This window comes from Umezawaea beigongshangensis (assembly GCF_016464305.1).
Lineage (GTDB): Bacteria > Actinomycetota > Actinomycetes > Mycobacteriales > Pseudonocardiaceae > Umezawaea_A > Umezawaea_A beigongshangensis.
On record NZ_JAEIOJ010000001.1, the window covers coordinates 390,157 to 447,250 of the forward strand.

At 72.9% G+C, this 57,094-nt stretch carries 55 protein-coding genes (2 of these 55 running past the window's edge); 13 read left to right on the top strand and 42 right to left on the bottom strand.

Annotated elements, in window-relative coordinates:
- Positions 1-989, bottom strand: partial view of a 1-deoxy-D-xylulose-5-phosphate reductoisomerase gene (gene dxr, locus IMZ35_RS01820; protein WP_199439589.1) — the 5' portion only. Its footprint begins 268 nt before the window's first position; only the first 989 of its 1,257 coding nucleotides appear in the window; it begins with the start codon at positions 987-989; the stop codon falls past the left edge of the window.
- 182 nt (positions 990-1,171) lie between these two features.
- On the opposite strand from dxr, the gene IMZ35_RS01825 reads away from it, so the two are divergent.
- Complete coding sequence (locus IMZ35_RS01825) at positions 1,172-1,441, top strand: GlsB/YeaQ/YmgE family stress response membrane protein (protein WP_199439081.1); 270 nt, start codon at positions 1,172-1,174, stop codon at positions 1,439-1,441.
- A 73-nt stretch (positions 1,442-1,514) separates the two neighbouring features.
- Here the strand turns inward: IMZ35_RS01825 and IMZ35_RS01830 are convergent, their stop codons facing one another.
- Positions 1,515-2,165: a response regulator gene (locus tag IMZ35_RS01830; protein WP_199439082.1), complete on the bottom strand. Its 651-nt coding sequence runs from the start codon at positions 2,163-2,165 to the stop codon at positions 1,515-1,517.
- 6 nt (positions 2,166-2,171) lie between these two features.
- A complete protein-coding gene (locus tag IMZ35_RS01835) occupies positions 2,172-3,839 on the bottom strand; it encodes a sensor histidine kinase (RefSeq protein WP_199439083.1) in 1,668 nt (555 codons plus the stop codon).
- Between the two features lie 158 nt (positions 3,840-3,997).
- On the opposite strand from IMZ35_RS01835, the gene IMZ35_RS01840 reads away from it, so the two are divergent.
- Positions 3,998-4,270 (top strand): DUF2631 domain-containing protein, encoded by a 273-nt coding sequence (locus tag IMZ35_RS01840; RefSeq protein ID WP_199439084.1) that lies wholly within the window; start codon positions 3,998-4,000, stop codon positions 4,268-4,270.
- A 36-nt stretch (positions 4,271-4,306) separates the two neighbouring features.
- On the opposite strand, the gene IMZ35_RS01845 is transcribed toward IMZ35_RS01840, so the two are convergent.
- A complete protein-coding gene (locus tag IMZ35_RS01845) occupies positions 4,307-5,320 on the bottom strand; it encodes a hypothetical protein (protein ID WP_199439085.1) in 1,014 nt (337 codons plus the stop codon).
- A gap of 69 nt (positions 5,321-5,389) precedes the next feature.
- Positions 5,390-6,328, bottom strand: coding sequence for an NADP-dependent oxidoreductase (locus tag IMZ35_RS01850; protein WP_199439086.1), 939 nt, complete (start codon positions 6,326-6,328; stop codon positions 5,390-5,392).
- Between the two features lie 176 nt (positions 6,329-6,504).
- On the opposite strand from IMZ35_RS01850, the gene IMZ35_RS01855 reads away from it, so the two are divergent.
- Positions 6,505-6,831 (top strand): winged helix-turn-helix transcriptional regulator, encoded by a 327-nt coding sequence (locus tag IMZ35_RS01855; protein WP_199439590.1) that lies wholly within the window; start codon positions 6,505-6,507, stop codon positions 6,829-6,831.
- 70 nt (positions 6,832-6,901) lie between these two features.
- Here IMZ35_RS01855 and rlmN read toward each other — a convergent pair whose 3' ends face one another.
- On the bottom strand, positions 6,902-8,011 hold the full coding sequence (gene rlmN / locus IMZ35_RS01860) for a dual-specificity RNA methyltransferase RlmN (protein WP_199439087.1): 1,110 nt from the start codon (positions 8,009-8,011) through the stop codon (positions 6,902-6,904).
- A 134-nt stretch (positions 8,012-8,145) separates the two neighbouring features.
- On the opposite strand from rlmN, the gene IMZ35_RS01865 reads away from it, so the two are divergent.
- A complete protein-coding gene (locus tag IMZ35_RS01865) occupies positions 8,146-8,814 on the top strand; it encodes a PadR family transcriptional regulator (protein ID WP_199439088.1) in 669 nt (222 codons plus the stop codon).
- Position 8,815: 1 nt separating this feature from the next.
- Here IMZ35_RS01865 and IMZ35_RS01870 read toward each other — a convergent pair whose 3' ends face one another.
- The 3 genes from IMZ35_RS01870 to IMZ35_RS01880 form a co-directional block, all read right to left on the bottom strand.
- Positions 8,816-9,796, bottom strand: a complete 981-nt coding sequence (locus IMZ35_RS01870) for an aldo/keto reductase (RefSeq protein WP_307867663.1) — start codon at positions 9,794-9,796, stop codon at positions 8,816-8,818.
- Positions 9,797-9,861: 65 nt separating this feature from the next.
- Entirely contained in the window at positions 9,862-10,770 is a 909-nt protein-coding gene (locus tag IMZ35_RS01875; protein ID WP_199439090.1) for a helix-turn-helix domain-containing protein, read from the bottom strand.
- A 146-nt stretch (positions 10,771-10,916) separates the two neighbouring features.
- The gene (locus IMZ35_RS01880; RefSeq protein WP_199439091.1) at positions 10,917-11,675 is read right to left on the bottom strand and encodes a class I SAM-dependent methyltransferase; all 759 of its coding nucleotides are present in this window, start codon (positions 11,673-11,675) and stop codon (positions 10,917-10,919) included.
- A gap of 72 nt (positions 11,676-11,747) precedes the next feature.
- Between IMZ35_RS01880 and IMZ35_RS01885 the strand changes: the two genes are divergently transcribed.
- Entirely contained in the window at positions 11,748-12,578 is an 831-nt protein-coding gene (locus IMZ35_RS01885; protein ID WP_199439092.1) for a VOC family protein, read from the top strand.
- A gap of 239 nt (positions 12,579-12,817) precedes the next feature.
- Entirely contained in the window at positions 12,818-14,818 is a 2,001-nt protein-coding gene (locus IMZ35_RS01890; protein WP_199439093.1) for an ATP-binding protein, read from the top strand.
- A 9-nt stretch (positions 14,819-14,827) separates the two neighbouring features.
- Here IMZ35_RS01890 and IMZ35_RS01895 read toward each other — a convergent pair whose 3' ends face one another.
- The 5 genes from IMZ35_RS01895 to rpsB form a co-directional block, all read right to left on the bottom strand.
- Positions 14,828-15,670: a phosphatidate cytidylyltransferase gene (locus IMZ35_RS01895; RefSeq protein WP_199439094.1), complete on the bottom strand. Its 843-nt coding sequence runs from the start codon at positions 15,668-15,670 to the stop codon at positions 14,828-14,830.
- Positions 15,671-15,779: 109 nt separating this feature from the next.
- Positions 15,780-16,337, bottom strand: coding sequence for a ribosome recycling factor (frr, locus tag IMZ35_RS01900; RefSeq protein WP_199439095.1), 558 nt, complete (start codon positions 16,335-16,337; stop codon positions 15,780-15,782).
- A gap of 67 nt (positions 16,338-16,404) precedes the next feature.
- The gene (gene pyrH, locus IMZ35_RS01905) at positions 16,405-17,115 is read right to left on the bottom strand and encodes a UMP kinase (RefSeq protein ID WP_229369255.1); all 711 of its coding nucleotides are present in this window, start codon (positions 17,113-17,115) and stop codon (positions 16,405-16,407) included.
- A gap of 118 nt (positions 17,116-17,233) precedes the next feature.
- Positions 17,234-18,049 (bottom strand): translation elongation factor Ts, encoded by an 816-nt coding sequence (gene tsf / locus IMZ35_RS01910; RefSeq protein ID WP_199439097.1) that lies wholly within the window; start codon positions 18,047-18,049, stop codon positions 17,234-17,236.
- A gap of 81 nt (positions 18,050-18,130) precedes the next feature.
- Positions 18,131-19,036 (bottom strand): 30S ribosomal protein S2, encoded by a 906-nt coding sequence (rpsB, locus tag IMZ35_RS01915; protein ID WP_199439098.1) that lies wholly within the window; start codon positions 19,034-19,036, stop codon positions 18,131-18,133.
- Positions 19,037-19,391: 355 nt separating this feature from the next.
- Here rpsB and IMZ35_RS01920 point away from each other — a divergent pair, with 355 nt between their 5' ends.
- Positions 19,392-19,907: a M23 family metallopeptidase gene (locus tag IMZ35_RS01920; RefSeq protein WP_199439099.1), complete on the top strand. Its 516-nt coding sequence runs from the start codon at positions 19,392-19,394 to the stop codon at positions 19,905-19,907.
- Here IMZ35_RS01920 and IMZ35_RS01925 read toward each other — a convergent pair.
- From IMZ35_RS01925 to ftsY, 26 genes are all read right to left on the bottom strand, one after another.
- A complete protein-coding gene (locus IMZ35_RS01925; RefSeq protein WP_199439100.1) occupies positions 19,885-20,838 on the bottom strand; it encodes a FliA/WhiG family RNA polymerase sigma factor in 954 nt (317 codons plus the stop codon). The genes IMZ35_RS01920 and IMZ35_RS01925 overlap by 23 nt on opposite strands.
- Before the next feature lie 635 nt (positions 20,839-21,473).
- A complete protein-coding gene (gene dprA, locus IMZ35_RS01930) occupies positions 21,474-22,634 on the bottom strand; it encodes a DNA-processing protein DprA (protein ID WP_199439101.1) in 1,161 nt (386 codons plus the stop codon).
- A complete protein-coding gene (locus IMZ35_RS01935) occupies positions 22,631-24,151 on the bottom strand; it encodes a YifB family Mg chelatase-like AAA ATPase (protein WP_199439102.1) in 1,521 nt (506 codons plus the stop codon). The genes dprA and IMZ35_RS01935 overlap by 4 nt, the downstream gene beginning before the upstream one ends.
- Positions 24,151-24,543 (bottom strand): YraN family protein, encoded by a 393-nt coding sequence (locus IMZ35_RS01940; protein WP_199439103.1) that lies wholly within the window; start codon positions 24,541-24,543, stop codon positions 24,151-24,153. The genes IMZ35_RS01935 and IMZ35_RS01940 overlap by 1 nt, the downstream gene beginning before the upstream one ends.
- Before the next feature lie 243 nt (positions 24,544-24,786).
- Complete coding sequence (locus tag IMZ35_RS01945) at positions 24,787-25,110, bottom strand: DUF2469 domain-containing protein (protein ID WP_199439104.1); 324 nt, start codon at positions 25,108-25,110, stop codon at positions 24,787-24,789.
- A gap of 61 nt (positions 25,111-25,171) precedes the next feature.
- Complete coding sequence (locus tag IMZ35_RS01950; RefSeq protein ID WP_199439591.1) at positions 25,172-25,876, bottom strand: ribonuclease HII; 705 nt, start codon at positions 25,874-25,876, stop codon at positions 25,172-25,174.
- A 23-nt stretch (positions 25,877-25,899) separates the two neighbouring features.
- Positions 25,900-26,856, bottom strand: coding sequence for a signal peptidase I (gene lepB / locus IMZ35_RS01955; protein WP_438816819.1), 957 nt, complete (start codon positions 26,854-26,856; stop codon positions 25,900-25,902).
- A 1,347-nt stretch (positions 26,857-28,203) separates the two neighbouring features.
- Positions 28,204-29,121, bottom strand: coding sequence for a signal peptidase I (gene lepB / locus IMZ35_RS01960; RefSeq protein WP_199439105.1), 918 nt, complete (start codon positions 29,119-29,121; stop codon positions 28,204-28,206).
- Positions 29,122-29,154: 33 nt separating this feature from the next.
- Positions 29,155-29,514, bottom strand: a complete 360-nt coding sequence (gene rplS, locus IMZ35_RS01965; RefSeq protein WP_199439106.1) for a 50S ribosomal protein L19 — start codon at positions 29,512-29,514, stop codon at positions 29,155-29,157.
- 177 nt (positions 29,515-29,691) lie between these two features.
- The gene (trmD, locus tag IMZ35_RS01970; protein WP_199439107.1) at positions 29,692-30,444 is read right to left on the bottom strand and encodes a tRNA (guanosine(37)-N1)-methyltransferase TrmD; all 753 of its coding nucleotides are present in this window, start codon (positions 30,442-30,444) and stop codon (positions 29,692-29,694) included.
- Positions 30,434-30,952, bottom strand: a complete 519-nt coding sequence (rimM, locus tag IMZ35_RS01975) for a ribosome maturation factor RimM (RefSeq protein WP_199439108.1) — start codon at positions 30,950-30,952, stop codon at positions 30,434-30,436. The genes trmD and rimM overlap by 11 nt, the downstream gene beginning before the upstream one ends.
- A gap of 20 nt (positions 30,953-30,972) precedes the next feature.
- Complete coding sequence (locus tag IMZ35_RS01980) at positions 30,973-31,212, bottom strand: RNA-binding protein (RefSeq protein WP_199439109.1); 240 nt, start codon at positions 31,210-31,212, stop codon at positions 30,973-30,975.
- Positions 31,209-31,652, bottom strand: a complete 444-nt coding sequence (gene rpsP, locus IMZ35_RS01985) for a 30S ribosomal protein S16 (RefSeq protein ID WP_199439110.1) — start codon at positions 31,650-31,652, stop codon at positions 31,209-31,211. The genes IMZ35_RS01980 and rpsP overlap by 4 nt, the downstream gene beginning before the upstream one ends.
- Before the next feature lie 180 nt (positions 31,653-31,832).
- Positions 31,833-32,600, bottom strand: a complete 768-nt coding sequence (locus tag IMZ35_RS01990; protein WP_307867666.1) for a LamB/YcsF family protein — start codon at positions 32,598-32,600, stop codon at positions 31,833-31,835.
- Complete coding sequence (locus IMZ35_RS01995; protein ID WP_438816806.1) at positions 32,597-33,379, bottom strand: CPBP family intramembrane glutamic endopeptidase; 783 nt, start codon at positions 33,377-33,379, stop codon at positions 32,597-32,599. Before IMZ35_RS01995 ends, IMZ35_RS01990 begins: the two co-directional genes overlap by 4 nt.
- 52 nt (positions 33,380-33,431) lie before the next feature.
- A complete protein-coding gene (locus tag IMZ35_RS02000; protein WP_199439111.1) occupies positions 33,432-34,520 on the bottom strand; it encodes an amidohydrolase family protein in 1,089 nt (362 codons plus the stop codon).
- Between the two features lies 1 nt (position 34,521).
- Positions 34,522-36,075, bottom strand: coding sequence for a signal recognition particle protein (gene ffh, locus IMZ35_RS02005; protein ID WP_199439112.1), 1,554 nt, complete (start codon positions 36,073-36,075; stop codon positions 34,522-34,524).
- A gap of 43 nt (positions 36,076-36,118) precedes the next feature.
- Positions 36,119-36,718 carry an AAA family ATPase gene (locus tag IMZ35_RS02010; RefSeq protein WP_229369257.1) on the bottom strand — a complete coding sequence of 200 codons (600 nt, stop codon included), beginning with the start codon at positions 36,716-36,718 and terminating at the stop codon, positions 36,119-36,121.
- A 340-nt stretch (positions 36,719-37,058) separates the two neighbouring features.
- A complete protein-coding gene (locus tag IMZ35_RS02015; RefSeq protein ID WP_199439113.1) occupies positions 37,059-39,434 on the bottom strand; it encodes a [protein-PII] uridylyltransferase in 2,376 nt (791 codons plus the stop codon).
- A 64-nt stretch (positions 39,435-39,498) separates the two neighbouring features.
- Positions 39,499-39,837: a P-II family nitrogen regulator gene (locus IMZ35_RS02020; protein ID WP_199439114.1), complete on the bottom strand. Its 339-nt coding sequence runs from the start codon at positions 39,835-39,837 to the stop codon at positions 39,499-39,501.
- Positions 39,834-41,177 (bottom strand): ammonium transporter, encoded by a 1,344-nt coding sequence (locus IMZ35_RS02025; protein ID WP_199439115.1) that lies wholly within the window; start codon positions 41,175-41,177, stop codon positions 39,834-39,836. Before IMZ35_RS02025 ends, IMZ35_RS02020 begins: the two co-directional genes overlap by 4 nt.
- Positions 41,178-41,459: 282 nt before the next feature.
- Positions 41,460-43,031 (bottom strand): alpha/beta hydrolase, encoded by a 1,572-nt coding sequence (locus IMZ35_RS02030; protein WP_199439116.1) that lies wholly within the window; start codon positions 43,029-43,031, stop codon positions 41,460-41,462.
- 463 nt (positions 43,032-43,494) lie between these two features.
- Positions 43,495-44,379 (bottom strand): MBL fold metallo-hydrolase, encoded by an 885-nt coding sequence (locus IMZ35_RS02035; RefSeq protein ID WP_199439117.1) that lies wholly within the window; start codon positions 44,377-44,379, stop codon positions 43,495-43,497.
- A gap of 327 nt (positions 44,380-44,706) precedes the next feature.
- On the bottom strand, positions 44,707-45,165 hold the full coding sequence (locus IMZ35_RS02040; protein WP_199439118.1) for an Imm1 family immunity protein: 459 nt from the start codon (positions 45,163-45,165) through the stop codon (positions 44,707-44,709).
- A gap of 75 nt (positions 45,166-45,240) precedes the next feature.
- Positions 45,241-45,615 (bottom strand): DUF6986 family protein, encoded by a 375-nt coding sequence (locus IMZ35_RS32375; RefSeq protein ID WP_498063208.1) that lies wholly within the window; start codon positions 45,613-45,615, stop codon positions 45,241-45,243.
- Between the two features lie 62 nt (positions 45,616-45,677).
- Positions 45,678-47,087: a signal recognition particle-docking protein FtsY gene (gene ftsY, locus IMZ35_RS02045; RefSeq protein WP_199439119.1), complete on the bottom strand. Its 1,410-nt coding sequence runs from the start codon at positions 47,085-47,087 to the stop codon at positions 45,678-45,680.
- A gap of 134 nt (positions 47,088-47,221) precedes the next feature.
- Here ftsY and IMZ35_RS02050 point away from each other — a divergent pair, with 134 nt between their 5' ends.
- Both IMZ35_RS02050 and IMZ35_RS02055 read left to right on the top strand, forming a co-directional pair.
- The gene (locus IMZ35_RS02050; RefSeq protein ID WP_307867668.1) at positions 47,222-48,421 is read left to right on the top strand and encodes an anhydro-N-acetylmuramic acid kinase; all 1,200 of its coding nucleotides are present in this window, start codon (positions 47,222-47,224) and stop codon (positions 48,419-48,421) included.
- Complete coding sequence (locus tag IMZ35_RS02055) at positions 48,408-49,976, top strand: sodium:solute symporter (protein ID WP_199439120.1); 1,569 nt, start codon at positions 48,408-48,410, stop codon at positions 49,974-49,976. The genes IMZ35_RS02050 and IMZ35_RS02055 overlap by 14 nt, the downstream gene beginning before the upstream one ends.
- 1 nt (position 49,977) lies before the next feature.
- On the opposite strand, the gene IMZ35_RS02060 is transcribed toward IMZ35_RS02055, so the two are convergent.
- Positions 49,978-50,910: a GNAT family N-acetyltransferase gene (locus IMZ35_RS02060; RefSeq protein WP_199439121.1), complete on the bottom strand. Its 933-nt coding sequence runs from the start codon at positions 50,908-50,910 to the stop codon at positions 49,978-49,980.
- A gap of 157 nt (positions 50,911-51,067) precedes the next feature.
- On the opposite strand from IMZ35_RS02060, the gene IMZ35_RS02065 reads away from it, so the two are divergent.
- The 4 genes from IMZ35_RS02065 to IMZ35_RS02080 all read left to right on the top strand — a co-directional run bounded on the left by IMZ35_RS02065 (position 51,068) and on the right by IMZ35_RS02080 (position 53,891).
- Positions 51,068-52,267, top strand: a complete 1,200-nt coding sequence (locus IMZ35_RS02065) for a cytochrome P450 (protein WP_199439122.1) — start codon at positions 51,068-51,070, stop codon at positions 52,265-52,267.
- 83 nt (positions 52,268-52,350) lie between these two features.
- On the top strand, positions 52,351-52,689 hold the full coding sequence (locus tag IMZ35_RS02070; RefSeq protein ID WP_199439123.1) for a hypothetical protein: 339 nt from the start codon (positions 52,351-52,353) through the stop codon (positions 52,687-52,689).
- A 23-nt stretch (positions 52,690-52,712) separates the two neighbouring features.
- On the top strand, positions 52,713-53,453 hold the full coding sequence (locus tag IMZ35_RS02075) for a lysophospholipid acyltransferase family protein (protein ID WP_199439124.1): 741 nt from the start codon (positions 52,713-52,715) through the stop codon (positions 53,451-53,453).
- 174 nt (positions 53,454-53,627) lie between these two features.
- Positions 53,628-53,891, top strand: a complete 264-nt coding sequence (locus IMZ35_RS02080) for a hypothetical protein (RefSeq protein ID WP_199439125.1) — start codon at positions 53,628-53,630, stop codon at positions 53,889-53,891.
- Here IMZ35_RS02080 and smc read toward each other — a convergent pair.
- Positions 53,853-57,094, bottom strand: partial view of a chromosome segregation protein SMC gene (gene smc / locus IMZ35_RS02085; RefSeq protein ID WP_199439126.1) — the 3' portion only. 421 nt of this gene lie beyond the right edge of the window; only the last 3,242 of its 3,663 coding nucleotides appear in the window; its start codon lies beyond the right edge, outside the window; it ends in the stop codon at positions 53,853-53,855. The genes IMZ35_RS02080 and smc overlap by 39 nt on opposite strands.

The following is a 57,094-nucleotide window of genomic DNA, read 5'->3' on the forward strand; positions in this document are numbered from 1 at the left end:
GGGAACGTCTCGTTGTCCAGCGGTTCGAACGTCCACGCGGTGGGCTCTTCGAAAGTACACGCGGGCGCGGCGCCGGGGAGGCGCTCCGGCCAGGTCAGGCCCAGCGCCAGGGGCAGTCGCATGTCCGGTGGGCTGGCCTGCGCCAGCGTCGACCCGTCCGTGAATGCCACCATCGAGTGAACGATGGACTGGGGGTGCACGACGACCTGGATGCGGTCGTAGGGGACGCCGAACAGCAGGTGCGCCTCGATCAGCTCCAGACCCTTGTTGACCAGGCTGGCGGAGTTGATCGTGATGACGGGCCCCATCGACCACGTGGGGTGGGCGAGGGCGTCGCGCGCGGTGATCCCGGCCAGCTCGGCGCGGGTGCGCCCGCGGAACGGGCCTCCGGAGGCGGTGAGGACCAGCCTCGCCACCTCGTCCGCCCGCCCGCCGCGCAGGCACTGCATCAGCGCGGAGTGCTCCGAGTCGACCGACACGATCTGACCGGGCTTCGCGGCGCGCTGCACCAGCGGCCCGCCGGCGATCAGCGACTCCTTGTTCGCCAGGGCGAGGGTCGAGCCGGTGGCCAGCGCGTGCAGCGTCGGCTCCAGCCCCCGCGAGCCGGTGACGCCGTTGAGGATCACGTCGGCGGGCGTCGAGTCGATGAGGTCGACCACGGCGGTCGGCCCGGCCAGCACCCGCGGCAGGCGGAACGCGCCGCGCTCGAAGTCCCTCTTCTGCGCCTCGGTGTAGAGGGCGAGGGTGACGTCCTCGACGGCGGTGGCCCTGGCCACGGCGACGGCGGGGACGTCGAACTCCAGCGCCTGCGCCGCCAGCAGCGCCGGGTCGGACCCGCCCGCGGCGAGACCGGCGACGGTGAACCGGTCCCGGTTGGCGCGGACGACGTCGAGCGCCTGGGTGCCGACCGAGCCGGTGGAGCCCAGGACGAGCACGGAGCGTCGCTCGCCCGCGTTCGGAGGGCTGACCTGCGGCGACGGTGTTGTCATAACTTCGGAGGTCTCCATCACGAACCATTGTCCCGGACGGACGCCGCCGAGCGTCCGGTCGGTGTCCGGATAACGGAACAGTAACGCAGGCGTGAGGTCATCTCGCTCTGGGCACTCCATCCCCGAGCAGTGCACGAAGTCACCGCGGAACCTCCGGGTGACGTTCTGGAAGGAGAGCCCCCGTGGGCATCTTGGGTTGGATTGTCCTGGGTCTTATCGCCGGTGCGATCGCCAAGGCCATCATGCCTGGCAAGGACCCCGGCGGCATCATCATCACGATGCTCCTCGGCATCGTCGGCGCGGTCATCGGCGGATTCGTCGGTCGCGCGATCTTCGGCACCGATCTGGGCACCTTCTTCGACCTCCGCACGTGGCTGCTGGCCATTCTCGGCGCGCTGATCGTGCTCGGCATCTACCGCCTCGTGACGGGCAACAGGGCACGCGCCCACTAGCCGCGTCCCCCACGAACCGAAGGCCCCGCCGATCCCCCCTCGGCGGGGTCTTCTCCGTCTCCGGGCCGTCGGCTCAGTTCGCGAGACCGGCGTCCCTGGCCAGCAGCGCCGCCTGGACCCGGTTGGTCAGGCCCAGCTTGGCCAGCAACCGGCTCACGTACGTCTTCACCGTCGCCTCGCTCATGTGCAGGCGGTGACCCACGTCGGCGTTGGACATGCCCAGCCCCAGCAGCGCCAGCACCTCGACCTCGCGGTCGGTCAGCCCCTTGACCTGCCGCATCGCCTCCTGGCGCTTCGGCTGCCCGCCCTGCGCGACCATGCCCACGACCCGGCTGGTGACCATCGGCGACAGGTACGCCTCGCCCACGTGCACCGCGCGCACGGCGCGCAGCAGCTCCTCGGGCGCGGAGTCCTTGAGCAGGAACCCGGCGGCGCCGTCGGACAGCGCCCGCACGATGTTGTCGTCCTCGCCGAACGTCGTCAGCACCACGACCCGCACGGCCGGAGCGACCACCTTCAGCTCCCGCGCGGCGGCCAGGCCGTCCGTCCTCGGCATCCGGATGTCGAGGACGGCCACGTCCACCCGACGCTCCAGGGCGATCCGCACGGCCTCGCGCCCGTCACCGGCCTCACCGACGACCTCGATGTCGTCCGCCGTGCCCAGGATGGCCTTGATACCCGCTCTCATCAGTGGTTCGTCGTCGGCGATCAGGACCCGGATCACGTTCGTTCACGCCTTCCGCAGATGGGTGTTCTTCTCGACCAGCTCGCCGTTCGCGAAGCAGAACCGGACGATCTTGTCACCCGGCGTGGTGTACGCCTGGTCGTCGGCCACGCGGTACACGCACCTCGCCCCCTCCGGCTCGGGCGCGGCATCGAGCGACAGGTCCCCGCCCAGCGGCGGCTCCTCGCCCGCCGGGAGACGGGCGAGGACCGCGGACTCGTCCTCGCCGATCCGCGCCGAGTCGAACACCTCCGGGGTGACCACGGCGGTGTAGTTCTGCGTCCCGACCCAGGTGAAGCCCCCGACGACGGCGAGCATCACGCTCCCGGCGGCGGCGATCGACCCCACTCCCGCCCACTTGCGGATGCTGGTCGGCTTCGCGCCGTCGCCGAGCGGGCGACCCGCGTCGTCGACGTCGTCGGCGTCGGCGAGCGCCGTCGCGTCGGTGTCCTCGTAGGGCAGGACGGCGGCGACCCGGAACCCGCCCGACGGCAGGGCTCCGACGTGCAGCATCCCGCCCGCGAGGCGCACCCGCTCCCCCAGTCCGATCAGGCCCACACCGGGATCGCCGGTCTGCCTGGCGCGACCGGCCGCGGCGTGGGCGGGGTTGTTGCGGACCTCCACGACCAGGGCGTCCGGCTCGTACTTCACGCTCACCCGCACGCTCGCGCCCGGCGCGTGCTTGGTCGCGTTCGTCAGCCCCTCCTGGGCGACCCGGTAGGCGGCGTGGCTGACCCGCACGGGCAGGACGCGCGGCTGGCCACCGCGCACGAGGCTCACCCCGACACCGGCCGTGCGAGCGCCCTCCACCAGGTCCTCGACGGCCTCGACCGTGCGCCTCGCCGGCTCGTCCTCGGGCTCCTCGTCGCGCCGCAGCACACCGAGCACGCCCCGCAGCTCGTCCATGGCAGTGAGCGCCGCGCCGCGCAGCACCTGCACGGCCTCCCGGTGCTTGTCGTCGAGCTCGGGGTCGAGCGCGAGCGCGCCCGCATGCACGGAGATGAGGCTGAGCCGGTGGCCGAGGCTGTCGTGCATGTCGCGGGCTATGCGGTTGCGCTCGCGCAACCGCACCTGCCGCGACAGCATGGCGCGCTCCAGCCGCATCCCCTGCTCCCGCTCCTGCACCGCCGCCACGAGCGTCGCGCGCTGCGCCGCGTACCGCCCGACCAGGAACGGGATGGCGACGGCCAGCCCGAACACCGCCACCATGAGGAACGATCCGAAGAAACCGGTGATCCCGGTCACCGCTCTCTGCCACGCGAGCATGTGCAGAGCGAGCGCGAGCACCGCCGTGATCAGCGCGCGCTGCCAGGACACGATGCGGTACCCGGCGGCGTAGCTGAGCGCGATCAGCAGCGCGACGCCGACGTGCTCGGACGACATGATGACGTAGCCCGCGGCCAGGACCGCGATGGCGGGGAACACGAGTCGCAGCAGGTAGAGGCCCACGAGGAGCGCGCCGAGGCCCACCACCAGGGGTCCGTTGGCCGGGTTCTCGGCCAGCCAGCCGGGCCGGACGTCGAACAGGACGATCACCAGGACCGCGAGGAGTTCGCGGCCGACGCGCCACGGCGTCACCGCGGCGAGCCGGGCCCGGTGCTCGGCGAAGAACGCCGCCGCCGCGGCCGGCAGCCCGGCGAGGTCCGGTACGAAGCGCTGCACGGCAGGGGTCACCGCTCCACGCTAGAAGACTCCCGACCACCGGCACTGCACCTGTTGGTCGTCGGTCCCGGCGACGAAAGTCGACCGCTCACCCTCCGGTCGATCGGGTCGGCGCGCGTGTGCGACGATTGGCGGGAAAACCGGGTCTACCAGGAAGGTCGTGGGCGGAAGTGGCCTCTTCGAAGCTGGACAAGCGTGCGAACGACCACAGTCCGGCCATCGTCGACCCCCACGACGAGCCGTCGGCGGAGTGGGGCTGGCACGGCAGTTTCCCGGTCGGGATGAAGATCGCCGGCTGGCTGTCCACCGCGTTCGTCCTCATCATGCTGATCGGCAACCACGAGGGCTTCACCGAGGACATCTGGCTCGTCGCCTTCGGCGTGGCCATGGCCGCGGGGCTGATCTACCACCAGGTGCGCAGCAAGACCTCCTGGCGCCGCTGAGTCCGACGCCGCCGCACCGTCGTCGGCGGTGCGGCGTCACGGCGCGACGCGGACGGACCGCTCCGCGAGCAGACCTCCGACGTCCGCCGCGAAGGCGAGGTTCGCCGAGCGCGCCGCGGCCAGGAGTCCAGCGCGTTCGATCGTGTGCGCCTCCGCGGCCCGGACCGCGGCGCGCACGACGTCCGGCAGTCTCGTCCGCACGTCCTCGGCGGAGACGATCGGCACCGGAAGCGGCAGCTGGCGGAACTTCGTGGAGAACTCGGCGAACACCGCGACCGGGACCTGGGCCAGTTGAGCCCAGTACGCGCCGTGGTAGGAGTTCGTCAGCAGCACTCCCGCTCCCCCGATGAACCGCACGGCCGCGCGTGCGTCGCCCGCCGCGGGCACGTCGGCGGGGTCGATGCGGTGGGGCGTGTCCCGCGCGATGACGTGGTGCTCGGGCGAGGTCGCGTTCGTGAGCACCGGCATCGTCCCGCCGAAGGTGTGCAGCGGGTCCTTGTGCGAGTAGAGGCGGACCTCGCCGGTTCGCGGTACCACCTCGTCGAACGCGGGGTGCAGAGCGCTCACGCAGGGAACCCACCGGTACCCGTCGGGAGCGTGTTCGCGCACGTCGCAGTCGCGCACGCCGACGAGGTCGAAGTGCTCCTGGTCGAGCACCGGCGGGTAGTCGAAGGCGGAGCGGGGCAGCTGGTCGAACTCGTCGGCCGCGGACGCGTAGATCCCCCGGCCGAAGTGGGTGTTGCGCCCGCCGCCCCACCAGACGAGCAACCGGGGACGCCGGGAGGCGATCCACCGGAGGTTCTCCTGGAACCCGCTGAACCCGAGACCACCGCCGCCCACGACCACCACCGCGCCGTCGAGGTCCCCCGCCCGCTCGGCGATGCCGGGACCGCCGATGTCGACGACCTCGCCGGAGGCCAGCCAGGGCAGCCCCAGTTCGGCGGCGTACCGGAGGGGGGCCGAGGCGGTGTCGCCCACCTGCTGGGGATCGGCGCGGAAGACGGCGACCACGCGCACGTCCGCACCGGACTCGTCCACCAGTCTCGACATCACCGCGCCTGTCTAGCACGACGCCGTGGCGACGCGTCCCCCGCGGACGCGCCGCCACCGCTGGCGGGATCAGACCGTCAGGACGATCTTGCCCCTGGTGCGGCCGGTCTCGCCCAGCTCGTGCGCCTTTCCGGCGTCCTCCAGGGGCAGCGTCGTCTGCACCTCGACCCGCAGCTGTCCGCGTTCGACGAGCGCGGCCAGCTCGCGCAGGCCGGCCTGGTCGGGCTCGACGAGGAACGGCGTCACCCGCAGCCCCCGCTTCGCGGCCACCTCGACCAGCTCTCCGGCCGTGCCGCTGGGCACTGCCACCAGCAGGCCGCTGGACCGCAGCACGTCCAGCGAGCGGACGCCGTTCTCCCCGCCCACGAGGTCGAGCACGACGTCCACGTCGGACACCTCGTCCTCGAACCGCGTGCTGCGGTGGTCGATCACCTCGTCGGCGCCGAGGCCGCGCACGAAGTCGTGCTTGGCGGCGCTGGCGGTGCCGATCACGTGCGCGCCGCGCGCCTTCGCGATCTGCACGGCGAGGTGGCCCACCCCGCCCGCGGCGGCGTGCACCAGCACGCGCTGCCCGGCCCGCACGTCGGCGGTGTCCACGAGCGCCTGCCAGGCGGTGAGCCCGGCCAGCGGCAGCGCGGCGGCGGCGACGTGGTCGAGCGCGGCGGGCTTGAGGGCGAAGTGCCGCGAGGGAGCGGTGACGAACTCCGCGTAGGCGGACGCCGCGCGGGGGAACCACGGCATCCCGAACACCTCGTCGCCCGGCTTCAGGGTCGTGACGCCGAACCCGGCCTCCTCGACGACACCGGACACGTCCCAGCCGACGGTGAACGGCGGTTCGCCGAGCACCCCGGCCATGCCGCCCCCGGTGCGGGTCTTCCAGTCGACGGGGTTGATCCCGGCGGCGCGCACCCGGACCAGGACCTCCGTGGGCAACGGCCGCGGCCTCTCGACCTCTCGGACCTCCAGCACTTCCGGGCCGCCGAACCGGTCCTGAACGATCGCACGCACCTGATCTCCCCTCTCTCGGAACTTCCTCCACAATCCTCGGAGACCAGGTCACATCTCGCAATCAGGCACTTAAAACTGCACTAGGTACCTGTAGGGTACTAGCCGTGACCTGCACAGATGCCGACGAAGCGCACGACGTCTACCTGAAGCAGTGCCCCTGCCGGGGCGTTCTGGACATGCTCGCCAACAAGTGGACCGCGCTGGCCGTGGGCGAGATGGAGTCCGGCCCCAAGCGCTTCGGCGAGCTGCGCCGCAAGCTGGAGGGCATCAGCCAGAAGATGCTCACCCAGACGCTGCGCACCCTGGAGCGCGACGGACTGGTGGCCCGCACCGTGTACCCCACGGTGCCGCTGCGGGTGGAGTACGCGCTGACCGATCTCGGCCGCAGCGTGACGGAGCCCCTGCGCGCGCTGCGCACGTGGTCGGTGGCCAACATCCGCAGCATCGAGGCGGCCAGGACCGACTACGACGAGAACGCCACCCGCGAGCCGTCCCCCGTCTGACGACCTCCCCGGCCGGTGGCCGGACGACTCGACACGGGGAGACCGCTCGTCCAGCGGCCTCCCCGTCCGGTCAGACCTCTTCGGCGGCGAGCTGGCCGCAGGCGGCGGCGATCTCCTGGCCGCGGGTGTCGCGCACGGTGCACGCCACCCCGGCCTCGTTGACGCGCCGCACGAACTCGCGCTCGACCGGCTTCGGCGAGGCGTCCCACTTGCTGCCCGGCGTCGGGTTCAGCGGGATGACGTTGACGTGCACGAGCTGTCCGAGGTGACGACGCAGCAGCTTGCCGAGCAGGTCGGCACGCCACGGCTGGTCGTTGATGTCGCGGATCAGCGCGTACTCGATCGAGACGCGGCGGCCGGTCCGGTCCGCGTAGCCCCTGGCGGCTTCGAGGACCTCGGCGACCTTCCACTTCGTGTTCACCGGGACGAGCGTGTCGCGCAGCTCGTCGTCCGGCGTGTGCAGCGACACCGCGAGGCGGACCTGGAGGTTCTCCTCGGTGATCTTGCGGATCGCCGGGACCAGGCCGACCGTGGACACCGTGACCGAGCGCTGCGAGATGCCCAGTCCGTCCGGCGCGGGATCGCAGATGCGGTGCACGGCCTCGATGACCCGCTTGTAGTTCGCCAGCGGCTCGCCCATGCCCATGAACACGATGTTGGACAGTCGGCCGGGGCCGCCGGGCAGCTCGCCGTCGCGCATCGACGCGGCGGCCAGCCTGACCTGGTCGACGATCTCCGCCGTGGACAGGTTGCGCTGCAACCCGCCCTGACCGGTGGCGCAGAACGGGCACGCCATCCCGCAGCCCGCCTGGCTGGAGATGCAGACCGTCGCGCGGTCGGGGTAGCGCATCAGCACGCTCTCCACGAGCGTGCCGTCGTGCGCGCGCAGCAGGGTCTTCTGGGTGGTGCCCTCGTCCGCGGTGACCTTGCGGACCTCGGTGAACAGCGGGGGCATGAGGTCGGCCACGAGCCGGTCCCGCGAGGCGGCGGGGATGTCGGTCATGGCGGCGGCGTCGGCGGTGAGCCGACCGAAGTAGTGGTTCGACAGCTGCGCGGCGCGGAACGGCTTCTCGCCGAGCGCGGCCACGGCCTCGCGGCGCTGCTCGGCGGTGAGGTCGGCCAGGTGGCGCGGCGGAAGCCCGCGCTTGGGCGCGTCGAAGACGAGGGGGAGGGCAGTCATAGCACCTTCCAGTGTCCCACGAGTCGAGCAGTGCTCCGTGCGAGCTATCACCGTTGCATCGCGATAGCTTCCGATATATCGTTAACTCGTCGCCGAACGACAGTCGTCCGGCGAGGGACACGAGGAGACACCGGATGAGGAATCGATTCGGCCGAGAGCGCGGGTTCGACGGACCCCCGAGGCCTCCCTTCGGCGGCGGATTTCCGGGCGGCTTCCCCGGCGGCGGCCCCTTCGGAAGCGGCGATCCGCGCGGCGGCTTCGGCTTTCCGGGGCGGGGCGGCCCGCACGAGCGGCACGGCCACGGCAGGGGCCGGGGTCGTCAGCGGCGCGGCAACATCCGCGCGGCGGCGCTGCTGCTGCTGGCGGAGCGCCCGATGCACGGCTACGAGATGATCCAGGAGATCGGTCAGCGCTCGGACGGCCTGTGGCGGCCCAGCCCCGGCTCGATCTACCCGACGCTGCAACTGCTGGCGGACGAGGGCCTGGTCACCTCGGTGGAGGAGGCGGGCGGCAAGAAGCTCTTCTCGCTCACCGACGCGGGCCGGGCCGAGCTGGAGAAGCTCGACCCGACACCGCCGTGGGCGCAGGTGACCGGCGAGGCCGACCCGGTGGAGCTGAAGCTGCGCGACGCGACGGGCCAGCTCTTCGTCGCGCTGCGGCAGATGGGCGAGGTCGGCACGCCCGACCAGAAGGCCAGGACGGTCGACTCCCTGAACGAGGCTCGCCGGCAGGTCTACGCGATCCTGGGCGAACTCGCCCCGAACGTCGAGGACGGCGACGACACCGACCCCGACGAGGGGTGATCTACCAGCGGTCGTGCACGTGCGGGCGGACCAGCTCGTCGTACACGGCCCGCACCTCGGCGTGGACCTCGTCGGAGAGCGGGGCCAGGTCGGCGGCGGCCGCGTTGCCCCGTGCCTGCTCGGGGTTGCGGGCGCCGGGGATGACCACCGACACCTGCGGCTGGTCGGCGATCCAGCGCAGCGCGAACTGGGCCATCGTCGCCCCGGCGGGCACGAGCGGGCGCAGCCGGTCGACGGCCTTCAGCCCCACCTCGTAGGGCACGCCGGAGAAGGTCTCGCCCACGTCGAACGCGTCGCCGTTGCGGTTGTAGTTGCGGTGGTCGTCGGCGCCGAACGTGGTCTCCGCCGAGTACTTGCCGCTGAGCAGCCCGGACGCCAGCGGCACCCGCGCGATGATCGCCACGCCAGCCTCGGCGGCCCGCGGGAGCACCTGCTCCAGCGGCTTGAGGCGCATCGCGTTCAGGATGATCTGCACGCTCGCCACGTTCGGCCGGGCGATGGCCCGCAGTGCCTCGTCCACGGTCTCGACGCTCACGCCGTAGGCGGCGATCCGCTCGTCGGCCACCATCTCGTCGAGCGCGTCGAACACCTCGTCGCGGTCGTAGACCGGCGTGGGCGGGCAGTGCAGCTGCACGAGGTCGAGGGTGTCCACGCCGAGGTTCGCCCGCGAGCGGTCGTTCCACGCCAGGAAGTTCTCGCGGGAGTAGTTCTCCGGGACCTGGTCGACGCGGCGGCCCATCTTGGTGGCGACGGTGATCCCGTCGCCGCGCTCCCGGAGGAACGTCCCGATCAGGGTCTCGCTGCGACCGTCCCCGTAGACGTCGGCGGTGTCGAAGAACGTCACCCCGGCGTCCGCGGCGGCGTTCAGGACGGCGAGGGCGTCGGACTCCTCGACCTGCCCCCAGTCGGCTCCGAGCTGCCAGCAACCCAGGCCGACGACGCCGACCTCACGACCGAGCCGTTGTGCGATTCGCTTGTCCACGCACGTCATCCTATGCGCGGTGGACCGTCCGCACCGACCGGTGCGCTGTCCGACGAGCTCGGCGATCACCCCGCCCACCGCCGCCACAGCTGCTCTCCTGATCCGTCGCCGTCGTTCAGCCTGCGGTCGTAGTGGTCCGCCAGCCTGGCGAACTCCGCCCGAGACTCCCCCTCGTCCCTGGCGAGGTGGTCCAGCTTGTCGATCATGTGCTCGTACACGGACACCTGCCCCACGTTCTCCAGGAACAGGCTCGCCACCTCACCTTCGACGTAGACGACCGGTGCGGCCTTCGGCAGACACATCAACACGTACTGCGAGCGCAGGAGAGCCCTCGCTCCCGCTGAAGCAGGCACGATCCGCAGCTCGATGTTCGGCCACGAGCTCATCAGGGCCAGCCGCAACATCTGATCCCGCATGACACGGGTGTCGCCCGCCTCCAGGTGCAGAGCCGTCTCGTGGACGAAGAACGACAACCGCGGCCCGCGGTACTGGAGCAGCAGCTTCTGACGGTTCAGCCGGATCTGCACGAACGGTTCGGCTTCCTCGGCGGTGCAACCGTCCGCCTCCATGATGATCGCCCGCGCGTACCCCTCGTCCTGGAGCAGACCGGGCACGATCATCGTCTGGTAGCTGATGAGGTGCTCCGCCATGTTCTCGTGCAGGATCAGAGCGCGCAGTTCGTCGGACACGTGCGAGCGGTGGGAGCGGACCAGGTAGCCGGTGTCCCGTCGGGTGGCGAGGTCCTGGACGTGGTCGGCGAGCTCGCGCTCCGCGCCGCAGTGGCCCAGGTACAGCATGAGGTCCTGCACGGTGGTGCCCCGGCGGCCGACCTCGATGTTGGACAACATGCTGGGCGAGTTGCCCAGCCGTTCGGCCATGTCCGTCAGCGTCATCTCCGCGCGCTGCCGCGCGGCCCGCAGCAGATCGCCGATCTCCCTGTTGCGCGCCGTGCTGTGCGGCCGAACTTGCGTCATGGCACGGAAAGTAGCCGCCCGCGAGGGGTCTTCCCGCCTCCGGCGCGTCACTTCCACTCGAAGAGGGTCCGCACCGGCCAGCGGTCAAAACGGCGTGAATGCTCAACTCGCAATGCCCGAATGCTCAACTCGCAGTGCCTGAATGCTCAACTCGCGGGTCGGGGGAGGATCAGGGACGTCGGCTTGGAGCGGGTGTGGACGCGGTAGGCGACCTCGAACTCGGTGCCGGTGACCTCCGCCGTCGCGCGGGCCGCCACCTCGGCGGAGAACTCTATGCGCAGCACGGCCTCCAGGTCGGCCCTGGTCCGGAAGCGCCAGGTCGTGCGGACCCGCCTGGTGCTGAAACCGTTGCCGGAGAAGAAGTCCTGCACCTTCGCCGGGTCGTAGCCCGGCTCGTCCGCGCACAACCACGGGCCGTACGGAGGTGCGGCGCCGTCGAGGTCGACGATCGCCAGCACGCCGCCCGGCCGCAGCACCCGGTCGGCCTCGCGCATCCCCGGCTCGCAGCCCGGACCGAAGAAGTACGCGGTCCGCGCGTGCACCAGGTCGGCGCTCGCGTCGGGCAGCGGGAGGCGCTGCGCCGGTCCTTCGAGCACGCGCACGCCGTCGAGCCGGCGCGTGCGCTGCCTGGCCCTGCCGACCAGCGGGGTGTACGGCTCGACGCCCACGACCGTGCGCGCGTCGCGGGCGAAGACCACCAGGTGGAACCCGTCGCCGCACCCGACGTCCACGACGTCGCGACCGGTCCAGTCGGCCTCGTCGCGCAGCGCGGCCCAGATCGCGCCGTCCGCGTCCTGCGCGCGGTTCTCGACGTCGTAGATCTCCGGCCAGTGCCAGATGTTGGGGCTCGGGACGACCTCGGACGGGCGGACCGCCTCCAGCGCTGCTCGAACGAATGCCTTCACCGAACGAGCGTAGAACGCGCTGGACCCCGCGCGTAGCGTGAAGACGTCACCACGGCCCCGCAGGAGGCGGCCTTGACGCTCTCACCGAATCCGCCCGCGCCGGCGGACCTGCTCCCCGGCGGTCCCTGCTGGCTCGAACTGCCGGTCACCGACCCGCGCTCGGCCCGGGACTTCTACGCCGGTCTGTTCGGCTGGACCTACGAGCTCGACCGGGGCCACCCGGTGGCGCTGGTCGACGGGGTGCCCGTCGCGGGGCTGCCGCCGACCGACCGGTTCACCCCGTGGACGCTGTACCTGCTGTCCCCGCACGTGCGCGCCACGGCGGAACGCGCCTACGCGCTGGGCGGCGCCGTGCTGCGCAACCCGGCGGGGAAGCCCGACCGGACGCGGAGCACGCTGATCCGCGACCCCACCGGCGGTGTCGTGGGGTTCCGGCACGTCCCGCCGGACTGGCGCTTCGGCACGGGCGGGCACGGCGCGTTCGCCTGGGCCGAGCTGAACACCCGCCGCCCGTCGACGGCGGACGTGTTCTTCCAGGAGCTGTGCCACTTCGATGTCACCCAGATCGGCGACGGGCACCGGGTCGACTACACGCTGTGGTCCGTGCGCGGCCGGAGCGTGCTCGGCCGGCAGCGCATGGGGCGCGCGTTCGAGCCGACCGCTCCCCCGCACTGGATGGTCTACTTCACGGCCTCGCCCGAGGTCGGGACGGACTCCGTCGCCGACCAGGTGCTCCGGCTCGGCGGGCGCGTCTGCGTCGAGCCGTACGACTCGCCCCAGGGGCGCGTCACGGTCGTCGAGGACACGTCCGGCGCGACGTTCTCGGTGATCGACCCGTCCCGCGCGCTCGTGCTGTCGGAGGACGAGACCGGCGCGGGCAACGACGACCCCTACGACGACTGATCCGGCGCTGTCGGTCCCCCCGGGCGACGCAGCCCGCGCCGGACGCCGTACTTCGCCGTCGATCCCGTCGAGGGCACCGACGCGGCCGCGCGCGGGGCCGCCGAGCCGGGCGGTGAGGTCATCACCGACCCGGCCGGCTCGCCGTGGGGCCGGATCTCCGTCGTGGCGGACCACGAGGGGACGGTCCTCCGTCCGACCGACCCGGCCAGGACCGTCTGACCGGCTCTACGCTGGAGACGATGACCTCCACGATCACGTCCTCCACCGGGACGCTGCTCGCCGGGCGGCTGCGCGAGACCCGCGCACGCGCCTTCGCCGGACGCTCCGGCGAGCTGGCGGTGTTCCGCGCCGCGCTGCGCGGCGACCCCGGATCGTCTCCCGTGCTGTTCGTGCACGGCCCCGGCGGGATCGGCAAGTCGACGCTGCTGCGGCGCTTCGCCGACGAGGCCGAGGCGGCGGGACGGACCGTGACGCACATCTGCGCCCGGTCGACTCCGGCGACGCCTGCGGCCTTCGAGGCCGCCGCCGCGCCGGTGCTCGCCGACGAGACCCCGGTCCTGCTGATCGACGCGTTCGAGCGGTGCCGGGGACTGGAGCTGTGGCTGCGCCGCCGGCTGCTGCCGCGGCTGCCCGACCGCGCGGTGGTCGTGGTGGCGGACCTGGAGCCGCCGTCGCTGGAGTGGCGGACCGATCCCGGCTGGGAGGACGCGCTGGGCGTGATCGCCCTGCGCAACCTCTCCCCCGAGGAGGCCTCGGCGCTGCTCACGTCCCGCGGGGTCGACCCGGCCCGGCACGACGAGCTGCTGCGGTTCGCGGGCGGGCACCCGCTCGCCCTGCGGCTGGCCGCCGAGACCACGTCGGACGCCGGACCCGGCCCGGCGCCCGCGCGGGACGTCGTGACGACGCTGCTGGAGCGGCTCGTGGGCGACGTGCCGAGCCAGGCGCACCGCAGGGCGCTGGAGGTGTGCGCGCACAGCCTGGTCACGACCGAGCTGCTGCTGCGGGCGGTGCTGCCCGACGACGACGCGGCCGAGCTGTTCGCGTGGCTGCGGCGGCTGCCGTTCGTGGAGTCCGGCGCGCGCGGGGTGTTTCCGCACGACGTCGTCCGCGACGCGCTGGAGGCCGATCTCCGCTGGCGCGACATGGCGAGCTGGGAGGAGGTGCACCGGCGCATCCGCGAACACCTGATCGGGCGTTGCCTGCAGGCGCCGGAGCCGGAGGCGCTCGCCCTCCTGAGCGAGACCACGTACCTGCACCGCTACGGCGGTGTCACGCACGACTACTTCTCGTTCCGCGAGGACGGCGCGACGTTCGAGGACGTCCTGCGGCCGGAGGACCACGGAGCCGTGCTGCGGCTCGCGGCGGGAACCTGCGACCTCGCACTCGTGGCGCACTGGCTGGACCGGTGGCCGGAGGCGTTCCGCGTCCACCGGTCGTCGGGCACGGGCGAACCGGTCGCGTTCATGACGTGGCTGCTCGACGAGGAGCCGGACGCCGCGGACCTGGCCGCGGACCCGGTGCTGGCCGCGGCCTGGGCCTACGCCCGCGCGTCGACCCCGCCTCGGCCGGGCGAGCGTCTCGGACTGATGCGGTTCCTGGTGTGTCCGGACGGCGACGTGCGTCCCTCACCGGTGCTGGACCGGATGCTGTGGCGGATCGCCGCCTGCTGGATGCGGACCGACCGGCTCGCCTGGAGCGTGATGGCGACCCCGCACCCGCGGTTCTGGGAGCGGCTCATGATCTACCTGGACCACCCGCCGCTGCCGGAGACCGCTGCGGCGGGAGAACACGCGCAAACGCTGTACGTGCACGACTGGCGAACCTCGCCGTTGCGGGTCTGGCTCACCAACGCCGCGGTGGAGGAGGTGTACGGGCCGGGTGCGCGGCCTCCCGCGACACCCGAACTGGCCGTGCTGTCCCGCGCCGAGTTCGACGAGGCGGTGCGCGACGCGCTGCGCTGCGCCGACGACCCGGTCCGGCTCGCGCGGAACCCGCTGAGCCGCAGCAACCTGGTCGCGGCGCACGACACGACGCTGCGCCGGGTGCTGGTCGAGACCGTGAACGCGCTTCGCGTCGGACGGCACCACGTGGCCGTCTCGGCCACCTACCTCGGCGGGCCCACCACGCAGGAGGCGTGCGCGCAACGACTCCGCCTGCCGCTGGGCACCTACCGCCGCCACCTCACGCGGGGCGTCGCCGCGCTGTGCGACGCCCTGTGGGAGCGGGAGGTGCTGCGCTGAGCGGAGTCGCTACGCGGGGACGAAGAGCTGGAGCAGCAGCCACCCCACCGCGGCGGAGGGCAGCAGCGAGTCCATCCGGTCCATGAGGCCGCCGTGTCCCGGCAGCAGCGTGCCCATGTCCTTGATGCCCAGGTCGCGCTTGATCAGCGACTCGACCAGGTCACCGGCCGTGGAGGTGACGACGAGGGCGGCGCCGAACAGGACGCCCTGCCACCACAGGCCGTCGACGAAGAACGTGAGCGACAGCGCGCCGCCCACCGTGCCCGCGATCATCGACCCGGCGAAGCCCTCCCAGGACTTCTTGGGGCTGATCTTCGGGGCCATCGGGTGCTTGCCGAGGAGCACACCGGCGATGTAGCCGCCGGTGTCGGAGAGCACGACGCCGAGGACGAAGCACACCACCCGGAACGCGCCGTCCTCCGGCACGACGAGCATCGCCGCGAACGACGCCAGCAGCGGCACGTACGCGACGGCGAACACCGAGGCCGTCACGTCGCGCAGGTAGCCGTCGGAGCCCTCGCGGAACCGCCAGAACAGGCACGCCAGCATCGTCACCACGAACGCGGACAGCGCACCGGCTCGCCCGAACGGCCAGGACAGCCAGACCACCGCCTGACCGCCCACCAGCACCGGCACGAGCGCCACCCGGACGCCGCCGCTGTTCTTGAGCGCACCGGCCAGCTCCACGGTGGCCACCGCGACGGCGGCGGCCACGACCAGGACGAACGCCTGGCGCACGAAGACCAGCGACGCGATGACGACCAGCGCCAGACCGACGCCCACCCCGATGGCGGCGCGCAGGTCGCGCCCCGCCCTGGACGGCTTGGCGCCCGCGTCGCCGCTTGACGACACGGGCGCGTCCTGCTGACCGCCGCCTGACACCTGTGCTCCTGTCACGACCGTTCACCAGCCGACCAAATCGTGCGACCGGCGCCGCGGCCGTTCGACAGCAGTGGGACCATCAGACTTCGAGGAGCTCGACTTCCTTGTGCTTCACGAGTTCGTCGACCTGCCCGACGTACTTGTGGGTGAGGCTCTCCAACTCCTTCTCCGCGCGAGCACCCTCGTCCTCGCCGACCTCGCCGTCCTTGACCAGGCGGTCGAGCTCTTCCTTCGCCTTGCGGCGGATGTTGCGCATGGTGACGCGGGAGTCCTCGCCCTTGGCCTTGGCGACCTTCACCATCTCCCGGCGGCGCTCCTCGGAGAGCTGCGGGATGGAGATGCGGATGATGGTGCCGTCGTTGCTCGGGTTGACCCCGAGGTCCGAGTCGCGGATGGCCCTCTCCACGGCGTTGAGCTGGCTGGTGTCGTAGGGCTTGACCACCGCCATGCGCGCCTCGGGGATGCTGACGCTGGCGAGCTGGTTCAGCGGTGTCGGGGAACCGTAGTAGTCCACGACGATGCGGGAGAACATGGAGGGATTCGCCCGGCCGGTGCGCACCGACGCGAGGTCCTCCTTCGCAACCGACACCGCTTTTTCCATCTTCTCCTCGGCGTCGAGGAGGGTCTCGTCGATCACGGCTACTCCTTGGTGTGCGAGCCGGGCAGGTGCTGCGCGACGTGCAGCCGGACTGATCCCAGCAGGTCTAGAAGGACGGGCGACCACCGGGGGTGCTCACCAGGGTTCCGATCTTCTCACCACGCACCGCTCGCGCGATGTTCCCCTCGGTGAGCAGGTTGAACACCATGATGGGCATGTTGTTGTCCATGCAGAGGCTGAACGCGGTCGCGTCGGCGACGTTCAGGCCGCGTTCGAGCACCTCGCGGTGGGTGATGCCGTCGAACATCAGGGCGTCGGGATCGATCCTGGGGTCGGCGGTGTAGATGCCGTCGACGGCCTTCGCCATGAGGACGATCTCGCAGCCGATCTCCAGGGCGCGCTGCGCGGCCGTGGTGTCGGTGGAGAAGTAGGGCATCCCCGCTCCGCCGCCGAAGATCACGACGCGGCCCTTCTCCAGGTGCCGCATGGCCCGGCGCGGGATGTAGGACTCCGCGACCTGGCCCATGGTGATGGCGGTCTGCACGCGCGTGTCGATGCCGTGCTCGCGTTCCAGGAAGTCCTGGAGCGCGAGGCAGTTCATGACCGTGCCGAGCATCCCCATGTAGTCGGCGCGGGAGCGGTCCATCCCGCGCTGCTGGAGCTCCGCGCCGCGGAAGAAGTTGCCACCACCGATGACGACGGCGACCTGCGCGCCCGTTCGCACGACCTCGGCGATCTGCCTGGCGACGGTCTGCACCACGTCCGGATCGACGCCGACGCCACCACCGCCGAACATCTCGCCGCCCAGCTTCAGCATCACACGGCGATAACCGTGCACCTGCTCCTCACCCACGGATCCTCCTAGCGGCTTCGTCCAAGTCCGGACACGGAAAGGGCGGGGTTGCCGTCTCGTCGCAACCCCGCCCTCACGCGGATCAGCTCTGGCCGACCTCGAAGCGGGCGAAGCGGGTGACCACGACCCCGGCCTCGTCCAGCACGGCCTTGACCGTCTTCTTCGACTCCGTCACCGACGGCTGCTCCAGGAGCACGACGTCCTTGAAGAAGCCGTTGACGCGACCGTCGACGATCTTGGGCAGCGCCTGCTCGGGCTTGCCCTCCTCGCGAGCGGTCTCCTCGGCGATCCGGCGCTCGTTCGCGACCAGGTCGGCGGGCACCTCGTCACGGGTGACGTACTTCGGGCGCATCGCGGCGATCTGCATCGCGGCGCCGCGCGCGGCCTCGGTGCTGTCACCGGTGTACTCGACCAGCACGCCGACGGCGGGCGGCAGGTCGGCGGCACGGCGGTGCAGGTAGGTGGAGACGGTGCCGTCGAAGACGGCGACCTTCGCGACCTCGAGCTTCTCGCCGATCTTCGCGGAGAACTCCTGGACGACGGCGTCGACGGTCTTGCCGTCGAGGTCGGCGGCCTTGAGGGCCTCGGCGTCGGCGGACTTGGTGGCCTTGGCGACGGCGACGATCCGGCTCGCGAGGTCCTGGAAGTCGGAGTTCTTCGCGACGAAGTCCGTCTCGCAGCGCAGCTCGACCATCACACCGTCCTCGGCGACCACGAGGCCGTTGGAGGTGGTGCGCTCGGCGCGCTTGCCGACGTCCTTCGCACCCTTGATGCGGAGGATCTCGACGGCCTTGTCGAAGTCGCCGTCGGCCTCGTCCAGGGCCTTCTTGCAGTCCATCATGCCAGCGGCGGTGAGCTCGCGGAGCCGCTTGACGTCGGCCGCGGTGTAGTTCGCCATCGTGCGTTTTCCGTTCCTTCTGCGGTGTACGCGCTGACGCGCACCGCGCCCACCGTCGTGGTGGGCGCGGCGCGCGGTGGATCAGGACTGGGCGGGCTGCTCTGCCGGAGCGTCAGCAGCGGGAGCCTCGGTCGCGGGAGCCTCGGCGGCGGGCGCCTCGGCGACCGGAGCCTCGGCGGCGGCAGGGGCCTCGGGGGCCTTCTCCGCCTCGGGAGCCGCGCTGGTCAGCAGCTCCTTCTCCCACTCGGCCAGCGGCTCGTCCACACCGGTCTCGGGCTTGTCGGCGCCGGTGCGAGCACCGGAGCGCGACATGAGACCGGCGGCGGCGGCCTCGGCCACCACCTTGGTCAGCAGCGCGGCGGAGCGGATCGCGTCGTCGTTGCCCGGAATCGGGTAGTCGACCTCGTCCGGGTCGCAGTTGGTGTCGAGGACCGCGACGATCGGGATGTTCAGCTTGCGAGCCTCACCGACGGCGATGTGCTCCTTCTTGGTGTCGACGATCCACACCGCGGAGGGAACCCTGGCCATGTCGCGGATGCCGCCGAGCGTGCGCTCCAGCTTGTCCTTCTCGCGGTTCATCATCAGGATTTCCTTCTTGGTGAAACCCTGGAAACCGCCGGTCTGCTCCATCGACTCCAGCTCCTTGAGCCGCTGGAGGCGCTTGTGCACCGTGGTGAAGTTGGTGAGCATGCCGCCCAGCCACCGCTGGTTCACGAAGGGCATGCCGACGCGGAGCGCCTCGTTGGCGATGGCCTCCTGCGCCTGCTTCTTGGTGCCGATGAAGAGGATCGACCCGCCGTGCGCGACCGTCTCGCGGACGAACTCGTACGCCCGGTCGATGTAGGTCAGCGTCTGCTGGAGGTCGATGATGTAGATGCCGTTGCGCTCGGTGAGGATGTAGCGCTTCATCTTCGGGTTCCAGCGACGGGTCTGGTGCCCGAAGTGCACGCCGCTGTCGAGCAGCTGCTTCATGGTGACGACGGCCATGGCCTGTATCGCACCTTCTCCATCTGGCGAACCGGTTCCACCGGTTCGCGGTATCGGTTGACGCGGGTGATCGGTGATCCCCCGCCCTGGTGCCCCGCCGGTGTCCGGACCCTCCGGGAGAAGTGGATTCCACCCTCGGGACCGCCGGACGCCGCGACTCGACCACGCCGAAGAAGCTGATCGGATCTGCAATGGCACGCGAAGTCGCCCCGTGCGCACACGGGCCGCACGAAGAGTGTACGCCGAAGAGGACCAGCGGGCTGAACCGGTACCCGAGTTGTCCACAGCCCTCGAACTGTCCACAGTTCCGGGCCCGGCACTGGCCCCGGCCGGGACGCTCGGCCAGCGTGAGGACATGCGAAGAGCCCTGGTCGCGCTGGTCTGCCTGCTGCTGCTCGCGCCGGCCGGAACGGCGCGGGCCGCCGGGCGGTTCGGCTGGCCGCTCGCTCCACCGCACCCGGTGCTGCGGCCGTTCTCCGCCCCGGCCACCCCGTACGGCCCCGGCCATCGCGGCGTGGACCTCGGCGGCGCGGTCGGCGAGCCGGTGCTCGCCGCGGCCGACGGCGTCGTGCGCTTCGCCGGGACGGTCGTGGACCGGCCGCTGGTGTCGCTCGACCACGGCCGCGGGCTGCGCACCACCTACGAGCCGGTGACCCCGCGGGTCACCACCGGTCAGCGGGTGCGGCGCGGCGACGTGCTCGGCCTGCTGCGGCCGGGGCACCCGGGGTGCGTCGTCGCGGGCTCGGCGGACCGGGCGTGCCTGCACTGGGGAGCGCTGCGGGGCGGGGAGCACGTCGATCCGCTGGGGCTGGTGGCGCCGGGGCGGGTGCGGCTGCTCCCGCTGACGCTCACGTCTCGGCCTGCTCGCTGAGCTTCGTGCGCAGCCGCAGGACGGCCCTGGTGTGCAACTGGCAGACGCGGGACTCGGTCACGCCGAGGACCTTGCCGATCTCGGCCAGGGTCAGGTTCTCGAAGTAGTAGAGGGTCACCACGACGCGGTCGCGCTCGGCGAGCTGGGCGATGGCGTCGGCGAGCTGCCTGCGGCTGTCGAGGTCGACCATCATGGCGACCGGGTCCTCCGCGCCCTCGTCGGGCAGCGACTCGGCCAGCGACGCGCCGCCGCGACCGGCGGCGATCAGCTCGTCCAGGGCGACGACGCTGGTGAGCTGGAGCTGGGCGTACAGCTCGCGCAGCTCCGCCAGGCCGATCTTCAGCTCGACGGCGATCTCCCGGTCGGTCGGTGTGCGCTGCAACCGCGCGCCCAGCCGCTCCAGCGCCTGCTGCACGTCGCGGGCCCGGCTGCGCACCGAGCGGGGCACCCAGTCCTGGGAGCGCAGGTCGTCGAGGATCGCGCCGCGGATGCGCTGCATCGCGTAGGTCTCGAACTTCAGGCCGCGCTCGGGCTCGAACTTCTCGATGGCGTCGACGAGGCCGAAGATGCCCGACTGGATCAGGTCGGCCACGTCGACGTGCGCGGGCAGACCCGTGCCGACGCGGCCCGCGACGTACTTGACCAGCGGGGCGTAGTGCAGCACGAGGCGGTCGCGGAGGTTCTGCTCGCGGGAGCGGCCGTACTTGCGCCACAGCGCGACGATGCCCGCCTCGACGTCGTCCGCGTAGTCGGAGGGGTGCGCGGCGCGGAGGACACCGCCCCTCAGGGCCTCGGCGACGAGGGCCACGTGCCCGTTCGAGCCGTCCACCGGTTCGACGTGGTGACCGTTCGTCCCCGTCGGCCGGGAGGTTTCGGTCGCCGTGCGCGAACCTCCCCGCGAGCCTTCAGGAGCGGGGGTTGGTTCGGTCATGGATCGCCTTCAGCCGTTCGACGGTTGGGTGTGTCTGGAACTGAGTGGTTGCGAGCGTAGCGTGACCAAGCTGTTCGTGGACGGCGTGCAGGTTCGCTCCCCCTTCCGACTGGCGTGTCGCCGCCGAGCGGCGAGGTGCACGCGGTCCGGCGCCAGCGGCGCCGGGTGCATCACCCACTACATCGCGCGAGAGCCGGTGAGCGGTACGCGGAATCGGCCGATCGGACGCCACCGCCCGGCGCGGTGTACCTGCAACACCATCTGCTACCTGCGCCTTCCGCTCCGGATCGAATCCGTTCCGCACCGCGTTCGCGGCCGGGTCGCACGGCCGGACGGCGGGTGCGGAGCACCTCTCGCCCGGCGCGCGGACCACCGGCGAGAGGCGGTCCGCGCCGTTCGTCTCCTTCGCGCCGATCGCCTCCGGACCACGTTCCCCAGCAAGCCGAACTCCGATCGCGCACCGCAACTCCACCACGGAGCGGTCACGCAGCGCAACCGGTTGTCCGTTCACGACTGCGGAACCGCCAGCTCGCGGCACCACGTCGGCCTGTCCGGAACAGGCCAGCGCGGAGGGGTTGCGGGCGGTCGCGCGGGCCACGTGCGCGACGCGCGCACCCGCCGGTGGTCCGAGGACGTCACCTCCGCCCGGTCGTCCCGACGCGGACCCACCCGGTCTCGGTGCGCGCCGCGTGACCGCTGAGCTCGAACTCCGGCAGCAGGGCGCGCACCCGGTCGAGCGGCACCCCCGACTCCACCGAGATCGCCTGCGGACTCCGGCCCAGCGCCGGTGACAGCGCGTCGTGCACCCGCATCGCCTCGCCGTCGGGCGAGCCGAACTCACGAGCGCTCCGGGGTGGTGGCTCCACCAGGTCGTCGCCGATGCGGCCGACGGACTCCACGACCTCCTCGACGCTGCTCACGGCCACCGCCTCACCGGAGCGCAGCAGCTCACCGCAGCCCACCGACGTGGCGGAGGTGATCGGCCCCGGCACGGCCATGAGCACCCGACCCAGCGCGGTGGTGGACGCGGCGGTGTTCTTCGCGCCGCTGCGCCGGCCCGCCTCCACCACGACCGTGCCCAGCGCCAGCGCGGCGATCAGCCGGTTGCGGGTCAGGAAGCGGTGCCGGGCGGGCGAGGTGCCCGGCGGGTACTCGCTGACGACCAGCCCGCGCTCGGGGATGCGGGCGAGCAGCGCCTGGTGACCGGCCGGGTAGGCCACGTCCACCCCGCACGCCAGGACCGCGAGGGTGCGCCCGCCCGCCGCCAGCGCGCCCCGGTGCGCGGCCCCGTCGACGCCGTGGGCGGCCCCGGAGACCACCACGAGTCCCGCCGCGGCCAGACCGTGGCCGAACTCGGCGGCGACGTGCTGGCCGTAGCCGCTCGCGGCGCGCGAGCCGACGACGGCGACCGCCCGCTCCGCCAGCTCGGCGCACGCCGCCGCTCCCCGCACCCACAGCGCGAGCGGCTCGCCGCCGCAGCGCAACCGCTGCCGTCCGGCCACCGCGAGAGCGGTGAACGGCCAGGCGGGCCACTCCTCGTCCTCCGGCACGACCAGGCGGCCACCGGCCTCGGCGACCCGGCGCAGGTCCTCCTCGGCACGGTCCTCGGCGCACCGCGCCGCCGTCTGGACCTGCACCGACACCGGAACGTCGCCGCGCCGCACCCGCCGGGCCGCCTCCACCGGCCCGAGCAGGTCGATCAGGGCTCCCAGCGCGAGCGCGGGCGGTTCGGCCACCCGCGACAGGTAGGCGCGCGCCAACCGGACCTCCTCGTCGGCCGCTCCCTCCGCGCTCACGCCGACCTCCTCTCGCGGAACTCCAGCGCGGCGGCCACGTGGTCGGCGGACGGCCGGTCCCGACCGGCGAGGTCGGCCAGTGTCCAGGCGACCCGCAGACAGCGGTCGGCGCCGCGACCGGTGAGCGCCCCGCTGGCCAGGGCGCGGTCCAGCAGGGCGGTGTCCGCGCGGGGCAGCGCGAACTCCCGGCGCAGCACCGGGCCGGGGACCTCGGCGTTCGTCCGCCACGAGAAGCCCCGGTCGCCCCAGCGCCGCGCGGCCCGCGCGCGGGCGGCCAGCACCCGGTCGCGCACGAGCACCGTGGGCTCCGGCTCGGCGACCTCCGGGCCCGTCATGGCGGTCAGCGGTCGCATCCGGACCCTCAGGTCGACCCGGTCGAGCAGCGGCCCCGACAACTTGGCCAGGTAGCGGCGGCGCGCGGTCGGGCGGCAGCAGCAGTCGACGTCCTTCGGCGGCGCGCAGGGGCAGGGGTTGGTGGCCAGCACGAGCTGGCACCGGGCGGGGTAGCGGACCACGCCGTCGCGGCGGGCGAGCTGGATCTCCCCGTCCTCCAGCGCGGTCCGCAGGGCGTCGAGGTTCGACTGGCCGAACTCGCACACCTCGTCCAGGAACAGCACGCCCCGGTGCGCGCGGCTGATCGCGCCCGGTTTCGCCAGCCCCGCGCCACCGCCGACCAGCGCGGCCATCGACGTCGAGTGGTGCAGCGTCACGAACGGCGGCGCGGCCACGAGCGGCGCTCCGGCGGTCAGCAGGCCCGCCACCGAGTGCACTGCGGTCACCGACAGCGCCTCCTCCACCGACAGCGGCGGCAGGAGCCCGATCAGGCGCCGCGCGAGCATCGTCTTGCCGGTGCCCGGCGGGCCGACCAGCAGCAGGTGGTGCGCACCGGCCGCGGCGACCTCCAGCGCCCAGCGCGCCTCCGGCTGACCCACCACGTCACCGAGGTCCTCCACCGGTGGCGGCACGGGGTCCTCGTGCTCCGGCGGCGGCACCAGCACGGCGTCGTCGCCCCGCAACCACGCCACGACGTCGCCCAGGGTGTGCGCCCCCAGCAGCTCGACGCCCTCCACGAGCGCCGCCTCGGCCAGCGCCTCCACCGGCACGACCGCCCGGCGCAGCCCGGCTCGGCGGGCCGCGAGCAGCGCGGGCAGCACCCCGCGCACCGGCCGCACCCGCCCGTCGAGGGCCAGCTCCCCCAGCAGCACCGTCCCGCCGAGCCGGTCGGTCACCACCGCCTTCGCCGCCACCAGCACGGCGCACGCCAGCGCCAGGTCGTAGCCCGACCCGCCCTTGGGCAGTGTCGCGGGCGACAGGCCGAGCGTGACCCGTTGCGAGGGCCAGTCGAAACCGCTGTTGCGGACCGCGGACTTCACCCGGTCCTTCGACTCGTGCAGGGCCGCGTCGGGCAGACCGAGCAGCTGCGTCCTGACCGTGCCGGGCCCGATGTCGGCCTCGATCTCCACCGCGAGCCCGTCGACCCCGAACAGGGCGACCGACCACGCGCGTCCCAGCGCCATCACACGTTCCGCAGGTGGTGCAGGCGGACCGGCCCGTCCTGCGGCCAGAGCAGCGAGATCACGTCGCAGCGGATCTCGCACCACCCCACGCGGTGCGCGGCGAGCCAGCGCAGCGCGAGCCTGCGGACGCGCGCCAGCTTCTCCGGGGTCACCGCCTCCACCGGATCGTCGTGCGAGAGCCCCGAGCGGGTCTTCACCTCGCACACCACGAGCCTGCGGCCGTCGGTCGCGACGACGTCCAGCTCCCCCTCGCGGCACCGCCAGTTCCGCGACAGCACCACCAGGCCCTGCTCCTGGAGGAACCGGCAGGCCACGTCCTCGCCGCGTCTGCCGAGGTCCCTGCTCGCGGCGGAACGCCGTGCCGCGTCCGCACCGGTCACCACTGCCGTCATGCTCGCCTCCCCAGCTGGTCGTCTGCCACGACCGTGCCGGGCTCGCGAAGCCGCTACCAGTGGGTTCCGCTGATCTGTGGACAACTCGCGGGCTGTGGACGGATCGCTCCGGAACGGGGCGCGCGCGTCGAGTCCTGTCGGTGCCCCGTGCTGGGGGAGCCAGGAGTGCCCGGAAGCGCACGGAGGCCACCACCGCGACAGCGCGTGTCGCGGTGGTGGCCTCCGCCCCTCAGCAGGCCGGTGTCAGCCCTTGAACGGGCCTTCCTCGGGCAGCCGCAACTCCGGCTTGTCCAGTTCTTCGACGTTGACGTCCTTGAAGGTGATCACCCGGACGTTCTTGACGAACCGTGCCGGGCGGTACATGTCCCACACCCACGCGTCGGACATCCGCACCTCGAAGTAGACCTCGCCGTCGGCGTTGCGGACCTGCACGTCGACCGAATTGGCCAGGTAGAAACGCCGCTCGGTCTCCACGACGAACGAGAACTGACCCACTATGTCGCGGTACTCCTTGTACAGCGACAGTTCCATCTCGGTCTCGTACTTCTCGAGATCCTCTGCACTCATCACGCCTCCGCGCGGGTCATCGAATCCGCGCCCCTCCTCGTCGCGAGCCTGGTCACCCGGATCACCGGGTCGCTCCATTCTGGACCACGGCGGCCGCCGCCGTGCTCCTCGCCACCCGATGTGGCGGAGCCAGGTCGTGGGCCACCGCGGCCGCTGTCACGTTCGCATACGACCACCGGTGCTGCTCAGTCGGGCCGTGCTCCGTCAGCGCGGCGCCGTGCTCGGCGGTGCTGTACCCCTTGTGCACGTCGAACCCGTAGCGCGGGAACTCGCGGTGCAGATCCTCCATGACGCGGTCGCGCGTGACCTTGGCCAGCACCGATGCCGCCGCGACGCACGCCGCGACCCGGTCGCCCTTGACCACCGGCATGCTCGGCGCGGTCAGGCCGGGCACCCGGAAACCGTCGGTCAGCACGTAGCCGGGGTGCTCGGGCAGCCGCGCCACCGCGCGACGCATGCCCTCGATGTTGGCGACGTGCACCCCGATCAGGTCGATCTCGGCGGCCGGGATCACCACGACGGAGTACTGGGCCGCCCGCGCCCGCACGAGGTCGAACATGCGCTCGCGCGCCGCCGCCGTCATCAGCTTCGAGTCCGTGAGCCCCTCGAACCGGGCGGCGTCGCCCGGCCTGAGCACGCACGCGGCGACCACGAGCGGACCGGCGCACGCGCCGCGTCCCGCCTCGTCCACGCCCGCCACCGGTCCCAGGCCCCTGCGGTCGAGCGCGGCCTGCAACGCCCAGATGCCCGACGCGCCCCGGACGATCGCCCTGGGCGGCTTCACCAGCGTCACCCTTCACCTCGTCGTTCGTCGTCCCGGCGGAACAGCCCGCGCGGCAGCAGCCGCCCGGCCCGCTTGCCGAGCCACAGCAGCGGCCACGCCGCCGCGGCACCGGCACCGGCCGGCAGCCCGTGCTGCCACGTCGGTGCGCCGAGAGCCGCGACCTGCGGATCGTCGTCCCCGACACCCTGCCAGCGCGACGGGGGCAGCACGATCATCCGCGCCTTGCCCACGACGTTGTCCACCGGGACCAGTCCGGCCTCGCGCCCGCCGCCCTGACAGCGGGAGTCGCACGAGTCGTTGCGGTTGTCGCCCAGCACGAACAGCTGGCCCTCGGGGATCGTCAGCGGCGCGAAGGACTCCTGCACGGTGCTGCGGCCCGGCTCCCAGTAGATGTAGGCCGACTCGTCGATCGGCACACCGTCGACCAGCACGCGGTTCCTGTCGTCGCAGCACTGCACGGTCTGCCCGCCGACCGCGATCACCCGTTTGACGAAGTCCTCCTCGTTCGTCGCGGGCAGGCCCACGAGCGAACCGAGGTTCTGCACCGTCCGCGCGACGGCGTTGCCGGGCGGCTCGGCGGCGAAGTCCTGGTTCTGCCAGCTCGTCGGGCCGTGGAAGACCACCACGTCGCCGGGGCTCGGGTCGGTGAAGTCGTAGGTCAGCTTGTCGACGAGCACGCGGTCGCCGTAGCAGCCGGCGCAGCCGTGCAACGTCTGCTCCATCGACGGCGACGGGATCATGTAGACCCGGCCGACGAAGCTCTGGATCAGCACCGCCAGGCCGAAGGCCACGACGACGAGGACCGGCAGTTCCTTCCAGAACGACGGCGTGCGCACCTTGCGGTGCAGCCCGGTCTGCTCGGCGTCGTCGGCCTTGCGTCTTCCACCCGATCGGGCGGAGTTCTGGTCGAGCCGGTCCACCCGGTGCGAGCCGCGCACCCGCGCGGGCCTGACGTCGCTCACCGCGCCTGGCCGCTCGTCCCGCTCCGGTTCGGCGGGCTCGTAGGACTCCAGCGGGTCGACGTGCGACGGCTCGAACGGCGCCACGAACTCGGGGACCGGGGCGTCCGCGGGCAGCAGCCTCCTGGGACGCGAGCGGGGTGGCGGAGGAGGCGGGACGCGCGGAAGCTGCGTCGTCTCCTCGGCGGGAGCCACCGGCGGCAGGCCGGACGACGTCGGCGGGCGCGACGCGGGGAACGCCGGTGGCCGCACGCCCGGCGAGGTGGGGGGACGTGACAGCGAACCGGGAGGCGGCTGCACGGGCGGCAGACCGGGCGACGTGGGCGGACGCACCGGAGAGCCGGGAGTCACCGGTCGCACGCCGGGCGAGGTCGGCGGACGCGACAGCGAACCGGGAGCCACCGGCGGCACACCCGGCGAGGTGGGGGGACGCGACAGCGAACCGGGAGGCGGCTGCACGGGCGGCAGACCGGGCGAGGTCGGCGGACGCACCGGAGCGGGAGGCAGCTGGCGCTGCGGCGGCACCGGACGCATCCCCGGCGACGTGGGGGCGCGCGGCGGCAGCGGACGCTGCGGCGGCACCGGCCTCACACCGGGAGAGGTGGAGTTGCGCGACGGCAGCGGGCGCTGCGGCTGGATCCAGCCGGTGACCTCCTCCGGCGACTCCACGGGCACCGGAGGCTCACGGCGGACGGGGTCGTGCGACGGCACGCCGCGTCTCACCGGATCGGGCGACGCCGGAGGAGTGAAGCCGCGCGGCGGTGCACCACGTGGAGGAGCCGCGCGGGGCGGCTCCACCGGCGACCGGCGCTCGGAGAACGGCTCCGCGGGCGGCTGGCGCACGGCGAACGGCTCGACGGGAGACGGCTCGACGGGGGACGCGGGCTGCCGGAAGGACTCCGCAGGGGCGCGCCGCTCGCCGAACGGCGAGCGCTCGCGAGGCGGCTCCGTGAACCCGTGGCGCTCGCGGGGCGGCTCGGTGAACGCCCGGCGCTCGCGGGGCGGCTCAGCGGGTGACGAGCGCTCGCGGGACGGCGGCGCGTCCTGCGGAGGCGGCTCCCACACCAGCTCGCGGCGGGCGTGCTCCTGGACGGGCGGAACCTGCCGCTGGGCCGCGGCCCGGCGGGGCGGCACCGGCCCGTGGGGCGGTGGCCCCACCGGTCTCATCCCCGGCGAGGTCGGATCGCGCGGCACCCAGCCGGAACCGTCGGTGTCCGCCGGTCGGCGCGGTGGCAGCGCCCGCTTCCCGCGCGCCCCGCGAGGACGTTCGGGCTCCTGGCCCGAGGGGCCACGGGTCGGGGCGACGTCTACCACTCGATCAGCGTACCCACCGGACGTGTGTGGCCCGGGTCAGTCGGAGTCCCGGAACCGCGATCGGAGCTTGCGTCCCAGCCACAGCAGCGGGACCGCGCCGATCACGCCGGCACCCATCGGCACCGCCTGCTGCCAGGCCGGAGCGCCCAGCGCGATGCTCTGCGGGTCGTGGTCCCCGATGCCCTGCCAGCGGGTCGGCGGGAGCACGATGACCCGCGCCTTGCCGATCACGTTGTCCACCGGAACGGTGCCGGCCTCGCCACCACCGCTCTGGCAGCGCGAGTCGCACGAGTTGGTCCGGTTGTCGCCCATGACCCACAGGCTGCCCTCGGGCACCCTCACCGGCTCGAACGGCTCCTGGTCAGCGGGACCGGTGCCCTCGTACCAGTAGACGTAGGGCTCGTCGAGGGGCTTGCCGTCGACCACGACCCGGTGCTGCTCGTCGCAGCACTGCACGGTCTGTCCGCCCACGGCGACGACGCGCTTGACGAAGTCCCGCTCGTCCGGCGGCGCGAGGCCGATCACCGAGAGCACGGACTGCAGGCCGCGCACGACGGGGTTCTCCGACCGGTTGGAGCGGAACTCGTTCTGCCCCCACGAGTCCGGACCGCGGAACACGACGACGTCACCCGGCTCGACGTCGGAGAACTCGTAGGTCACCTTGTCGACCAGGACGCGGTCGTTCGTGCAGCCGGGGCACCCGTGGAGGGTCTGCTCCATCGACTGCGACGGGATCACGTAGACCCGCGCCAGGAACGTCTGGATCAGGAAGGTGAGCACCAGCGCCGTGGCGGCGAGGATCACGAGCTCGCGCCAGAGCGGGGTCTTCTTCTTCGGCTTGCGCCGAAACCCCCGAAGGGCGTCGTCGTCGGACGTCTCTTCGGGGGTGTCGACTGCGCCGATCGGACGATCGGAATCGTCCGCGTCAGCGTCGGAGCGCACTGGGTCTGCCACGCAGGCAGATTACCGGTTACGAACGCGAATCGGTCAGCTGACCGGCCGCGCGTCGCGCTTCTCCTTGATCTTCGCGGCCTTGCCGCGCAGCTCACGCAGGTAGTAGAGCTTGGCGCGGCGAACGGCGCCGCGCGTGGCGACCTCGATCTGGGCGATGTTGGGCGAGTGCACCGGGAAGGTGCGCTCGACGCCGACGCCGAAGGAGACCTTGCGCACGGTGAAGGTCTCGCGAATGCCGCCGCCCTGGCGGCGGATCACGACGCCCTGGAACACCTGGACCCGCTCGCGCGAGCCCTCGATGACCCGGACGTGCACCTTCAGCGTGTCGCCCGGCCGGAAGCTCGGGATGTCGGAGCGCAGCGACTGGGCGTCAAGAGCGTCCAGGGTGTTCATGGTCCGTCCTCGTCCTCACGTTTATTGCGTACTCCCCCAGAGCGCGCCAGACGTCGTGGCTCAGTTCTTCAGTGCGTCACCGTGGGGGCGGGCTTGCGGCGCACGCCGGAAACTGGAGAGACCGGGTGCAGCAACCTGTCCAGTGTGCCAGACGGAACGGCACGGCACGAAATCGCCCTATCCCGCCGAGTCGCGCAGGCGCTCCAGCAGAGCCCGGTCGTGCTTGTCGAAAGCGTTGTCCGGCAACGCTTCCAGCAGTTCCGGCCGACGTTGCAGAGTCCGCTCCAGCGAGCGGTCCCGGCGCCACCGTTCGATGAGCTTGTGGTTGCCCGAGCGCAGCACGTCGGGCACCGCCCGGTCTCGCCAGACCTCGGGCCTGGTGTAGCTCGGCCCCTCCAGGAGGCCGTCGGAGAAGGAGTCCTGCGCCGCCGACGCGGGGTTGCCGAGCACACCGGGCAGCAGGCGCACGACGGCCTCGACCACCACCAGCACCGCCACCTCGCCGCCCACGAGGACGTAGTCCCCGATGGACACCTCGTCGACCCGCGTCCGCGTGGCCGCGTCGTCGACGACGCGCTGGTCGATGCCCTCGTAGCGGCCGCACGCGAACACCAGGCGCGGCTCGGCCGCGTACTCGTGGGCGAGCGCCTGGGTGAAGGGACGGCCGGCCGGGGTGGGCACGACGAGCCGGGGCGGGGGATCTCCCGCGCAGACGTCGTCCAGCGCGGCACCCCACACGTCGGGCTTCATCACCATGCCGGGACCGCCGCCGTAGGGGCTGTCGTCCACGGCCTTGTGGACGTCGTGCGTCCAGTCCCGCAGGTCGTGCACGTCGACGCTGATCAGACCGCGGTCGACGGCCTTGCCGAGCAGCGCGGCCCGCAGCGGGGCCAGGTACTCGGGGAAGATCGTGACGACGTCAATCCGCATCGAGCAGCCCCTCCGGGGGGTCCAGCACGACGCGCCCGCCCGCGACGTCGACGGTGGGGACGATCTGGCGCACGAAGGGCACCAGCAGCTCGGTGCCGTCGCCGCGGCGGATCACGAGCAGCTCACCACCGGCGCCGTGCGCGACCTCCAGCACGGTGCCGACCTCGGTGCCGTCCAGCAGCACCGCGGCGAGCCCTTCGAGCTGGTGGTCGTAGAACTCGTCCGGGTCGGTGGTGGGCGGCAGGTCGTCCGTGCTGCCCAGCAGCACGGTGCCGCGCAGCGACTCGGCGACGTCTCTGGTCAGGACCTCGGCGAACCTCACGAGGAGCCGCCCGGAGTGAGCCCGGGCGGCTGCCACCGTGAGATCGCGGGACGTGCCGTCGCGCAGCTTGGCAGCCACCACGGCTCCCACCGCGAACCGCGTCTCCGGCGAATCGGTGCGCACGTCGACGGCGAGTTCGCCGCTGATCCCGTGCGCCTTGGCCACGCGGCCGACGACGACGTCCATGCCCTCTTCTGCTTCTTCGTTCAGCGGTCGGTGTCGACCACGTCGACCCGCACACCGCGACCGCCGATACCGGCCATCACGGTGCGCAGAGCGGTCGCGGTACGGCCACCGCGGCCGATCACCTTGCCGAGGTCGTCCGGGTGGACGTGCACTTCGAGAGTGCGACCGCGACGGGTGGTGACCAGGGTCACCCGGACGTCGTCCGGGTTGTCGACGATGCCGCGAACGAGGTGTTCGAGGGCGTCGGCCAACAAACTCACGCCTCGTCCTTGACGGCGTCGGCGGCGGGCTCGGCGTCGGCCGCGCCCTTCTTGGCGGACTTCTTCTTCGGAGTGGTGGCCTCGGCCATCGGCTCCGAACCGGCGGCGGCGAGCGCGGCGGCGAAGAGCTCGGCCTTGTCGGGCTTCGGCTCCTTGCGCTTCAGCGTGCCCTCGGTGCCCGGCAGGCCCTTGAACTTCTGCCAGTCACCGGTGATCTCCAGCAGACGCTGGACGGACTCGGTCGCCTGGGCGCCGACGCCCAGCCAGTACTGCGCCCGCTCGGAGTCGACGTCGATCATCGACGGCTCCTCCTTGGGGTGGTACTTGCCGATCGTCTCGATCGCCTTGCCGTTGCGGCGGGTGCGGGCGTCGGCGACGACGATCCGGTAGTACGGCTGACGGATCTTGCCAAGCCGCTGCAGCTTGATCTTGACGGCCACGGGTACGGGTACTCCTCAAGCTCTCGTGTGCACAGGTGCGGACGGTCGCAACCCCAGTGGGGCACAAGGTCGCGACAGCCCAAAGGTCATGGCGCCACGGCGCGGTGAGAGGGTCCGGCCCCGGCGAACAACGGTCAATTGTGCCAGACGCGCGGCCGGGTCTCCGAATCGGAGGTGCTCTCAGGCCGTGAACGGGGCGATCGGCACCTCGGCGGAGGTCAGCGCGGCCCGCACGGCACGGGCGTGGGCGACCGCTCCGGGGGTGTCCCCGTGCAGGCACAGCGACTCCGCGGAGGTCCTCAGCACGGTCCCGTCGACGGCCACCAGCTCCCCCGCCGTCGCGAGTCGCACGGCGCGCTCCACGACGGCGCCGGTGGACGTCAGCAGCGCGTCCGGCCGCCCGCGCGGCACCAGCGTGCCCTCCGGCGTGTAGCCGCGGTCGGCGAACGCCTCGGCCACCGGCCGCAGTCCGGCGCGCTCGGCCTCGGCCAGCAGCAGGGAGCCGGGCAGGCCCAGCACGGGAAGCCCGCCCCCGAAGGCCAGCACCCCGGCCACGACGGCCCGCGCCTGCGCCTCGTGGTGGACCACGGCGTTGTAGAGGGCCCCGTGCGGCTTGACGTAGCCGACGCGGGTCCCCGCGGCTCTGGCGCACGCCTCCAGCGCCCCGATCTGGTAGAGCACCTCGTCGGCCAGCTCGCCGGGATCGGCGTCGACGAACCGGCGGCCGAAGCCCGCGAGGTCGCGGTAGGACACCTGCGCGCCCACGACCACCCCCCGGCTCGCCGCCGCCGCGCACACCCTGCGCATCGTGGACGGGTCGCCGGCGTGGAAGCCGCACGCGACGTTGGCGCTCGTCACGACGTCGAGCAGGGCGTCGTCGTCCCCGAGGACCCACACGCCGAAGCCCTCGCCGAGGTCGCTGTTGAGGTCGATGCCGGTGGTGCTCACGCGGGCATCACCCCGAGCGAGACGAGCAGCATCGTGAGAGCGGGCAGGAAGTTGTTGACCACGTGGGCGACGACGCTCGCGGCGAGGCGCCGGGTGATCAGCCGCGCGATGCCGATGGGGATGCCGATGACGATGAGCAGCGACGTGCGCAGCGGCTCCAGGTGGCTCGCCGCGAAGATCAGCGTGGTGAGGACGAACGCGGCCCACCGGCTCCAGTTCTGCCGCTCGATCGCGCCCCACAGCAGCCCGCGGTAGATGATCTCCTCGCAGACGGGGCCGACGAAGCACACGTAGAGGAACATGATCACCGCCGCGGACACCGGGAACGCCGCGCCGTCGACGAGTTCGCCGATGGCGGAGGTCGCGTTCTCCGAGCCGACGGCCCTGGACCAGATCATCGCGGCGACGATGGTCAGCACCAGCCCGAGCAGGCCGAGCTTGAGGCCGGTCTTCACGTCCTCCCGGTTCCAGTCGAGTCTCAGGTCGACCAGCGGGCCGTTGCCGCGCACGACCGTGATGACGACCGCCACCAGGGCGGCGAGCACCGTGGGCACGACGGAACCGATCAGGACGAGATCGACGGAGCTGGTCAGCACGGTGCCGGACGTGCGGGCGATGGCGCTGATGAAGACCGCGGACAGGACGAAGACGGCCTCGACGAGCAGGAAGGCCCCGAAGCCCCAGCGCTGCCCGCCCGGCACCCGTTCCGCACTCATCCCCACGGCTCTGACGCTGGCCAGCAGGCCCTTGCTCCGCTCCGGCTGGTCGGGTTCGTTCACACGGGTGAGCGTATCCAGGCCGGGAGCGGAGCGCGGGCGGTGCCGGGTCGGGTCAGCCGTGCACGCGACCGCGCAGCATCACCAGGCGGGGGTGGCGCAGGACCTCCAGGTCCTCGCGCGGGTCCTCGTCGTAGACCACGACGTCGGCCGCCGCGCCCTCGGTGAGGCTCGGGTACCCGAGCCAGTCGCGGGCGGCCCAGGACGCGGCGCCGATCGCCCGCTCCGCGCTCATGCCCACGCGGTGCAGGGCGACGATCTCGTCGACGATCCGGCCGTGCTCGATGCCGCCGCCCGCGTCGGTGCCCGCGTAGACGGGCACGCCGGCCTCGATCGCGGCGCCGATGCGCTGCGCGCTGGTGGAGTGCAGGGCGCGGACGTGCCGGGCGTAGTCCGGGTACTTCGTGGCCGCGTTCGCGAAGCCGGGGAAGTTCTCCACGTTGATCAGGGTCGGCACGAGCGCCGTCCCCGCCGCCGCCATCTTCTCGATCGTGTCGTCGGTGAGGCCCGTGCCGTGCTCGACGCAGTCGATGCCCGCGGCCAGCAGGCCGGGCAGGGCGTCCTCGCCGAAGACGTGGGCGGTCACCCGCGCGCCCGCGGCGTGGGCCACCCGGATGGCCTCGGCGAGCACGTCGTCCGACCACAGCGGGGCGAGGTCGCCCACGCCGCGGTCGATCCAGTCCCCGACGAGCTTGACCCAGCCGTCGCCGTTCGCGACCTGCTCGGCCACGACCGACGGCAGGTCGTTCTCGTCCTGGATCTCCACGCCCAGGTACGGGATGTAGCGCTTGGGGCGTGCCACGTGCCTGCCCGCGCGGACGATGCGGGGCAGGTCGAGGCGCTCCTGGAGCGGCCTGGTGTCCAGCGGCGAGCCGCAGTCGCGCAGCAGCAGCGCCCCGGAGTCGCGGTCGGCGACGGCCTGGGCCTCCGCCTCGGCGAGGTCCACCGCGCCCCTCGGGCCGAGCCCGACGTGGCAGTGCGCGTCGACCAGGCCGGGCAGCAGGTAGCCGCCGTCGACGATCGTCCGCGCACCCGGCACCGGCCGGGTGCGGACGCGGCCGTTGACGACCCACAGGTCGCGGACCTCGTCACCGGAGGGGTCCTCCCCGGTCAGGACGACGCCGCGCAGGTGCAGACCGCTCACGTCAGTTCTTGCCGAACTTCAGCTTGGACGGGTCGAAGCCGGGGGGCAGCTCGTTCATGCCGCCGGTGAGACCGGGGGGCAGCTGGCCCGCGCCGCCGGGGGGCAGGCCGGGCATGCCGCCGGGCATCCCACCGGGGAACATGCCGGGCATCCCGCCGCGGATCTTCGGCTGGGTGGGACCGCGCCCCTTGCCCTTCTTCCCCTTCTTGCCCTTGGCCTTGCGGCTGTTCTTGCCGCCGCCGCCGGGCAGGCCGAAGCGGCCCGCCATCTGCGACATCATCTTGCGCGCTTCGAAGAAGCGGTTCACCAGGTCGTTGACGTCGCTGACCCGCACCCCCGAGCCGTTGGCGATGCGCAGCCGCCGGGACGCGTTGATGATCTTCGGGTCGTCCCGCTCCGCGGGGGTCATGCCGCGGATGATCGCCTGCACGCGGTCGAGGTGCTTCTCGTCGACCGCCGCGAGCTGGTCCTTCATCTGCCCCGCGCCGGGCAGCATCCCCAGCAGGTTGGCGATCGGGCCCATCTTGCGGATGGCGAGCATCTGCTCCAGGAAGTCCTCCAGCGTGAGCTGGCCGGAGCCCAGCTTCGCGGCGGCGGCCTCCGCCTGGTCCTGGTCGAACGCCTGCTCGGCCTGCTCGATCAGGGTGAGGACGTCGCCCATGCCGAGGATGCGGCTGGCCATGCGGTCCGGGTGGAAGACGTCGAAGTCCTCCAGCTTCTCGCCGTTGGAGGCGAACAGGATCGGCTGGCCGGTGACCTCGCGGACGCTCAGCGCGGCACCACCGCGGGCGTCGCCGTCGAGCTTGGTGAGCACGACACCGGTGAAGCCGACGCCGTCGCGGAACGCCTCGGCGGTGTTCACCGCGTCCTGGCCGATCATCGCGTCGAGGACGAAGAGCACCTCGTCGGGCTGCACGGCGTCCCTGATGTCGGCCGCCTGCCGCATCATCTCCTCGTCCACGCCGAGGCGGCCCGCGGTGTCGACCACGACGACGTCGTGCTGCGAGCGGCGGGCCTCCTCGATGCCGCGCCGGGCCACGTCGACCGGGTCGCCCACGCCGTTGCCGGGCTCGGGGGCGAACACCGGGACACCGGCCCGCTCTCCGACGACCTGGAGCTGGGTGACCGCGTTGGGGCGCTGCAGGTCGCACGCGACGAGCACCGGCGTGTGGCCCTGCGTGCGCAGCCAGTGCGCGAGCTTGCCGGCCAGGGTCGTCTTGCCCGCGCCCTGGAGACCGGCGAGCATGATCACGGTCGGCGGGTTCTTCGCCAGGTTCAGCCGGCGCGTCTCACCGCCCAGGATGGCGACGAGCTCCTCGTCGACGATCTTGATGACCTGCTGGGCCGGGTTCAGGGCCTGGGAGACCTCCGCGCCCTTGGAGCGCTCCTTGACGCTCGCGATGAACGTGCGCACCACGGGCAGCGCGACGTCCGCCTCCAGCAGCGCGACGCGGATCTCGCGCGCCGTGGCGTCGATGTCGGCCTCGGACAGCCGCCCCTTGCCGCGCAGGTTCTGCAGGACGGAGGTGAGCCGGTCGGAAAGGGTGTTGAACACAGGCGCCGCCAGACCTCGCACGTCGTGGACCAATGAGCAACGTTCAGCGTAACCGGTCCCGCCGGGGCGGTGTCACGGACAGTCGCAGCCCGTCGGCGACACCGGCGCGGGTGAGCCGCGTCGTGGTGCTCCAACCGCGGGGCCCCCAGCCCGCCGCGAAGCGGTCTCGCAGGTCCAGCGAGCGGCGCACGTGCCGCTGGAACGAGCGGGAGCGGATCATCCGGCCGCGGGTCACCTGGCCGCTCAGCGCCTCCTCGGGGGTGGCGTCGAGCCACAGGAAGTGCCGCTGCCGCCCGCTGAGCGCGCCCACCGCGACGAGCCAGGCCCTCGTGGTGGGGCGCGTGGACGGTTCGTGCACGACGAGCAGGCCGGGGGCGGTGATCGCCCGGAGCACGACGCGCAGCCGGTGCAGCAGGTGCACGAGCGGCCGGAAGCACCGGTAGGGCAGCGCGGCGGGCAGCAGGGCGCGCAGCCGCTCGCGGACCTGGTCGGAGTCGAGGACCGTCACGGGTGAACCGGGAACGTCGAGGTGCCGCAGGAGGGTGGTCTTGCCCGCACCGGGCAGCCCCGCCAGCACGACGAACGAGCGCGGGCGAACGGGAACGTCGGTCATCCAGGTCCTCGTCGCCGTCGGGGGGTTCATGCAATCACAACGTACGAGGGTTCCGACGTGTCCGCTCCGGGTGTCCGGGGCCGGTCCAACCCCTCAGTGAACCGGCCCCGGACCTTCTCGGCGTGCCGGTCGCGGATCCACCCCCGAGCTCCTGCCGTCAGCCCCCCGGCCCCCCGGAAACGGCCCCCCGGCCCGGTGCTTCTCCCGCCCCGCCACGGGGAACAGCCTCTCGCGCCGACCAGCGCCGAAGGAGCGTGAGCACCCCCGAACGGCCTTGCGCAGTACTACGCAGCGCGGTGACGTCGAAGTCCCGAGCATCCGGCCGGGGCGCCCCTCCTCCCGCGCGCGGGAGGAGGGGGTGTGCGGGGACTCACGCCGCGGCGGCGAGGACGGTCCGTTCGACCGTGCGGCGCAGGGCCGCGTCCAGTCCCGCGGCGACCGTGACGCTGAACGAGTCGACCACGGTGCCGCCGAGGGTCGCCACCCGCGCCCACCGCACGTCGGCCCCGCACTCCTCCAGCGCACCGGCCACCCGGTGCAGCAGGCCGATGCGGTCCGCCGCGCGCAGTTCCAGCACGACGGCGCCGCTCGCCTCGTCGTCGAACCACAGCACCCGCGGCGGTGGCGGGTCCTGCGGCGGGCCTCCGTAGTCGCGCTCCTTCGCGGCGAGCTTCTCCTCCAGCGACAGCGTTCCGTCGACGACCCTGGTGAACTGCTCGCGCAGCAGCGCGACGTCGGGCATCGACCCGAACCTCGGGGACACCGTGAACACGCCGACCGCCACGCCCTCGTGGGTGAGCATGGTCGCCGCGTGCACCTCCAGCGAGTTCAGCGCGAGCACGCCGGCCGCCTTGGACAGCACACCGGGCGCGTCCACCGCCACGACCGTGACGGTCGCCGCGTGGCCTCCCCCGACGAGGAGGACGTCGGGCCTGCGGCAGGAGCGGACCCTCGCCGCCAGCTCGCGCTGCCGCTCGTCGAGCGGTTCCGGCACGGGCAGCGGATCACCGGCCATGACCGCGCGGCAGCGCCGCACCAGGTCGGCCACCAGCGACGCCTTCCAGCCCGACCAGGTGCCGGGCCCGGTGGCGAGCGCGTCGGCCTCAGCCAGGGCGTGCAGCAGTTCCAGCAGCACCGGATCGCCGCCGAGCGTCTCCACGACGCGGCGCACCGTGGCGTCGTCCTCGACGTCGCGCCGGGTCGCCGTGTGCGGCAGCAGCAGGTGGTGGCGCACCAGCGCGGACAGCACCAGCACGTCCTGCGGCCACAGACCGAGCCGCTCGCCGATCTGCGTCGCCAGCGCGGCGCCCACCTCGGAGTGGTCGGCCTGGCGGCCCTTGCCGATGTCGTGGATCAGCGCGCCCAGCAGCAGCAGGTCCGGCCGGGACACGCCGGTGACCAGGCGCGCGGCGTTGGCCGTGGCCTGCACGAGGTGCCGGTCGACGGTCCAGGTGTGGGCGGCGTCGCGCGGCGGCAGGTCGCGCACGGCGCCCCACTCGGGGAACAGCCGTCCCCACAGGCCGGTGCGGTCCAGCGCCTCGACGACGTCGACGAGGCCCGATCCGCTGCCCAGCAGCGCGAGCAGCTCCTCGCGGGCCTCGCGCGGCCACGGCTGGCGCAGCTCGGGAGCGGTGTCGGCGAGCCGCGACAGCGTGCCGGCGGCGATGGGGTGCTTGCTGCGCGCGGCGGCCGTGGCGACCCGCAGCAGCAGCGCCGGATCGCGCGACGGCGAGGCGTCGCGGGCGAGGGCCACCTCCGAGCCGTGCAGCACCACGCCCTCGTCGAGCGGCCGGCGGGCCGGTGCGCGTCGCAGCGGTGAGCGGGCGAACACGCCGAGACCGCGTCTGGGCACGGCGGCCCGCGCGGCCCGCACGGCCACGTCGGAGGCGTAGACGACGGTGCGCGCGGCCGAGGACATGGCCCTGGCCAGCGCGAAGCGGTCGGCGAGACCGAGCGCCGCCGCCACCTCGTCGCCGTCCTGCGCCCGCAGCACGTCGCGCGGGCGGCCGGCGGCGCGGCGCAGTTCGGTGCGCACGTCCAGCAGGAGCTTGCGGGCCTCGTTCACCTCGGCCGACGGGCGGTCGACGAGCTGGGCCGCGGACAGGGCGTCGAGGATCGTGATGTCGCGCAGGCCGCCGCGTCCGTGCTTGAGGTCGGGCTCGACGCGGTGGGCGATCTCGCCGCTGCGGGCCCAGCGGCGCCGGGACGACTCGGTCAGCTCGTCGATCCGGGTGCGGACGCCGGAGCGCCATGCCTGCTTCGCGCTCTCGGCGAGCCGCTGGGAGACCTCGGGGTCACCGGCGACGTGCCGGGCGTCGAGCAGGCCGAGCGCGGTGCGCAGGTCTCCGGAGGCCACGCGCAGCGCCTCGCCGACGGTGCGCACCGAGTGGTCGAGGCCGATGCCGGAGTTCCACAGCGGGTACCACAGGCGCTCGGCGACCTCCTCGACCTGCTTGTGCCCGCTGTGCACGAGCACCAGGTCCAGGTCGGAGTAGGGCACCAGCTCGCGCCGTCCGAGGCCGCCGACCGCGACCAGGGCGAGCCCGCTGCCGGGACCGCCGACGCCGGACGTGCCGGCGTGGGCGGTCAGCCAGAACTCGTGCAGGTCCACCAGCGCTTCGCGCAGCAGCTCCGCTGCCAGCCGGCGGCGACCCGGTGCGAGCAGGCGGTCGCGTGCTCGCACCAGGTCGTCAGCGGTGACGACGGCCGCTCCGGGGTCGGTCTCCGGTCCAGAGACGCTGTCCATGCCGCCGTCCTCCCCGATCCCTCTCGCCCGCGGGGTTCGCCGGGGCGTCGTTCGTCGGCCCCGGTCAGAGGGCGTCGGTGCCGCGCTCTCCGGTCCGGACCCGGATCACCGTGTCGACCGGGGTGACCCAGACCTTCCCGTCGCCGATCTTGCCGGTGCGGGCCGCCTCGACGACCGCGTCCAGGACCTTCTCCACGGCGGCGTCGTCGATCAGGACCTCGATGCGCAGCTTCGGCACGAAGTCCACGGCGTACTCGGCACCGCGGTAGACCTCGGTGTGGCCCTTCTGGCGGCCGTAGCCCTGGACCTCGCTGACGGTCATGCCGAGCACACCGAGCTGTTCCAGTGCCGTCTTCACGTCGTCGAGCGTGAAGGGCTTGATGATGGCGGTGACGAGCTTCACGACTTGCTCCCCTCGAGAACGGCGCTGGCGCCGTCGGCGACACTGCCCTTGCTGCTGGAGCCCCGCGCGCCGGAGAAGCCGCCGAAGTCGTAGGCGGTCTCCGCGTGCTCGGACTCGTCGATGCCCACGGACTCGGCCTCCGCGCCCAGGCGGAACCCGATGGTCTTCTTGATCGCGAAGCCGATGGCGAAGCTCAGCACGAACGAGTAGGCCAGCACGGCGACCGCGCCCACGGCCTGCCGCCAGAGCTGGTCCACTCCGCCGCCGTAGAACAGGCCGTCGACACCGGCCGGAGCCTCTGCGCTGGCGAAGAAGCCGATCAGGAGCGTGCCGGAGAGACCACCGACCAGGTGGACGCCGACGACGTCGAGCGAGTCGTCGTAGCCGAAGCGGTACTTCAGGCTGACCGCGAGCGCGCACAGGGCGCCGGTGACGACCCCGATGGCGATGGCGCCGAGCGGGGTGACCGACGAGCAGGCGGGGGTGATCGCGACCAGACCGGCGACGACGCCCGAGGCCGCGCCCAGGGTGGTGGCGTGGCCGTCGCGGATGCGCTCCACGAGCAGCCAGGCGAGCATGGCGGCGCAGGTGGCGACGGTGGTGTTGATGAAGGTGACACCGGCGGTGGCGTTCGCGCCCAGCGCGGAACCGGCGTTGAAGCCGTACCAGCCGAACCACAGCAGACCGGCGCCCAGCACGACCAGGGGCAGGCTGTGCGGCTTCATGCGGTCCTTGGGCCAGCCGGCGCGCTTGCCGAGGACCAGGGCCAGGGCCAGGGCCGCGGCACCGGCGTTGATGTGGACCGCGGTGCCACCGGCGAAGTCGATCGCGGCGAGGTCGTTGGCGATCCAGCCGCCGGGGTCGACCACGTTGCCGTCCGCGTCCTTGCCGTCGAAGTCGAAGACCCAGTGCGCGACGGGGAAGTAGACGACCAGGGCCCAGATCCCGGCGAACAGCAGCCACGGGCCGAAGCGCGCGCGGTCGGCGATGGCGCCGGAGATCAGCGCGACGGTGATGATCGCGAACATCGCCTGGAAGGAGACGAAGACCGTCGTCGGGATCGTGCCGAACGCGGACTCGGGGTCCAGGAGCCCGGCGAGGCCGAAGAACTCGAAGGGCTTGCCGAGCAGACCGCCGCCCACGTCGGCGCCGAAGGCCGTCGAGTAGCCCACGAGCACCCACAGCACCCCGACGACGCCCATCGCGCCGAGGCTCATCATCATCATGTTGAGCACGCCCTTGGAACGGACCATGCCGCCGTAGAAGAAGGCGAGTCCTGGCGTCATCAACAGAACGAGTGCGGCACTGGCCAGCACCCAGGCGGTGTCCCCTGTGTCCACGTCGACCTCCACTGCGCGTCGGTTGCAGGGAGCATCGAGACGTCCTGTTTCACCCGGCTTCGCGCCAGGTTTCGCGGAGGTGAACTGTCCCGCCTCCGCTGTTACAGGAAGATGTCGTCCTCTTCTCGTCCGGACGCCGTCCTGCTCGCACCGTCCGGGCACGACGTTCTTCCGGTGACCACCCGTGTCCGCTCCTGCGCCCGTACGAGTGGCTTCCGCACGCACGAGCGGCCCGCGACGCGGGTGCGTCGCGGGCCGCCGTGGTGCGGTCGACGGCCGGGGTCAGGCGGTCCAGCCGGGGATCGACGGGGACGGGCCGTTCGGGAGGACGTCCGGACGGGCGGAGCGGGACCGCGGCTGCGGTGCGGGCTCGACGGCGGCGCAGCGCGTGCCGTCCGCGGGCGCGCGCAGGCCGATCAGGTAGCCGTCCACGGCGCCGCGGGTGCACTCGCTGCGGTCGTAGACGCCGTGGCCCCAGCCCTCGTAGGTGAGCAGGGTCGTGGCCCGCCCGGCCTGCCGGTGGGCGTTGACGGCCCACTCGTAGGCGGTCGCCGGGTCGTACAGCGCGTTGAGCATCAGGATCTTCGGAGCGCCGGAGATCCGCAGCCGGTGCTGCGGGTTGGTGGCGTCGCCGAGCCCGATGCACGAGGTCACCGCGCGGTGGCCGAGCGCCGAGGTGCGCATGTGCGGCGCGTTGCGCTGCTCGCTCTCGTGCAGCCGGACGTACTCGCGGTAGTCGCGGACGCGCACCTGCCAGTCCTGGCAGAACACGGCCGGGAACGGGTTCTGCGCCGTCTCCGGCTCCTCGGCGAAGGCCGTGAAGGCCGACGCGTCGGTGGCCGTGCCCGCGTCCAGCTCGGCCACGAGTTCGGCCAGCTCCTTCCAGGCCGGACCGTAGAAGTAGCTGTTCGCCGCGCTGCTGATGTCCTGCGCGGTCAGCTTCTCGCCGGGAGCGCCGGGAACCTCGACCTCACCGCGGTCGGCCTTCTCCAGCAGGCCGTCCCACACCTTCGCCACGTCCTGCCCGTGCAGCGCGCAGCTCTCGGTGCGGTCGCACCACCTCACCCACTCGTTCCACGAGCTCTCGGCCGTGCGGGCCTCGGAGTCCACGAACTGCCGGGTGTTCAGGCTGTGGTCCATGTTGCTGTCGATCACCATGGCCCGGATGCGGTCCGGGTGCTCCTCGGCGTACTGCTGGCCGATGAGCGTGCCGTAGGAGAGGCCGTAGTAGCTGATCTTCTTCTCGCCGAGCGAGCGCCGGATCGCCTCCACGTCCTCCACGACCGACAGCGTCGACACGTGGTCGTACAGCGGACCGGTCTGCTCCCGGCAGTCCCGCTGGAGTTCCCGGTTGTAGTCGGCGAGCTGGGCGAACTCGGCCTCGTTCGCCGGGTAGTGGCTCGGCTGGCGCAGCAGCACGTCCAGCGAGCAGCGGACCCCGTTGCTGCGGGCGACACCGCGCGGGTCGAAGCCGACGACGTCGAACTTCGCCAGGACCTCCGGGCTGAAGTAGGTGTCGGCGCCCAGCGCGAAGTCCACTCCCGAGCCGCCGGGACCACCGGGGTTGACGAGCATGACGCCGACGCGCTGCGCCGGGTCGGTCGCCCCGCGCCGCGCCACGGCCAGGTCGAACGTCTCCCCCCGCGGCTTCGACCAGTCGACGGGAACCGCGAGCGTGCCGCACTCGACGGTCGGGACCTCCTCGCACGGGCCCCACGTGATCTGCGGCGGCTGGTAGCCGCCTGCGGCGCTCGCGGCGTCCGCCGGTGCGGCGCTCGCACCGGTGACCCCGGCGCTGGCCACGAGAGCCGTACCGGCCAGCGCTGCCCCCAGCGCCCTGATGATCCGATGCACAGGTTCCTCCCTGGTTCCTGTTCGGAAACGGATCGCGGGAGCCTCTGACACACCCTGACGGGTGCAACGTACGAACACCCCTGCACACCCCCGCGACAGTGCGTCGAGGTTTGCAGCACGAACAGGGCACAACAACCAACCAAGGTATGAAAGGGGTATCAACCTGTGGTGGGTTGCCAACTCACAGTCACTTCTGAGTGGCGGCGATCCCCTCGGGCGGGAGGCTCGCGAGTCCGGCGCGACCGCCCGGCGGCAGCACCACGTCGTCGCCGAGGACCTCCACGCGCGCCGCGTCGTGCCGGTGTCGTGCGGACCCACGAGGACCACGCGGCCGTCGCGCACGCCCACCGCGCGGGCGACCTCACCCTCGGGAGTGAGCACCCGGCGGGCCGTGAACACCAGGTCCGGCCTCACGGGTCCACGCCACGCGACGGGGCCCGCTCCCGCGAGCCCCCCCAGGACCTCAGACGTCGAGCCGGATGGGTCCTCCCACCTCCGCCAGCGCCGCGCCCATCGCCGCGACGAGGTCGAACGGCGTGCCGCGCACCTCGGCACGGGCGACCGCGAGGTTCACCACGTGCCGCTCGGGGTCGAGCCAGCCGGGGTGGCGGTCGCGGGCCAGCGCGGCCAGCTCCGGCAGCTCCTCCGGTCCGTCCGCGACCTCGAGCAACCAGCGCAGGTACCCCTGCACGCGGCCGATCAGGCCCTCCTCCACCGCGCTCACCGGGCCGTGTCCCGGCACCAGGGTCGCGGCGCCGAACCCGGCGAGCCAGTCCAGCGCCGCCGCCCAGCCGGTGACCGAGCCGGAGAACGCCAGCGGGCACACGCCGTCGAACAGCAGGTCGCCGGTGAACAGGACGCCGTCGTCCGGCACCCAGACCACGAGGTCTCCGTCGGTGTGCGCGGTGCCGGGCACGGGCAGCACGTGCGCCTCGATCCCGCCGAGGTCCAGGCGCAGCGGCTCGACCACGGGCGTCGTGGACTCCGGCGGCGTGACGTCGCCCCAGGTCGAGCACTCGAACACACCGGGGTAGAGGTGCGGGCCCGCCGCGACGACGGCGCCCGCCGAGGGCGAGGCCAGCACCTCGCCGCCGCGCTCGGCGACCTGACGAGCGCCGTTGGCGTGGTCACCGTGGGCGTGGGTGAGGACGGCGCGCAGCGACCCCCCGTCCGGGATCACCGCGGCCACGGCGTCCAGCAGCTCGCGACTGCGCTCCTCGGTGGCGAACGTGTCCACCAGCAGCACCCCGTCGCGGCCGGACACCCAGCCGGCGTTGTTGCGGAACCAGCCGCCGGGCAGCTGGAGGACGGCGGACGTGCTGGAGCTCAAGATCTGCACTGCGCTCATGCGCACGACGCTCTCACACGCGCCGCCGCAGCGGGCGGGAGGCGAGGAACAGCAGTGCGGATGCGCCGGAAGTGGTGACCGCGAGTGCGGGGGGCTCGCCGGTGCGGGCTGGTCGGGGGAGAACGGCTGCCACCGTGTTCTCGGCCGCGAGGCCGGTTCCGCGCTGGGGACGTGGGCACCCCGTGCCTGGTCTGGACGCGTGCGACACCGCTCCCGCCGACGCACTGCGGCCGCTGCTGATCCGGTGCCTCGCGGTGCCGCGCCGGGCCGGAGCACAGCCGGACGCCGGGCTCGCCCGGTGCTCGCTGCCCGAGCTCTGGGGGACGGTCAGCCCCGGCGCATCGCCGTCCGCTGCGCCCGCCAGCTGTGGAACAGGTCGCCCTCCTCGTACCAGTCGACGACGGTGGGCCGCTCCGCCGTCTCCATGAACTGCACCAGCACCGCCCGGAACGTCGTCAGCGGAAGTCCCGTCCCCGGCGGGAAGTCGGTGAACCTCTCGTCCACGAACGGCGCGTCCGGATCGCCCTTCGGCCAGCCGGCGAAGCTGTTGTCCACGTAGTTCACGTACCCCCACCCGCCGCGCACCGCGAGCACCACGTTGTGGTCGGGCTCGCCGTCACGGTCCAGCGGCCGGGCGAAGTGGTCGAGGGTGCCGTCGTTGCACTCCGGGCGGGCCAGCGCGGCGACGAGGGTGTCGACGTCCGCAGCGCAGGCGACCACCTGGAAGTGGTTCACCGCCCCCTCCAGGTCCGGCAGTCCGGTCCAGAGCCCGGCGCGCATCGTCATGGGGCAACTCTGCGCCGTGCACCGCGTGCAATTCACCGTCCGGGCAAGGAGACCACCCGATCTAGTGGCTACCCGTCACGCCCGGCGAACGCGCGGAGCCGATCGGGGGAGAGACCGGCGATCTTCTGCCCCTCGGCCGGGCGAGAGCGCCGCAGTCGGCCGCTCGCAGGGACGAGGCGGACAGCGCCTGCGCCGTCGCGAGTTCGTCGAGGACGCTCCCCGCCGTTCGTTCCGCGCAGGCGCGCAGCCGCGCGTCGGCCTCCGCACGCCGGTTCCAGCGACCGAGGTCTGCACGACGTGCCCGGCGACGTCGCACGCGCCGTGCGCGAGGTGCTGCTGAGCCGCGCCGAGACCGCAGCCCGCCGTGCAGTCGCAGGTGCCGAAGCTCAGTCGGCGCAGGCCGAGCCGGGACTGCGGCGGCGGGCACGTGCGCGTCGCGCACCGCGGCACCCCGAGTCGAGCGCTCGCGCGCCGAACGGTCGAATCGGGGTGCCTGAACGGGTGACTCGCGATCAGCCCAGGAGGGCGTCCACGAAGGCGCCGGGCTCGAACGGGGCCAGGTGGTCCGCACCCTCGCCCAGACCCACGAGCTTGACCGGCACGCCCAGCTCGCGCTGGACCTGGAACACGATGCCGCCCTTGGCGGTGCCGTCCAGCTTCGTCAGCACGATGCCGGTGATGTCGACGACCTCGGCGAACACCCGCGCCTGCGTCAGGCCGTTCTGGCCGGTGGTCGCGTCCAGCACCAGCAGCACCTCGTCCACCGGCGCCTGCTTCTCCACGACCCGCTTGACCTTGCCCAGCTCGTCCATCAGGCCGGTCTTGGTGTGCAGGCGGCCCGCGGTGTCGATCAGGACGGTGTCCACTCCGCGCTCCACGCCCCGCTTCACCGCGTCGAAGGCGACGGCGGCCGGGTCGGACCTCTCCGCCCCGCGCACGGTCTCCGCGCCGACCCGCGAGCCCCACGTCTGGAGCTGGTCGGCCGCGGCGGCGCGGAACGTGTCCGCGGCGCCCAGCAGGACCGTGCGGCCGTCGGCCACCAGCACGCGGGCGAGCTTGCCGGTCGTGGTGGTCTTGCCGACGCCGTTGACGCCGACGACGAGCACGACGGCGGGCTTGCCACCGCCCGCCGGGTCGCCGTGCGGCAGGGCGTGCACCGCGCGGTCGAGGTCGGGGCGCAGCGCGTTCACCAGCACCTCGCGCAGCACCGTCCGCGCCTGCTCCGCCGTGCGCACGCCGCGCGTCGTGATCTCGGCGCGCAGCGCGGTGACGATCTCGGTCGTGGTGGCCGCGCCCAGGTCGGCCACGAGCAGCGTGTCCTCGACGTCGGTCCAGGAGTCCTCGTCCAGGTCACCGGCGCCGAGCAGGCCGAGCAGGCCGCGGCCGAACGTCGACTGGGAGCGGGAGAGCTTGCCGCGCAGGCGCTCCAGGCGGCCCGAGGTGGGCTCGATCTCGTCCAGCTCGACCGGCTGCGCCGCGGCGGGCACGGGCTCGGTGACGGGTTCGGCGCGCTGCGCGGGAACGGGTTCGGTGATCGGCTCGGTCCGCTGCACGGGCACCGGCTCGGTGACGGGGTCGGCCGGTGCGCCCGCCGCGTCGGGGAGCGTCACGTCGACGAAGCCCCGGCGCACGGAGTCGCGCGGCACGGACGCGTCGTCGCCCACACCGGGCTGACCGTCCACCTCGGTCCGCTCGCCCACCGGGTGCTCGGTCGCCGCGGCGGGCACGGACCCCCCGCCGGGGGCGAGGTCGATGCCACCACCCGCCCGGTAGCGGTTCTTCTTGTCCTCCACGCCGGGCGCGGGTTCCCGGTCGGTCAGGCTGATCCGCCTCCGGCGGGTCAGCACGACACCGGTGACCACCGCGACCACCAGCACGGCGACGACGGCTACGACGATCCAGATCAGCGACTCGGTCGACACGGCCTCATCCTCCCATCCGCTCCACGACGGCGCGCGAGGCCGCGCGTGGACCCTCCACCAGGCGTTGCTCTTTCCGGCGAACGTCCCACCCGAAGCCCTTGCGCCCGGTCCGTCCGTGGAATAGACCACACCACGTGCGCACGACCAGGGTGATCGGTCTGGTCTCCGGCACTTCGGTGGACGGCATCGACGTGGCGGTCGCCGACCTGCGCCTGGACGACGGGGTGGTCGAGCTGACCCCGGTGTCGACGACCGTGGTCCCCTACGCCGACGAGCTGCGCGCCGACCTCCTCTCCGCGCTGCCGCCCGCGGCCAGCTCGGCGGAGCAGATGTGCCGCCTCGACACGCTGGTGGGCCGGGCCTTCGCGGACGCGGCCGCGTCCGCCGGGCCGGCCGACCTCGTCGCCTCCCTCGGCCAGACCGTCCACCACTGGGTCGAGGGCGGGCGCTGCCTCGGCACGCTCCAGCTCGGACGCTCGGCGTGGATCGCCGAGGCGACCGGCCTGCCCGTCGTGGCGGACCTGCGGGTGCGCGACGTCGCCGCCGGAGGCCACGGCGCGCCGCTCGTCAGCACCCTGGACTCGCTGTGGCTGGGCGAGCTCGCGGCGTCCACCGGCGCACCGGTCGCGGCCCTGAACATCGGCGGGATCGCGAACATCACCGTCGTCGCGCCGGGCGAGCGGCCGCTCGCCCTGGACACCGGTCCGGGCAACGCGCTGCTCGACGCCGCGGTCCGCACGCTCACCGGCGGCGCCCGGAGCAGGGACACCGACGGAGAGATGGCGCTGCGCGGCACACCCCGCGCCGACGTGCTCGACGTGCTGCTCGCCGACCCGTACTACGCCGCGCCGCCGCCGAAGTCGACCGGCGTGGAGCACTTCAACGGCGAGTACCTGCTGCGCGTCACGGAGGGGCTGCCGGTCCTGCGGGCCGAGGACTTCCTGGCGTCGCTGGTGGAGCTGACCGCCGTGACGATCGCCGACGCGTGCCGCGCGCACGGCGTCGCGACCGTCGTCGGGTCGGGCGGCGGGATGCGCAACCCCGTGCTCGTCGCCGCGCTCGCCCGGCGCCTGGGCGAGGTGGAGCTGCGCGGCAGCGACGAGCTGGGCCTGCCGTCCGACGGCAAGGAGGCCGTGCTCACCGCCCTGCTCGGATTCCTGACCTGGCACGGGGTTCCGGGCAACGTCCCGAGCGCGACCGGCGCCTCCGGCCCCAGGACGCTCGGCAGCATCACCCAGGGCGCGAGCCCGCTGCGACTGCCGCCGCCGGCGGAGAGCCCCGTCACCGGGCTGAGGATCCGCACCACCGCAGGAGGTCCACGTGCGCGCTCTTGACCTCGTCGTCATCGCCGTCTTCCTGATCGGAATGCCTCTGCTGGGCGTGCTGCTCGGTGGGAAGCAGAGGTCCGCCAACGACTACTTCGTCAGCGACAGCAAGATCCCCTGGTGGGTCGTGTGCCTGTCGGTGGTGTCCGCCGAGACGTCCACGCTCACCGTGCTGAGCGTGCCGACGATCGCCTACCTCGCGACACCGGCGGCGGGCGGCATGACCTACCTGACGCTCGCGACGGGCTACGTCGTGGGCCGGATCGTCGTGTCGTTCGTGCTGCTGCCCAAGTACGTGGCGGGCGATCTCGTCACCGCCTACGCGTTCCTGGGCCAGCGCTACGGCGACGGGCTGCGCGCCACCGCCTCGTCGACCTTCCTGATCACCCGGCTGCTGGCCGACGGGCTGCGGCTGTTCGCCACGGCCATCCCCGTCAAGGTCGTGCTCGCCAGCTACGGCCTGACCACGTCCTACTGGACGATCGTGGCGGTGCTCGGGCTCGCGATGGTGCTCTACAGCTTCTTCGGCGGCGTGCGCGCGATCGTGTGGGTCGACGCGATCCAGATGCTCTGGTACGTCCTCGGCGGTGTCGCCGTCGTGTGGGTGCTCGCCGGGCGGCTCCCCGACGGGTGGCTGGGCCAGGCGTTCGACGCCAACAAGTTCCAGCTCTGGGACTTCAGCTCCAGCCCCCTGACCGGCGCCTACCCGTTCGTCGCCGCGTTCTTCGGCGGCGCGCTGCTGTCCATGGCGTCGCACGGCGCCGATCAGCTCGTCGTGCAGCGCCTCATGGCCACCAACGACGTGCGGGCGAGCCAGAAGGCGCTGATCGCCAGCGGCTTCGTGGTGTTCCTCCAGTTCGCCTTCTTCCTGCTCATCGGCGTGATGATGTGGGTGTTCTACGAGGGGCTCGACCCGGTGAGGGAACTGGGGCTGGGCAACAAGGACGAGCTGTTCGCGAACTTCATCGTGACGGAGATGCCGAGCGGCCTGTCCGGTTTCGTCATCGCCGGCATCCTGGCCGCCGCGCTGTCCTCGTCGCTCGGCGCGCTCGCGTCCTCGACCGTGACCGACGTCTACGAGCGCGTCCGCCGCCAGCCGCTGACCGACACCGAGCGCCTGAAGCAGGGCCGGATCTGGACGGTGGTCTGGGCCGGGCTGCTGATCGTCTGCGCCGGACTCTTCGCCTCCTCCAACAGGAGCACCGCCGACCCGATCGTCGTGCAGGCGCTCGGCATCGCCGGGTACACCTACGGCGCGCTGCTCGGCGCGTTCCTGCTGGGACTGATGATCAAGCGCACGAACCAGACCGACGCGGTCGTGGCGTTCGCGGTCACCGTGGTGGTCGTGGCGTTCGTGATCCTCGCGGTGAAGTTCGTCGGACCGGCGCAGTCGGTGACGATCCGGTTCGGCCCGGCCGACGCCGCCGCGGAGATCCGCTCCCTGACCGGGTGGTGGAACACCCCGCTCGGCGTGGCCGTCACGCTGCTCGTGGGCGGCCTGATGTCGTTGCGCCACGGGCCTCGCCGGGACGAGCCCGCGGTGGAGGAGGCGACGGCGGCGTAGCTCACGCGGCCGGGCGGGTCCGGTAGGCGACCAGCTCTTCCCGGAGCTCGAAGCCGAGCCGGTCGAACGTGCGGCGGGAGTCGTTGCCCGCCAGCACGGCCGCGACCACCCGCGGTCGCGCGCCGCGGGCGGCGGCCAGCTCCCAGACCAGCTCGGTGATCAGCGCCGCGCCGACGCCCCTGCCCCGCAGCGCGGGCTCGACCGCGACGAAGTCGACGTGGTGCTCCTGCGGCCGCGCGGTGCCCGCCGCGTAGCCGAGGACGTCGTCGCCGTCCATCGCGACGACCACCGTGTGCCCCCGCGCCCGCTCCACAAGCTGCCGCCCGGACGGGTGGGCGCCGGGGAAGCACCGCTCGTGCAGCACCGCCACGGCCTCGTGCACCGCCGGATCGGTGGGCAGGGAGCGCATCTGGCGCGCGGGCCCGGTGCGCGGGCACCCCGCCTCGCGCAGCAGGAGGGAGCGCAGCGCGTCCCCGTCCGCGACGAGGACGCCGCTGGCCCGGTCCGCGGCGAACCCGTGCCGCCGCGCGAACGCGGCGAGCCTGCGGTGCTCGGTGCGGCCGCACAGCTCGCGGTCGGCGACGACGCGCAGGCGCGGCAGTCCGACGGCCGCGGCGTGCAGCGCGTCCGCGGTCTGGTCCCAGATGCGGCTGCCAGCGGGGTGGTTGAGGGGGACGTCGACGAAGGGCCCGTGCAGCCGCGCGCGCCGCGGCGCGACGTCGACGCCGAGCACGCCGCACAGCCGGCCGGTCTCGTCCACCGCGACGACGGAGGACGCAGCCCAGCTCGGCTCGAACCCGGCCAGATCGGCCGTCAGCTCGGACGGGGTCTCGCCGAGGTACCCGATGTGGTGCGCCGGGTCGGCCTGCAAGCGCGCCAGCAGCGCGATCACGGCGCCGAGGTCGGCCTGCTCGGCGCAACGGATGTCGTACATGAGCGCATGGTCGCCCGCGCGTCGCCGCGACGCGACGGAGTTTTTTCTCCTGCCGAGCGCGACGGCCGCCCCACCCGTCGTGACCGGTACCGGAAGCGGAGCGGGAACGTGTTCCGCGGCACTCCGGACCGGCCGCCATCCCCCTAGGGTCGGATCCATGACACGCGTGGACGAGATCATCGACATCCCGTTCGACGACGCCTTCCGGTTCGACCCCTCCCCCACGTGGGAGCGGTTGCGCGACACCCGCCCGGTGGCGAGGGTGCGCACCCTCGCCGGCGCGGTGGTCTGGCTGGTCACCCGCTACGACGACGTCCAGTTCGTGCTGACCGATCAGCGGTTCTCCCGCGCCGCGACCGTCGCACCGGACGCGCCGCGCGTCGCGGTGTCCCGGCCGCTGCCCGGCACCCTCCCGACCACCGACCCGCCCGAGCACACCAGGTTGCGCCGCCTGGTCTCGACGGCGTTCGCGCACCGCGCCGTCGAGCGGGTCCGCCCGTGGATCGGCGACCTGGCCCGCCGGCTCGCCGCCGACGTGGAGGCCGCCGGGACGGGGGCCGACCTGCGGCAGCTCTTCGCGCTGCCGCTGCCCGTGCAGGTCATCTGCCAGCTCCTCGGCGTCCCCTACGCCGACCGCGACCGCTTCCGCGCGTGGACCGAGCTGGCCTACAGCATGTCGGTGGAGGAGGAGCCGCGGGTCGAGGCGGCGATGGCGAGCCTGACGGACTACGTGGCGGGCCTGGTGGCCGCCAGGTCCGCGAGCGCCGGGGAGCCGCGGGACCTGCTGGACGAGCTGGTGCGCGGCACCGACGAGGGCTCGCTCAGCGGGCCGGAGCTGGTCGGCTTCGCCCTCAACCTGCTCGTCGCGGGGCACGAGACGTCGGCCAACCAGATCGGCAGCTTCGTCGCCTCGCTGCTGCGCGACCCGGCCCACTGGGACCACCTCGTCGAGAATCCCGGTCTCGTGCCGTCCGCCGTGGAGGAACTGCTGCGGTTCAACCGCCTCAGCGAGGTCGGTCAGCTGCGGGTCGCGACGGTCGACGTGGAGGTGGCGGGCACCACGATCCGCGCGGGAGAGGGTGTGATGGCGGCCATCGGCTCCGCCAACCGCGACCCGCGCGCCTTCACCGATCCCGACGCGCTGGACCTGGCGCGCACTCCGAACCGGCACCTGGCACTGGGGGCCGGGCCGCACTTCTGCCTCGGCGCGCAGCTCGCCCGCATCGAGTTGCAGGAGTCGTTGCTGGCCCTGCTCGACCGGTTCCCCCAGCTGCGGCTGGCGGTCCCGGCGGAGGCCCTGCCGTGGCGAAGAGTGCTGGTGAGCGGCTTGGCGGAGCTGCCGGTCGAGTGGAGTTGACCACCGGTGGGGACACCGCCGATCCGGGTGCATGTGAGGCGTGCGGCCTTGCAGGCGGACTTCCGGTGGTGGACCCTGCAGAGGTGAGTGAGGAAACGATCCAACTCGAACTCAGCGAATCCGGGGTGGCGGTAGACCTTCCCTTGCCGGCCAACCAGCGCGATCAGGTGCAGGGAGTCCCGTACCGGCCGGTCGAGTTCCGCGACGACGACCTGCCCTCGGCCCTGGAACGCGCGGCGTCCTGGTTGCGGCAGACGCAGGACTGGCTCGGCGAGCCGGTCGACGTGATCGCCGTGCACCTGGACTACGACGATCGCAAGGGTTCCCCCTACTACGACCTCAAGCTGCTCTGCAACGAGGAGGACCTGGCCGGTGTGCCCAGGGCCATCCGACATCGAGAGGGCAGCGATACCGGTCAGTAGGGCCTTCGGGCTACCGTTCGGTCATGGCAGATCGTGTGTACCCCCCGGTTGTCGCCGCGGCCAAGACCATGTTCCGGCTCCTCGACCTGAGGATCACCATGGACGGCACGCACAACGTCCCCCGTGAGGGGGGCGCTGTGCTGGCGAGCAACCACATCAGCTACCTGGACTTCATCTTCGCCGGTTTCGGCGCCCAGCCGTCGAAGCGGCTGGTGAGGTTCATGGCCAAGCACGAGGTGTTCGAGAACCGCATCTCGGGACCGCTGATGCGGGGGATGCACCACATCCCGGTGGACAGGAACGCGGGCAGCGCCTCCTACAAGGAGGCGCTGCGCGCACTCCGCTCCGGTGAGGTCGTCGGGATCTTCCCCGAGGCCACCATCAGCAGCTCCTTCACCGTCAAGGAGCTCAAGAGCGGCGCGAACCGCCTGGCCACGGCGGCGAACGTGCCGCTGATCCCGGTCGCGCTGTGGGGCACCCAGCGCCTGTGGACGAAGGGCCGCCCGAAGACCCTCACGAAGAGGCACCTCCCGGTGACGATCCTGGTCGGCGAGCCCCTGCACCCGCAGCGCGGCGACGACCAGGAGGCGGTCAACGCCGAGCTGCACCGGCGCATGTCCGCGCTGCTGGACCGGGCGCAGCGCGAGTACCCGGAGACCCCCGCCGAGGACGAGCGGTGGTGGCAGCCAGCGCACCTGGGCGGCACCGCGCCGACCCCCGGGGAAGCGGCGGCGCTGGACACCCGTCCGATCCGCGAGACCTGATTCTTCGGCACGGCACCCCCCACGTGTGTCACACTGGTCGCGAGGCAGCCGCATCGGCTGCCCGCGCCGGTGCCACTGAGTCAGTGGCCGCGCACATTCCGTCGATGATCCGCGCCGAGCAGGTGCGAAGTCGGCAAGGAAGGTCACATCATCAGCTCACAGACGACAAGCCCCGTGTCCTGGTCGCACGACAGCCTGTTCCACCCGCCGCTGCCGGTGGACGGGTCCCCGACCGAGACGACGGCCACGATCCCGGTCGTGCCCGTGGCCCGTCCGCAGTACCAGAACCTCTTCCAGCAGCCGCCCGCCGTCGAGGGGGCCGACGACGAGTCGGACCTGCTGCCCGACTTCTTCGAGCACAGCGCTCCGCCGGTCCAGCAGCGCAGGCCGCGTCAGCCCTCACACCGCCGGAGCGGTGGCGTCAACCGCGGACGCTGAGTCCGCCACGGGCACGGACGCCGGCTCCGGCGTTCCGGCCCTCTCGCCACGTCCTCGCATGCGCTGCGAGATGACCTGGCTGATGCCGTCACCCCGCATGCTCACGCCGTAGAGGGCGTCGGCGATCTCCATGGTCGGCTTCTGGTGGGTGATGATCAGCAGCTGGGAGTGGTCGCGCAGCTGCTGGAACAGGCCGATCAGCCGGTGCAGGTTGGTGTCGTCCAGCGCGGCCTCGACCTCGTCCATCACGTAGAACGGCGAGGGGCGCGCGCGGAAGATCGCGACGAGCATCGCCACCGCCGCCAGCGACTTCTCGCCGCCGGACAGCAGGGACAGGCGCTTGACCTTCTTGCCGGGAGGTCGCGCCTCCATCTCGATGCCGGTGGTCAGCATGTCGTCGGGCTCGGTCAGCACGAGCCTGCCCTCACCGCCGGGGAACAGCGTCGAGAACACGATCTCGAACTCCCGCGCCACGTCCGCGTAGGCCGCCGTGAAGACCTCCAGGATCTTGTCGTCGACCTCCTTGACGACGATCAGCAGGTCGCGCCGCGTCGCCTTGACGTCCTCCAGCTGGTTGGACAAGAACTTGTAGCGCTCCTCCAGCGCGGCGAACTCCTCCAGCGCGAGCGGGTTGACCTTGCCCAGCAGCGACAGGTCGCGCTCGGCGCGCTTGGCGCGGCGGGTCTGCGTGTCGCGGTCGAACGGCATCGGCTGCGGTGTCGAGACCTGCTCTCCGCGCTCCTTCGCCGCCTCGTACTCGGCCACCTCGGTCTGGCTCGGCGGGATCGGCACGTCCGGGCCGTACTCGGCGACCAGGTCGTCCAGGCCGATGCCGAAGTCCTCGGCGATCTTCACCTCCAGCTGCTCGATGCGCAGCCGCTGCTCCGCGCGCAGCACCTCGTCCCGGTGCACGGCGTCGGTGAGCTTCTCCAGCTCGCCGCTCATCTCGCGCACGACCGTGCGGACCTGCGCGAGCAGCGTCTCGTGCTGGGTGCGCCGCTCCTGGGCCACGTCGCGCTCGCGGGCGGCGCGGCGCAGGGACTCCTCGATGCGGGTCAGCGCCAGTTCGCCGCCGCGCACCACGGCGTCCGCCACCGCGGCGCCCCTGGCGCGGGCGGCACGGGCGCGCTGGGCGCGGTCGCGCGCCTCGCGTTCGGCGCGGGCGGCCCGGCGCAGGCCGTCCGCCCTGCCCTGCAACGCCCTGGCGCGCTCCTCCGCGGTGCGCAGGGCGAGCCGCGCGTCCATCTCGTCCTGGCGGGCCGTGGCCAGCTCGGCGGCGGTCTCGTCGCGCTGCGTCGTGTCCGGTTCGTCGTCCAGGGGCTGCTCCTGCGCGACGAGCAGGCGCTCCTCCAGCTCGGCGAGCGTGCGCAGGGCCTGCTCGCGGGCCTGCTCGACCGTGGCGCGCTGGCCGCGGACGCGCTCGACCTCCGCCTCGGCCGACCGCACGGCCTGCGCGAGCCGGGACAACCGCTCCGACGAGCGGGCGCGACGGACCCTCGCCTCGTTCAGCGCCTCCTTGAGGGAGCCGACCTCGGTGCGCCTGGCCTGCTGCTCGGCCCGTGCGCCCTCCAGGGCCGCGGTGGAGTGCTCCAGGGCGCGCTCGGCGGCGGCGAGCTTCTCCGCGGCCTCGTCCACGGCTGCCCGGACCTCGATGACGCTCTGGTCGCGGCCCGACCCGCCGGTGGCCCAGTCCGCGCCGAGGACGTCGCCCTCGCGGGTCACCGCCCGCACGGCGGGGTCCGCGGCCACGAGGGAGCGCGCGGCGGCGAGGTCGTCCACGACGGCGAGCCGGTCGAGCGCGCGGTCCAGGGCCGGGCGCAGCGCGTCGGGTGACCGCACGAGGTCGGCCGCCCAGCGCGCGCCGCCGGGCAGCGGCGGCCACGCGGAGCGGTCGGTCGTGGCGGGTGCGCCGCCGACGAGGACACCGGCACGCCCGGCGGCGCCCTCCTTGAGCAGCTCCAGCGCCGTGACGGCGTCGTCCCCGCCCGCGACGGCGACCGCGTCGGCGATCGGCCCCAGCGCGGCGGCGAGCGCCACCTCGGCGCCGGTCTCCACGGTCAGCAGGGCCGCGACCGCGCCGAGCAACCCCGGCAGCCCGGTTCCGGCGGCCAGCAGCGCGCCCGCGCCGTCCTTGCGGGTCAGTCCCAGCGACAGGGCGTCCACGCGGGCCCGCCACGAGGCGATGTCGCGCTCGGCGGCGCGCTCGGCGCGGACGAGCTCCTCGACGCGGCCCTTGGCGGCGTCGTTGGCCTGCACGGCCTGCCGGTGCCGCTCGTCGAGACCGGCGTCGCCCTCGTCCTCCGTCCCGGTCGCCGCCTCCTGCTCGGCCTGCTCGCGGCGCACCTCCTCGGCGCGCTCGGCCGCCTCGGCGATCGTCACCGACAGCCGTTCGATCTCCTCCGAGGTGGCGCTGGTCTTGCTGCGCAGCGCCTCGACCTGACCGGACAGCCGGGCCAGGCCCTCGCGCTGGTCGGCGATGGCGCGCACGGCGGCCAGGTGCGCCCGCTCGGCGGCCGACACCGCGCGCTCCAGCTCGGAGCGGACCTCGACGGCCTCGGCCAGTCCGACGCGCGCCTCGGTCACGCCCTCCGCCAGCTCCAGCTCCAGCGCGGCGGTCTGCTCGGCCTCGGCCTCCAGCTCGTCGGGATCACGTCCACCGCGCGGGGCCTCCACGTCGGCCGACAGGTGCCTGGCGCGTTCCACGGCGAGGCGCACGGTGCCGCGCAGACGCTCCTCCAGCGCCGACAGCCGGTACCAGGTGTCCTGGGCGCGCGACAGCGCCGGGGCGTCGGCCGCGACCAGCTCCTCCAGCTCGTTCTGCTGGTACTGCGCCGTTTGCAGCGCCTGCTCCACCTCGGCGCGGCGGGCGCGGGCGGTGGCCTCGTCGGCCTCCTCGCGAGCCAGCTCCGTGCGGCGGGTCACCAGGTCGTCGGCCAGCAGGCGCATCCGCGCGTCCCGCAGCTCCGACTGCACGGCCTGGGCGCGGCGGGCGATCTCGGCCTGCTTTCCCAGCGGCTTGAGCTGGCGGCGCAGTTCGGCGGTGAGGTCGGTCAGGCGGGTGAGGTTGGCCTGCATCGCCTCCAGCTTCCGCAGCGCCTTCTCCTTGCGCTTGCGGTGCTTGAGGACACCGGCGGCCTCCTCGACGAACGCGCGCCGTTCCTCCGGTTTGGACTCCAGGATGGACGCGAGCTGGCCCTGACCGA

Bases quoted from the DNA above. Each gene is read 5' to 3' on its own strand.
- IMZ35_RS01845 (WP_199439085.1), bottom strand. From the start codon at position 5,320: ATGTCGAGACTGGTGGACGAGTCCGGTGCGGACGTGCGCGTGGTCGCC.
- IMZ35_RS01855 (WP_199439590.1), top strand. From the start codon at position 6,505: ATGCTCGCCAACAAGTGGACCGCGCTGGCCGTGGGCGAGATGGAGTCC.
- rlmN (WP_199439087.1), bottom strand. From the start codon at position 8,011: ATGACTGCCCTCCCCCTCGTCTTCGACGCGCCCAAGCGCGGGCTTCCG.
- IMZ35_RS01865 (WP_199439088.1), top strand. From the start codon at position 8,146: ATGAGGAATCGATTCGGCCGAGAGCGCGGGTTCGACGGACCCCCGAGG.
- IMZ35_RS01875 (WP_199439090.1), bottom strand. From the start codon at position 10,770: ATGACGCAAGTTCGGCCGCACAGCACGGCGCGCAACAGGGAGATCGGC.
- IMZ35_RS01890 (WP_199439093.1), top strand. From the start codon at position 12,818: ATGACCTCCACGATCACGTCCTCCACCGGGACGCTGCTCGCCGGGCGG.
- pyrH (WP_229369255.1), bottom strand. From the start codon at position 17,115: ATGCTGAAGCTGGGCGGCGAGATGTTCGGCGGTGGTGGCGTCGGCGTC.
- tsf (WP_199439097.1), bottom strand. From the start codon at position 18,049: ATGGCGAACTACACCGCGGCCGACGTCAAGCGGCTCCGCGAGCTCACC.
- rpsB (WP_199439098.1), bottom strand. From the start codon at position 19,036: ATGGCCGTCGTCACCATGAAGCAGCTGCTCGACAGCGGCGTGCACTTC.
- IMZ35_RS01920 (WP_199439099.1), top strand. From the start codon at position 19,392: ATGCGAAGAGCCCTGGTCGCGCTGGTCTGCCTGCTGCTGCTCGCGCCG.
- IMZ35_RS01925 (WP_199439100.1), bottom strand. From the start codon at position 20,838: ATGACCGAACCAACCCCCGCTCCTGAAGGCTCGCGGGGAGGTTCGCGC.
- IMZ35_RS01935 (WP_199439102.1), bottom strand. From the start codon at position 24,151: ATGGCGCTGGGACGCGCGTGGTCGGTCGCCCTGTTCGGGGTCGACGGG.
- IMZ35_RS01940 (WP_199439103.1), bottom strand. From the start codon at position 24,543: ATGACGGCAGTGGTGACCGGTGCGGACGCGGCACGGCGTTCCGCCGCG.
- IMZ35_RS01945 (WP_199439104.1), bottom strand. From the start codon at position 25,110: ATGAGTGCAGAGGATCTCGAGAAGTACGAGACCGAGATGGAACTGTCG.
- rplS (WP_199439106.1), bottom strand. From the start codon at position 29,514: ATGAACACCCTGGACGCTCTTGACGCCCAGTCGCTGCGCTCCGACATC.
- trmD (WP_199439107.1), bottom strand. From the start codon at position 30,444: ATGCGGATTGACGTCGTCACGATCTTCCCCGAGTACCTGGCCCCGCTG.
- rimM (WP_199439108.1), bottom strand. From the start codon at position 30,952: ATGGACGTCGTCGTCGGCCGCGTGGCCAAGGCGCACGGGATCAGCGGC.
- IMZ35_RS02010 (WP_229369257.1), bottom strand. From the start codon at position 36,718: ATGAACCCCCCGACGGCGACGAGGACCTGGATGACCGACGTTCCCGTT.
- IMZ35_RS02015 (WP_199439113.1), bottom strand. From the start codon at position 39,434: ATGGACAGCGTCTCTGGACCGGAGACCGACCCCGGAGCGGCCGTCGTC.
- IMZ35_RS02035 (WP_199439117.1), bottom strand. From the start codon at position 44,379: ATGAGCGCAGTGCAGATCTTGAGCTCCAGCACGTCCGCCGTCCTCCAG.
- IMZ35_RS02040 (WP_199439118.1), bottom strand. From the start codon at position 45,165: ATGACGATGCGCGCCGGGCTCTGGACCGGACTGCCGGACCTGGAGGGG.
- IMZ35_RS02060 (WP_199439121.1), bottom strand. From the start codon at position 50,910: ATGTACGACATCCGTTGCGCCGAGCAGGCCGACCTCGGCGCCGTGATC.
- IMZ35_RS02065 (WP_199439122.1), top strand. From the start codon at position 51,068: ATGACACGCGTGGACGAGATCATCGACATCCCGTTCGACGACGCCTTC.
- IMZ35_RS02075 (WP_199439124.1), top strand. From the start codon at position 52,713: ATGGCAGATCGTGTGTACCCCCCGGTTGTCGCCGCGGCCAAGACCATG.